The sequence below is a fragment of the Phenylobacterium sp. VNQ135 genome (assembly GCF_049445735.1).
GTDB lineage: Bacteria > Pseudomonadota > Alphaproteobacteria > Caulobacterales > Caulobacteraceae > Phenylobacterium.
The window spans coordinates 172501-227674 of the sequence record NZ_JBMSDS010000003.1; the positions used below are offsets into that span (position 1 = coordinate 172501).

Annotated in this window: 50 protein-coding genes, 3 tRNA genes and 2 rRNA genes (1 of these 55 cut by a window edge); 35 read left to right on the forward strand and 20 right to left on the reverse strand. The window is 69.9% G+C overall.

Annotation, left to right across the window (positions count from 1 at the left end):
* The first annotated feature begins 16 nt into the window (after window positions 1-16).
* From ACO2Q0_RS11945 to ACO2Q0_RS11980, 8 genes are all read left to right on the forward strand, one after another.
* A tRNA-Ile gene (locus ACO2Q0_RS11945) sits at window positions 17-93 on the forward strand.
* A gap of 82 nt (window positions 94-175) precedes the next feature.
* Window positions 176-251: transfer RNA gene (locus ACO2Q0_RS11950), tRNA-Ala, on the forward strand.
* Window positions 252-474: 223 nt separating this feature from the next.
* Window positions 475-3261 (forward strand): 23S ribosomal RNA (locus tag ACO2Q0_RS11955).
* Window positions 3262-3331: 70 nt separating this feature from the next.
* Window positions 3332-3446, forward strand: a 5S ribosomal RNA gene (gene rrf / locus ACO2Q0_RS11960).
* Window positions 3447-3506: 60 nt separating this feature from the next.
* A tRNA-Met gene (locus tag ACO2Q0_RS11965) sits at window positions 3507-3583 on the forward strand.
* Between the two features lie 212 nt (window positions 3584-3795).
* A complete protein-coding gene (locus tag ACO2Q0_RS11970; protein ID WP_423351747.1) occupies window positions 3796-5616 on the forward strand; it encodes a transglycosylase domain-containing protein in 1821 nt (606 codons plus the stop codon).
* Window positions 5617-5639: 23 nt separating this feature from the next.
* Window positions 5640-6053, forward strand: coding sequence for a hypothetical protein (locus tag ACO2Q0_RS11975; protein ID WP_423351748.1), 414 nt, complete (start codon window positions 5640-5642; stop codon window positions 6051-6053).
* Window positions 6054-6085: 32 nt separating this feature from the next.
* Window positions 6086-6583, forward strand: coding sequence for a hypothetical protein (locus ACO2Q0_RS11980; protein ID WP_423351749.1), 498 nt, complete (start codon window positions 6086-6088; stop codon window positions 6581-6583).
* Here ACO2Q0_RS11980 and ACO2Q0_RS11985 read toward each other — a convergent pair.
* Both ACO2Q0_RS11985 and ACO2Q0_RS11990 read right to left on the reverse strand, forming a co-directional pair.
* Entirely contained in the window at window positions 6580-7344 is a 765-nt protein-coding gene (locus tag ACO2Q0_RS11985) for an SDR family NAD(P)-dependent oxidoreductase (RefSeq protein ID WP_423351750.1), read from the reverse strand. The genes ACO2Q0_RS11980 and ACO2Q0_RS11985 overlap by 4 nt on opposite strands.
* Window positions 7341-8075 carry an SDR family NAD(P)-dependent oxidoreductase gene (locus tag ACO2Q0_RS11990; RefSeq protein WP_423351751.1) on the reverse strand — a complete coding sequence of 245 codons (735 nt, stop codon included), beginning with the start codon at window positions 8073-8075 and terminating at the stop codon, window positions 7341-7343. Before ACO2Q0_RS11990 ends, ACO2Q0_RS11985 begins: the two co-directional genes overlap by 4 nt.
* A 135-nt stretch (window positions 8076-8210) precedes the next feature.
* On the opposite strand from ACO2Q0_RS11990, the gene ACO2Q0_RS11995 reads away from it, so the two are divergent.
* The 5 genes from ACO2Q0_RS11995 (at window position 8211) to ACO2Q0_RS12015 (ending at window position 13546) form a co-directional block, all read left to right on the forward strand.
* A complete protein-coding gene (locus ACO2Q0_RS11995) occupies window positions 8211-9176 on the forward strand; it encodes an alpha/beta fold hydrolase (RefSeq protein WP_423351752.1) in 966 nt (321 codons plus the stop codon).
* A gap of 35 nt (window positions 9177-9211) precedes the next feature.
* Window positions 9212-9859, forward strand: coding sequence for a glutathione S-transferase family protein (locus tag ACO2Q0_RS12000; RefSeq protein WP_423351753.1), 648 nt, complete (start codon window positions 9212-9214; stop codon window positions 9857-9859).
* A 79-nt stretch (window positions 9860-9938) separates the two neighbouring features.
* Window positions 9939-11786 carry an AMP-binding protein gene (locus ACO2Q0_RS12005; protein WP_423351754.1) on the forward strand — a complete coding sequence of 616 codons (1848 nt, stop codon included), beginning with the start codon at window positions 9939-9941 and terminating at the stop codon, window positions 11784-11786.
* Window positions 11787-11788: 2 nt separating this feature from the next.
* Window positions 11789-12694, forward strand: coding sequence for a glutathione S-transferase family protein (locus ACO2Q0_RS12010; RefSeq protein ID WP_423351755.1), 906 nt, complete (start codon window positions 11789-11791; stop codon window positions 12692-12694).
* A 12-nt stretch (window positions 12695-12706) separates the two neighbouring features.
* Window positions 12707-13546 (forward strand): crotonase/enoyl-CoA hydratase family protein, encoded by an 840-nt coding sequence (locus ACO2Q0_RS12015; RefSeq protein WP_423351756.1) that lies wholly within the window; start codon window positions 12707-12709, stop codon window positions 13544-13546.
* Window positions 13547-13600: 54 nt separating this feature from the next.
* Here the strand turns inward: ACO2Q0_RS12015 and ACO2Q0_RS12020 are convergent, their stop codons facing one another.
* Both ACO2Q0_RS12020 and ACO2Q0_RS12025 read right to left on the reverse strand, forming a co-directional pair.
* A complete protein-coding gene (locus tag ACO2Q0_RS12020; RefSeq protein WP_423351757.1) occupies window positions 13601-13876 on the reverse strand; it encodes a hypothetical protein in 276 nt (91 codons plus the stop codon).
* A 182-nt stretch (window positions 13877-14058) separates the two neighbouring features.
* Entirely contained in the window at window positions 14059-14799 is a 741-nt protein-coding gene (locus ACO2Q0_RS12025; RefSeq protein ID WP_423351758.1) for an SDR family oxidoreductase, read from the reverse strand.
* Window positions 14800-14869: 70 nt separating this feature from the next.
* Between ACO2Q0_RS12025 and ACO2Q0_RS12030 the strand changes: the two genes are divergently transcribed.
* Window positions 14870-16870: a TonB-dependent receptor gene (locus ACO2Q0_RS12030; protein WP_423351759.1), complete on the forward strand. Its 2001-nt coding sequence runs from the start codon at window positions 14870-14872 to the stop codon at window positions 16868-16870.
* A 42-nt stretch (window positions 16871-16912) separates the two neighbouring features.
* Here ACO2Q0_RS12030 and ACO2Q0_RS12035 read toward each other — a convergent pair whose 3' ends face one another.
* Window positions 16913-17992 carry a DNA topoisomerase IB gene (locus ACO2Q0_RS12035; protein ID WP_423351760.1) on the reverse strand — a complete coding sequence of 360 codons (1080 nt, stop codon included), beginning with the start codon at window positions 17990-17992 and terminating at the stop codon, window positions 16913-16915.
* 79 nt (window positions 17993-18071) lie between these two features.
* On the opposite strand from ACO2Q0_RS12035, the gene rlmJ reads away from it, so the two are divergent.
* The 6 genes from rlmJ (at window position 18072) to ACO2Q0_RS12065 (ending at window position 23419) form a co-directional block, all read left to right on the forward strand.
* A complete protein-coding gene (rlmJ, locus tag ACO2Q0_RS12040) occupies window positions 18072-18893 on the forward strand; it encodes a 23S rRNA (adenine(2030)-N(6))-methyltransferase RlmJ (RefSeq protein WP_423351761.1) in 822 nt (273 codons plus the stop codon).
* A 63-nt stretch (window positions 18894-18956) separates the two neighbouring features.
* Complete coding sequence (locus tag ACO2Q0_RS12045) at window positions 18957-19370, forward strand: hypothetical protein (RefSeq protein ID WP_423351762.1); 414 nt, start codon at window positions 18957-18959, stop codon at window positions 19368-19370.
* Window positions 19371-19410: 40 nt separating this feature from the next.
* Window positions 19411-19971 carry a sugar transferase gene (locus ACO2Q0_RS12050; protein WP_423352266.1) on the forward strand — a complete coding sequence of 187 codons (561 nt, stop codon included), beginning with the start codon at window positions 19411-19413 and terminating at the stop codon, window positions 19969-19971.
* A 58-nt stretch (window positions 19972-20029) separates the two neighbouring features.
* A complete protein-coding gene (locus ACO2Q0_RS12055) occupies window positions 20030-22171 on the forward strand; it encodes an AsmA family protein (protein WP_423351763.1) in 2142 nt (713 codons plus the stop codon).
* 64 nt (window positions 22172-22235) lie between these two features.
* Window positions 22236-22745 (forward strand): c-type cytochrome, encoded by a 510-nt coding sequence (locus tag ACO2Q0_RS12060; protein ID WP_423351764.1) that lies wholly within the window; start codon window positions 22236-22238, stop codon window positions 22743-22745.
* Between the two features lie 2 nt (window positions 22746-22747).
* Window positions 22748-23419: a cytochrome b/b6 domain-containing protein gene (locus ACO2Q0_RS12065; RefSeq protein WP_423351765.1), complete on the forward strand. Its 672-nt coding sequence runs from the start codon at window positions 22748-22750 to the stop codon at window positions 23417-23419.
* Here ACO2Q0_RS12065 and ACO2Q0_RS12070 read toward each other — a convergent pair.
* Complete coding sequence (locus ACO2Q0_RS12070; RefSeq protein ID WP_423351766.1) at window positions 23416-23745, reverse strand: hypothetical protein; 330 nt, start codon at window positions 23743-23745, stop codon at window positions 23416-23418. The genes ACO2Q0_RS12065 and ACO2Q0_RS12070 overlap by 4 nt on opposite strands.
* Before the next feature lie 158 nt (window positions 23746-23903).
* On the opposite strand from ACO2Q0_RS12070, the gene ACO2Q0_RS12075 reads away from it, so the two are divergent.
* Window positions 23904-24626, forward strand: coding sequence for a hypothetical protein (locus ACO2Q0_RS12075; protein ID WP_423351767.1), 723 nt, complete (start codon window positions 23904-23906; stop codon window positions 24624-24626).
* A gap of 53 nt (window positions 24627-24679) precedes the next feature.
* Window positions 24680-25822 (forward strand): L-lactate dehydrogenase, encoded by a 1143-nt coding sequence (locus ACO2Q0_RS12080; RefSeq protein ID WP_423351768.1) that lies wholly within the window; start codon window positions 24680-24682, stop codon window positions 25820-25822.
* On the opposite strand, the gene ACO2Q0_RS12085 is transcribed toward ACO2Q0_RS12080, so the two are convergent.
* A complete protein-coding gene (locus ACO2Q0_RS12085; protein WP_423351769.1) occupies window positions 25819-26892 on the reverse strand; it encodes an acyltransferase family protein in 1074 nt (357 codons plus the stop codon). The two genes, ACO2Q0_RS12080 and ACO2Q0_RS12085, sit on opposite strands and share 4 nt — an antisense overlap.
* Window positions 26893-26995: 103 nt before the next feature.
* On the opposite strand from ACO2Q0_RS12085, the gene ACO2Q0_RS12090 reads away from it, so the two are divergent.
* From ACO2Q0_RS12090 to ACO2Q0_RS12100, 3 genes are all read left to right on the forward strand, one after another.
* Window positions 26996-28183, forward strand: coding sequence for a glycosyl transferase family 1 (locus ACO2Q0_RS12090; RefSeq protein ID WP_423351770.1), 1188 nt, complete (start codon window positions 26996-26998; stop codon window positions 28181-28183).
* Between the two features lie 116 nt (window positions 28184-28299).
* A complete protein-coding gene (locus tag ACO2Q0_RS12095) occupies window positions 28300-29547 on the forward strand; it encodes a glycosyltransferase family 2 protein (protein ID WP_423351771.1) in 1248 nt (415 codons plus the stop codon).
* Entirely contained in the window at window positions 29544-30500 is a 957-nt protein-coding gene (locus tag ACO2Q0_RS12100) for a glycosyltransferase family 2 protein (RefSeq protein WP_423351772.1), read from the forward strand. Before ACO2Q0_RS12095 ends, ACO2Q0_RS12100 begins: the two co-directional genes overlap by 4 nt.
* Before the next feature lie 18 nt (window positions 30501-30518).
* On the opposite strand, the gene ACO2Q0_RS12105 is transcribed toward ACO2Q0_RS12100, so the two are convergent.
* The 6 genes from ACO2Q0_RS12105 to ACO2Q0_RS12130 all read right to left on the reverse strand — a co-directional run bounded on the left by ACO2Q0_RS12105 (window position 30519) and on the right by ACO2Q0_RS12130 (window position 38587).
* Window positions 30519-32003, reverse strand: coding sequence for a lipopolysaccharide biosynthesis protein (locus ACO2Q0_RS12105; protein ID WP_423351773.1), 1485 nt, complete (start codon window positions 32001-32003; stop codon window positions 30519-30521).
* Window positions 32000-33550, reverse strand: coding sequence for an O-antigen ligase family protein (locus tag ACO2Q0_RS12110; protein WP_423351774.1), 1551 nt, complete (start codon window positions 33548-33550; stop codon window positions 32000-32002). Before ACO2Q0_RS12110 ends, ACO2Q0_RS12105 begins: the two co-directional genes overlap by 4 nt.
* Window positions 33547-34428 (reverse strand): glycoside hydrolase family 16 protein, encoded by an 882-nt coding sequence (locus ACO2Q0_RS12115; protein ID WP_423351775.1) that lies wholly within the window; start codon window positions 34426-34428, stop codon window positions 33547-33549. Before ACO2Q0_RS12115 ends, ACO2Q0_RS12110 begins: the two co-directional genes overlap by 4 nt.
* A 50-nt stretch (window positions 34429-34478) precedes the next feature.
* Window positions 34479-36689, reverse strand: coding sequence for a GumC family protein (locus tag ACO2Q0_RS12120; RefSeq protein WP_423351776.1), 2211 nt, complete (start codon window positions 36687-36689; stop codon window positions 34479-34481).
* 197 nt (window positions 36690-36886) lie between these two features.
* The gene (locus tag ACO2Q0_RS12125; RefSeq protein ID WP_423351777.1) at window positions 36887-37558 is read right to left on the reverse strand and encodes a polysaccharide biosynthesis/export family protein; all 672 of its coding nucleotides are present in this window, start codon (window positions 37556-37558) and stop codon (window positions 36887-36889) included.
* Window positions 37559-37687: 129 nt separating this feature from the next.
* Complete coding sequence (locus ACO2Q0_RS12130) at window positions 37688-38587, reverse strand: glycosyltransferase family 2 protein (protein WP_423351778.1); 900 nt, start codon at window positions 38585-38587, stop codon at window positions 37688-37690.
* A gap of 168 nt (window positions 38588-38755) precedes the next feature.
* Between ACO2Q0_RS12130 and ACO2Q0_RS12135 the strand changes: the two genes are divergently transcribed.
* A complete protein-coding gene (locus tag ACO2Q0_RS12135) occupies window positions 38756-38947 on the forward strand; it encodes a hypothetical protein (RefSeq protein ID WP_423351779.1) in 192 nt (63 codons plus the stop codon).
* Here ACO2Q0_RS12135 and ACO2Q0_RS12140 read toward each other — a convergent pair.
* Window positions 38944-39102: a hypothetical protein gene (locus tag ACO2Q0_RS12140; RefSeq protein WP_423351780.1), complete on the reverse strand. Its 159-nt coding sequence runs from the start codon at window positions 39100-39102 to the stop codon at window positions 38944-38946. The genes ACO2Q0_RS12135 and ACO2Q0_RS12140 overlap by 4 nt on opposite strands.
* Window positions 39103-39310: 208 nt before the next feature.
* Between ACO2Q0_RS12140 and ACO2Q0_RS12145 the strand changes: the two genes are divergently transcribed.
* Together ACO2Q0_RS12145 and ACO2Q0_RS12150 are read left to right on the forward strand one after the other, a co-directional pair.
* Complete coding sequence (locus ACO2Q0_RS12145) at window positions 39311-39982, forward strand: sugar transferase (RefSeq protein WP_423351781.1); 672 nt, start codon at window positions 39311-39313, stop codon at window positions 39980-39982.
* 8 nt (window positions 39983-39990) lie between these two features.
* Window positions 39991-40704: a phosphatase PAP2 family protein gene (locus ACO2Q0_RS12150; RefSeq protein ID WP_423351782.1), complete on the forward strand. Its 714-nt coding sequence runs from the start codon at window positions 39991-39993 to the stop codon at window positions 40702-40704.
* Here ACO2Q0_RS12150 and ACO2Q0_RS12155 read toward each other — a convergent pair.
* A complete protein-coding gene (locus ACO2Q0_RS12155; RefSeq protein ID WP_423351783.1) occupies window positions 40701-41978 on the reverse strand; it encodes an amidase in 1278 nt (425 codons plus the stop codon). The two genes, ACO2Q0_RS12150 and ACO2Q0_RS12155, sit on opposite strands and share 4 nt — an antisense overlap.
* Window positions 41979-42052: 74 nt before the next feature.
* On the opposite strand from ACO2Q0_RS12155, the gene ppc reads away from it, so the two are divergent.
* Entirely contained in the window at window positions 42053-44746 is a 2694-nt protein-coding gene (ppc, locus tag ACO2Q0_RS12160; RefSeq protein ID WP_423351784.1) for a phosphoenolpyruvate carboxylase, read from the forward strand.
* A gap of 4 nt (window positions 44747-44750) precedes the next feature.
* Here the strand turns inward: ppc and ACO2Q0_RS12165 are convergent, their stop codons facing one another.
* Both ACO2Q0_RS12165 and ACO2Q0_RS12170 read right to left on the reverse strand, forming a co-directional pair.
* Complete coding sequence (locus tag ACO2Q0_RS12165) at window positions 44751-45542, reverse strand: Crp/Fnr family transcriptional regulator (protein ID WP_423351785.1); 792 nt, start codon at window positions 45540-45542, stop codon at window positions 44751-44753.
* A 142-nt stretch (window positions 45543-45684) separates the two neighbouring features.
* Window positions 45685-45849, reverse strand: coding sequence for a hypothetical protein (locus ACO2Q0_RS12170; protein ID WP_423351786.1), 165 nt, complete (start codon window positions 45847-45849; stop codon window positions 45685-45687).
* Here ACO2Q0_RS12170 and ACO2Q0_RS12175 point away from each other — a divergent pair, their 5' ends adjacent.
* Together ACO2Q0_RS12175 and ACO2Q0_RS12180 are read left to right on the forward strand one after the other, a co-directional pair.
* Window positions 45850-46050: a hypothetical protein gene (locus ACO2Q0_RS12175; protein WP_423351787.1), complete on the forward strand. Its 201-nt coding sequence runs from the start codon at window positions 45850-45852 to the stop codon at window positions 46048-46050. It abuts the gene before it with no gap.
* Window positions 46051-46108: 58 nt separating this feature from the next.
* Entirely contained in the window at window positions 46109-46879 is a 771-nt protein-coding gene (locus tag ACO2Q0_RS12180) for an SDR family NAD(P)-dependent oxidoreductase (RefSeq protein WP_423351788.1), read from the forward strand.
* Between the two features lie 4 nt (window positions 46880-46883).
* On the opposite strand, the gene ACO2Q0_RS12185 is transcribed toward ACO2Q0_RS12180, so the two are convergent.
* The gene (locus ACO2Q0_RS12185; RefSeq protein ID WP_423351789.1) at window positions 46884-47741 is read right to left on the reverse strand and encodes a pirin family protein; all 858 of its coding nucleotides are present in this window, start codon (window positions 47739-47741) and stop codon (window positions 46884-46886) included.
* Window positions 47742-47818: 77 nt separating this feature from the next.
* On the opposite strand from ACO2Q0_RS12185, the gene ACO2Q0_RS12190 reads away from it, so the two are divergent.
* Window positions 47819-48637 (forward strand): acyl-CoA thioesterase, encoded by an 819-nt coding sequence (locus tag ACO2Q0_RS12190; RefSeq protein WP_423351790.1) that lies wholly within the window; start codon window positions 47819-47821, stop codon window positions 48635-48637.
* Here ACO2Q0_RS12190 and ACO2Q0_RS12195 read toward each other — a convergent pair.
* Window positions 48634-49068 (reverse strand): hypothetical protein, encoded by a 435-nt coding sequence (locus ACO2Q0_RS12195; protein WP_423351791.1) that lies wholly within the window; start codon window positions 49066-49068, stop codon window positions 48634-48636. The genes ACO2Q0_RS12190 and ACO2Q0_RS12195 overlap by 4 nt on opposite strands.
* Window positions 49069-49211: 143 nt before the next feature.
* On the opposite strand from ACO2Q0_RS12195, the gene ACO2Q0_RS12200 reads away from it, so the two are divergent.
* The 3 genes from ACO2Q0_RS12200 (at window position 49212) to ACO2Q0_RS12210 (ending at window position 54606) form a co-directional block, all read left to right on the forward strand.
* The gene (locus ACO2Q0_RS12200; protein ID WP_423351792.1) at window positions 49212-51338 is read left to right on the forward strand and encodes a M13 family metallopeptidase; all 2127 of its coding nucleotides are present in this window, start codon (window positions 49212-49214) and stop codon (window positions 51336-51338) included.
* Window positions 51339-51406: 68 nt separating this feature from the next.
* Window positions 51407-52135, forward strand: a complete 729-nt coding sequence (locus tag ACO2Q0_RS12205; RefSeq protein ID WP_423351793.1) for a TrmH family RNA methyltransferase — start codon at window positions 51407-51409, stop codon at window positions 52133-52135.
* A 65-nt stretch (window positions 52136-52200) separates the two neighbouring features.
* Complete coding sequence (locus ACO2Q0_RS12210; RefSeq protein ID WP_423351794.1) at window positions 52201-54606, forward strand: ATP-binding protein; 2406 nt, start codon at window positions 52201-52203, stop codon at window positions 54604-54606.
* 105 nt (window positions 54607-54711) lie between these two features.
* On the opposite strand, the gene ACO2Q0_RS12215 is transcribed toward ACO2Q0_RS12210, so the two are convergent.
* Window positions 54712-55174: the 3' portion of a DODA-type extradiol aromatic ring-opening family dioxygenase gene (locus ACO2Q0_RS12215; protein WP_423351795.1), read on the reverse strand. The gene runs 344 nt beyond the window's last position; only the last 463 of its 807 coding nucleotides appear in the window; its start codon lies beyond the right edge, outside the window; the stop codon is at window positions 54712-54714.

The window sequence follows — 55174 nt, forward strand, 5'->3', positions numbered from 1 at the left end:
TGAGCGGACCGCTTCAGGGCCTGTAGCTCAGTTGGTTAGAGCACACGCCTGATAAGCGTGAGGTCGGCAGTTCGAGTCTGCCTGGGCCCACCACACTTTATCCATTGTGTGACCCTCGGGCGGGCGAGACAGAGATCGATGACGGCTCCCAGCTGCGGCCGGCCTCTAGTGATTAGGGGCCATAGCTCAGTTGGTAGAGCGCGTGCTTTGCAAGCATGAGGTCGTCGGTTCGATCCCGTCTGGCTCCACCATTCCCGCGCGATCGCGGAAAGCAACGAGTTTCCGTCCTTCTCATCGAGAAGCGACGGCATCTGACATCGTGAATTGAAGGGTTCATCCGCCCCACCCCTGGGGTTCGAGGATGGATCCGAGATGACATCATCATCAAAGCAAAGACAAAGCGCATGTGTGGGCGCTGTCCGGGTTTCGTACCTCGGCCGGCATCTGTCCCCACGCATGAGTTTTGCTGAGAACGATCAAGCGCATAAGGGCTTCTGACGGATGCCTTGGCACTGAGAGGCGATGAAGGACGTGGCACGCTGCGATAAGATCCGGGGAGGCGCGAGCACCCTTTGATCCGGATATTTCCGAATGGGGAAACCCACCTTTACGGTCTGCGAATGTGAACTTCAGCTCCGGCTGAGGTTCTGGTTCGTAGGTCGTTCAAAGGTACATTGACCTGAATACATAGGGTTCAATGAGCGAACCCGGGGAACTGAAACATCTCAGTACCCGGAGGAAAGGACATCAACCGAGACTCCCGTAGTAGTGGCGAGCGAACCGGGACCAGGCCAGTGCTGTCGTGACATAAAGCCGAACGACTTGGAAAGGTCGGCCATAGCGGGTGATAGCCCCGTAGGCGTCAATTAGCGACAGACTCGAGTAGGGCGGGACACGTGAAATCCTGTCTGAACATGGGGGGACCATCCTCCAAGCCTAAGTACTCCTCAGTGACCGATAGTGAACAAGTACCGTGAGGGAAAGGTGAAAAGCACCCCGACGAGGGGAGTGAAATAGAACCTGAAATCGGAAGCCTACAAGCAGTCGGAGCCACCACGCGTGGTGACGGCGTACCTTTTGTATAATGGGTCAGCGACTTCATGTGCCGTGCAAGCTTAAGCCGTTAGGTGTAGGCGCAGCGAAAGCGAGTCTGAATAGGGCGATTAAGTACGTCGCATGACGACCCGAAACCAGGTGATCTATCCATGAGCAGGTTGAAGGCTGGGTAACACCAGCTGGAGGACCGAACCCGTGCCCGTTGAAAAGGTCTGGGATGACTTGTGGATAGGGGTGAAAGGCCAATCAAACCTGGACATAGCTGGTTCTCCGCGAAATCTATTTAGGTAGAGCGTCAGACGAATTCCTTGGGGGGTAGAGCACTGGATGGATGCGGGCGGCGCGAGCTGTACCAATTCTAACCAAACTCCGAATACCCAAGAGAACTATCTGGCAGACACACGGCGGGTGCTAACGTCCGTCGTGAAAAGGGAAACAACCCTAACCATCATCTAAGGCCCCCAAGTACTGGCTAAGTGGGAAACGATGTGGGATTGCTTTGACAACCAGGATGTTGGCTTAGAAGCAGCCATCATTTAAAGAAAGCGTAACAGCTCACTGGTCAAGCGATCCTGCGCGGAAAATGTAACGGGGCTCAAGCCAGTCGCCGAAGGTATGGGTGTGCGTAAGCACGCGGTAGCGGAGCGTTCCGTAAGCCTGTGAAGGTCAGTCGTGAGGCTGGCTGGAGGTATCGGAAGTGAGAATGCTGACATGAGTAGCGACAAAGAGTGTGAGAGACACTCTCGCCGAAAGTCCAAGGGTTCCTGCGTAAAGTTAATCTGCGCAGGGTTAGCCGGCCCCTAAGGCGAGGCCGAAAGGCGTAGTCGATGGGAACCAGGTAAATATTCCTGGGCCAGTTGGAAGTGACGAATGACGTAAATTGTCAGGGCTTATTGGATTGCTCCTGGCAGTGAAGTTGTTCCTGGAAATAACTCCAACAGAGACCGTACCCGAAACCGACACAGGTGGACAGGTAGAGCATACCAAGGCGCTTGAGAGAACTATGCTGAAGGAACTCGGCAAATTGCACGCGTAACTTCGGGATAAGCGTGACTCACCTTGCGCAAGCAAGACTGAGTGGCACAGGCCAGGGGGTAGCGACTGTTTATCAAAAACACAGGGCTCTGCGAAACCGTAAGGTGACGTATAGGGTCTGACGCCTGCCCGGTGCCGGAAGGTTAAAAGGAGGGGTGCAAGCTCCGAATTGAAGCCCCGGTAAACGGCGGCCGTAACTATAACGGTCCTAAGGTAGCGAAATTCCTTGTCGGGTAAGTTCCGACCTGCACGAATGGCGTAACGACTTCCCCACTGTCTCCAGCATAGGCTCAGCGAAATTGAATTCCCCGTGAAGATGCGGGGTTCCCGCGGTTAGACGGAAAGACCCTATGAACCTTTACTGCAGCTTCGCTTTGGCGTTAGCGGCAACATGTGTAGGATAGGTGGGAGGCTATGAAACCGGGGCGCCAGCTCTGGTGGAGCCAACCTTGAAATACCACCCTTGTTGCCGCTGACGTCTAACCGAGGTCCGTTATCCGGATCCGGGACATAGCGTGGCGGGCAGTTTGACTGGGGCGGTCGCCTCCCAAAGTGTAACGGAGGCGCGCGATGGTGGGCTCAGAGCGGTCGGAAATCGCTCGTCGAGTGCAATGGCATAAGCCCGCCTGACTGAGAGACTGACAAGTCGATCAGAGACGAAAGTCGGCCATAGTGATCCGGTGGTTCTGCATGGAAGGGCCATCGCTCAACGGATAAAAGGTACTCTAGGGATAACAGGCTGATTTTGCCCAAGCGTCCACAGCGACGGCAAAGTTTGGCACCTCGATGTCGGCTCATCACATCCTGGGGCTGGAGCAGGTCCCAAGGGTTCGGCTGTTCGCCGATTAAAGTGGTACGTGAGCTGGGTTCAGAACGTCGTGAGACAGTTTGGTCCCTATCTGCCGTGGGTGTACGAAGCTTGAGAGGATCTGTCCCTAGTACGAGAGGACCGGGATGGACACACCTCTGGTGGACCTGTCGTGGCGCCAGCCGCGCAGCAGGGTAGCTAAGTGTGGAATAGATAACCGCTGAAAGCATCTAAGCGGGAAACTAACCTCAAAACAAGGCTTCGCTGAGAGCCGTGGTAGACCACCACGTTGATAGGCCAGATGTGGAAGTGCGGCGACGCATGGAGCTTACTGGTACTAATCGCTCGATCGGCTTGATCGTTCTTATCAAAACTCATGAGAGCTTCGTCTTTGCTCTCGATGTCATCTCGACAACGCATCCGCTTCGTTGACCTGGTGGCTATGCCGAGAGGTCCCCACCCGATCCCATTCCGAACTCGGTCGTTAAGCCTCTCAGGGCCGATGGTACTTCGTCTTAAGGCGCGGGAGAGTAGGTCGCCGCCAGGTCTACCAAGCGGATGCAGATCCAGAACCCTTCAGATCACGATCACTACGTACCGGCTTTGCCGCGGGGTGGAGCAGCCCGGTAGCTCGTCAGGCTCATAACCTGAAGGTCACAGGTTCAAATCCTGTCCCCGCACCCAAAGTTCTCAAGAACGCCGTCCTTCGGGGCGGCGTTTTTGCGTTTGGGGCTGCCGCCGACATCTGACGCAGCCCTCCGCCTTCCGCGGCCTCGCAGCGCCGACGAGCCGCAGGCGCATTACCGCGAATTATCTTGGACTTCATGCGCCGGCGGGACAGAACGGGCCCATGGCGCGGCGCTGGGGGGTGTCGCTACCTCGGAGCTTGAGCGCACGTGATCGGCCTCGCTGTCGCCGCCAACCTGGTCGTCGCCCAGGCGCCGGAACTTCCCCGTCTGCCGGAGATCCGGCGCGATCCGCAGGTGACCTATGTGGACCGCTCGGGGGCGGTGATCGGCGTTCGCGGCGGCCGCTACGCTCCGCCGGTCGACCTCGGCCGGATCCCGGCCTATGTGCCCGCCGCCTTCGTCGCCATCGAGGACCGCCGCTTCTACGAGCACAACGGCGTCGACGCTCGCGGCATCGCCCGGGCCGTGGTGGTGGCCATCGACAAGGGCCGCGCGACCCAAGGCGCCTCGACCATCACCCAGCAGCTCGCGCGGAACCTCTTCCTCAGCCAGGACCGCACGCTGGAGCGCAAGGCGACCGAGATCGCCTACGCCCTGCAGCTGGAGCGCGCCTATAGCAAGAAGCAGATCCTCGCGCTCTACCTCAGCCGGGTCTACTACGGCTCGGGCGCCTACGGCCTCGAGGCGGCGTCGCAGCGCTATTTCAACAAGCCGGCCTCGCGCCTGACGATCCGCGAAGCCGCCATCCTGGCTGGCGTCCTGAAGTCGCCGACCAACTACAATCCTGCCGAGCAGACGGAAGCCGCGATGGCGCGCTCCAAGCTGGTGCTGGACGCCATGGTCGAAACCGGCGCCATCACGCCCGCCCAGCGCGCCAAGGCCCTCGCCGAGACGCCCCGCATCTGGAAGACCGCGCCAAACGCGGCGGCCCAGTACTTCATCGACTGGATCGACGACCAGGTGAAGCCGGTGGCCGGGAAGGTGCGCCAGGACGTGATCGTCGAGACCACCCTCGACCTGGCCATGGAACAGGCCGCCTTCGACGCCGCCCGCAACACGGTCGCCCGCCACAAGGCCCAGCGGGCCGAGCAGGCGGCCGTGGTGGCGGTGGACGGCGTCGGCCGCGTCCGCGTGATGGTCGGCGGAACCGACTATGTCCGCGCGCCGTACAATCGCGCGGCCAGCGCGAAGCGCCAGGCGGGCTCCGCCTGGAAGCCGTTCGTCTATCTGACGGCGCTGGAGCAGGGGCGCACGCCCGACCTGCCCGTCGTCGACGAGCCGGTCACCATCTCTGGCTGGACGCCTGCCAACTACTCCGAGAGCTTCCTCGGTCCGCTCACCCTCGAGCAGGCGCTCGCCCAGTCGGTGAACACCGTGGCCGCACGTCTGGCCGATGAGGTCGGTCGCCAGAACGTCGCCGCCACCGCGCGCCGGGTCGGCATCGTGTCCAGCGTCAACATCGATCCGGCGATGGCGCTGGGAACCACTCTCGTGACGCCGCTGGAGATGACCCAGGCCTACGCGGCCTTCGCGAACGGCGGCAATCGGGTGCAGGCCTATGGCGTGGAGCGCATCCGCACACGCGCGGGCGTGACGCTCTACCAGAAGAAGCCGGCGGCGCCGGTCCCGGCCATCGCCAATCCGCCGCTGAGCGACCTCAACCGCATGCTGCGCACGGCGGTGATCTCCGGCACCGGCAAGGGCGCGGCGATGCCCGGCTATGACCTGGCGGGCAAGACCGGCACGACCTCGGACTACAAGGACGCCTGGTTCTGCGGCTACACGGGCGGCTTCGCCTCCTGCGCCTGGATGGGCCGCGACGACAACAGCCCGATGGCCCGCATCGCCGGCGGCGGCGCCCCGGCCGAGCTGTGGCGCGGCTTTATGGCGAGCGCCCTGAAGCGGCTCCCGAAGCAGCAGATCCCGTTCGGCCCGGCGGTCACACCGCCACCGCCCCCGGTGGAGCCGGCGCTGACGCCCGCCGCCGAACCGCAGGCGCCCTTGCCCGCGGAGACCGCCCCCGGCTAGCCTCGGTCGGGGAGGCTTGAGCCATGCACAGAATGTGGATCGCAGGCGGCGTGCTGGCGCTGGGCCTCGCCGGCGCAGCGGCGGCGCAGTCGACGGTCGCCGACCTCATGAAGCATGAGATCAATCCGGCGGCGCTAGCCTTCTGGGCGGCCGGCAACGATCCCCCGGAGAACGAAACGCCTCAGGCGGCGCAGGCCCGATGGCGGGCCGCCGAGGCTGCGGCGGACACGCTCAGGAGGCAAGGGCTACGGCTGCAGGCGGCGCCCTACGCGCGGTCTCCCCAATGGTCCGGATTCGCCAGGCAGATGGCCGACGCCGCCGCTTCGGCGGAAGGCGCCATCCGAGACCGCAACGCCGAAGCGGCGTTCGAAGCCGGCGGACGGCTCTACGATTCCTGCGACGGCTGCCACAAGGCCTATCCCCCGCCCAAAAGGTGAAGCCCGCGGACCCGCGCCACACGAGCGCCGCGATGCTCGGTCAATCGGGCGACATGCGCAGCCTGTTCCTCCTCGCCGCAATCGCGTCTGCGGTCCCCGCCGCGGCCTTGGCCGATCCGCAGACGGAGGCGCGCTCGGCCGTCGGCGCCTGCATCTCCGCCATCGCGGATGGCGCGCCGGTCGCCGACCAGATCAAGGGCGAGTTCGTCGAGATCCGTCGCGAGAAGGAGCCGGAGACCTGCACGGTCACGGTCACGGGCGGGGAGCCTGCCGCGGTGCGGGCCGGCGTGCTGGACGCGCTCGCCAAGCGCAAGGAGCGGTTCTCGCCCGCCAAGACCCGCTGGGACGCCGGCGCCTTCGCGAGCCGCGAGGCCTTCTGCAACATGCCCGCGGGACGCGCCTTCAACGTCATCGTCTCGACGGCCAAGCCGGGCGAGCCTCTCGTGCTGACCGCCACGGTCCTCGAGGCCAAGGAACGCGACGTCCGCTGCGACCGCGACGAAGGCCTGCAGAAGCCGGCGGCGGGTTAGGCGTTCCGGGCCATCAGGCCGCCGTCCACGGGGATCGTCGCACCCGTGATGTAGGAGGCCGCCGGCAGGCAGAGGCTGAGCGTCATGTGCGCCACCTCCTCGGGCCGGCCGTAGCGGCGCAGGGCCGTCCGCCGCTTGGCGAAGGTCTGGCGATCCTCCTCGGCGAGGCCCTGGGTCATGCCGGTGAGGATCGGTCCCGGGCAGATGCAGTTGACGGTGATCCCCTCGGGACCGAGCTCCACGGCCAGCGCCCGCGTGAGACCGGTGACGCCGGCCTTCGCCGCGGCATAGGGGCTGTCCCGCGACGTCGCGCCCAAGGCTTCGGTGGAGGCGATGTTGACGATCCGCGCGCTCTCCGACTTCCGCAGCCAGGGCAGGGCTGCGCGCACCATGCGCTGCTGGGCGGTGAGCAGGATGCCCATCGCCCGATGCCAGACCTCATCGTAGTCGTCCGAGCCGATCGGCGAGAACGCCGAGATACCGGCGTTGTTGACCAGGATGTCCAGCCCGCCGAACCGCTGGGCGACGGCGGCCGTCACCTGGCGGATCGCCTCCGGATCCGAGACGTCCAGCGGCCAGGCCTCGGCGCTGCCGCCTCCGGCGCGGATCGCCTCAGCGACCGCCTGGGCGCCGGCGGCCGAGACATCCGTGACCGCCACATGCGCGCCCTCGGCGGCGAAGACCTCGGCGGTGGCCTTGCCCATGCCCGAGGCGGCGCCGGTGATCATCGCCACCAGACCTTGCACCGACCGGCCGCTCACAGCGAAAGCCCTCCATCCACGATAAGCGTCTGTCCGACCACATAGCCCGCGAGCGGCGAAGCCAGCAGCAACGCGGCGCCCGCCATGTCCTGCGGCGTGCCCATTCGGCCGAGCGGGATGGAGCGCAGCGCACCGGCCAGCCGGTCGGGATGCTCCGTCGTGACCTTGGTGAGCTTCGTGTCCACCAGCCCGGGCGCGAGGCCGACCACCCGGATGCCCTCGGGCGCCCAGGCTTCGCCGAGCGTCTTGGTCAGGCTGACGGCGCCCGCCTTGGAGGCCGCATAGGCCGGGTTGCCACGGTTGGATTTGAAGCCTGAGACCGAGCTCACGATGATGATGACGCCGTGACGGGCCGCCAGCACGCTTCGGAACTTCCGGGCGCAGTCCATCAGGCTGTCCAGGTTGACCGCCATTACCCGGTCCCAGCCTTCCGGCTCGAACTCGCCGCGGCGATAGACGACCGTGCCCTGGCACAGCACCAGGACGTCCAGCGGATCGATGCCAGGCGCGGCGTCGATCCGGGCGCGATCGCCGACGTCCACACAGGCATAGCTCAGCCCGGCGAGATCGGAGCCCTCCACGCCGGCGTAGTCTTCGGCCCTGGCCCGGGTGCCCCAGACGTGCACGGCGGCGCCGCGTTCCCGGAAGCCGTGGGCGACGCCGTTCCCTATGCCGCTGGAGCCGCCCACCACCAGCACGGTCTTGCCGCTGAAGTCGAGATCGCCCGGCACGCTGTTCCTCCCGTTTTCCGCATGCTTGCACGGGGAAGGCGGCGGTCAATGCTGACGCCCCGTCAGTCTTGCCAGCGGTCCCGCGCCGGGGAAGCATGGCGGAACGCCCTGCAGAGGGACCGAGGAAACACGCCCATGCCCGAGTTTCGCATGGTGGACGCAGGCGCGGTGCGCATCCGCTGCGCCGTGGAAGGCGAGGGGCCGCTCGTGCTCATGGTCCACGGCTTCCCCGAGAGCTGGTTCTCCTGGCGCCACCAGATCGGCCCCATCGCCGAAGCGGGCTTCACCGCCGCCGCCATCGATGTCCGCGGCTACGGCGGGTCGGACAAGCCGCAGTCGGTCGAAGCCTACGCCATGCAGCATCTGACGGCGGACGTCGCGGGGGTCGCCGAGGCGCTGGCGCCAGGCCAGCCCGTCGTCCTGATCGGCCACGACTGGGGCGCCCCCATCGTCTGGAACACGGCGCTGACCCGGCCGGGGCAGGTGCGGGCGGTCGCCGGCCTGTCGGTGCCGTACCTGGGCGTGCCGAGCCGCCCCTTCACCGAGGTGTTCGATACGCTGTTCACCCGGCGAGGCCGCTTCTTCTACCAGGCCTGGTTCCAGAACGTCGGGCCGCCCGAGGCGGAGGCCGAGCGCGACGTGCGCGGTTTCCTGCGCAAGTTCTACTACGCCATCTCGGGCGACGCCCCGCCGGGCGCCTGGCCGATGAAGCCGGCGGGCGCGACGCTGCTGGAAGGGCTCATCGACCCCGACCCGTTCCCGTCCTGGCTGACCGAGAACGAGCTCGACTATTACGAGGCCGAGTTCCGGGAATCGGGCTTCTTCGGTCCCATCAGCCGCTACCGGAACCATGAACGCGACTTCGAGTGGCTGCAGGGCTTCAAGGATCGGGTCATCGAGCAGCCGGCCCTGTTCATCGGCGGGACCAAGGACCCGGCGAGCACCGCCTTCGGCGGCGTGTCGGATCCGGTCGCCGCCATGCGGCCGCACGCGCCGAACCTCACCGCCGGCCACATGCTGGAGGGCTGCGGGCACTGGACGCAGCAGGAACGGCCCGACGCCGTCACCGACATCCTCGTCGACTGGCTCAAGCGCCTCTAGACCATGCCGAACGACCGCCGGGAGGGCTCCGCCCCATGATCGAACCCAGGATCCAGCTCTGGCATTGCCCCGACGCCCGGTCCTTCCGCCCGCTGTGGGCCCTGGAGGAACTGGGCCTCGAGTACGAGCTGCACATCCTGCCGTTCCCGCCGCGCGTACGGGCGCCGGAGTACCTGGAGGTCAATCCGCTCGGCACTATTCCGGCGCTGAAGGACGGCGACACGTTCATGAGCGAGTCCGCGGCCATCGTGCAGTACCTGGTCACGCGCTACGGACCGAGCGACCTCGCCGTGGCGCCCGACGATCCGGCCTACGGCGCGTGGCTCAACTGGCTGCATTTCGGCGAGGCGACGCTGACCTTCCCGCAGACCATCGTGCTGCGCTACTCGACCTTCGAGAAGGGCCGCGCCGACCAGGCCGCCGAGGACTACGCGAAGTGGTTCCTGAGCCGGCTGCGCCACGTCGACCGCGCTCTGGCGGCCGGCGACTGGCTCTGCGCCGGGCGCTTCACCGCCGCGGACATCTCGGTGGGCTACGCGCTGCTGCTCGCCAATCATCTCAAGCTGTCCGAGAAATTCCCGGCGGCCGTCGCCGCCTACTGGGAACGGCTGAAGGCCAGGCCCGCCTTCCAGGCCGCCAAGCGCGCCCAGAAGATCGACCTCGCCGAGGCGCTGTCCTCGTGAGCCTTACGTGGGGTCGCGCTTGCCCGGCCTCGCGGTTCGCATAGGGTTTTCCTCACAAGAAGAAGAGACGGAGGAAGCCATGAGCCCTGCGGACGACGCCGGCGCCGCCATCCAGGCGCCGCCGCCCTTCAAGCCGCTGCCGCAGAAGGCGCCGGACATCAGCGTCGAGCGGCGCGCCGACGGCTCGTACATCATCCGTTCCAACCATCCGCCGGGCGAGGGCCCACGCTCGATCCCCCACCTGCTGGCCGAGAAGGCTGCCGAGCACCCCGACCGACCCTTCATCCTCCAGCGTGCGCCAGGCCATGGCCCCTGGGGTGGCGTCACCTACGGCGAAGCCAAGCGGGCGGCCGACGGCGTGGCCCAGTGGCTGCTGGACCGGGGCCTGACCAGCGCCGACAGCGTCATGGTGCTCTCGGGCAACGCGGTGGAGCACGCGCTCGTCATGCTGGGCTGCTACACCGCCGGTGTCCCGGTGGCGCCGATCAGCCCCGCCTACAGCCTCATGTCCGCCGACCACGCCAAGCTGAAGCACTGCTTCGCGACCGTGAAGCCGAAGGTGGTGTTCGCCCAGTCGAGCGAGACGTTCGCCCGCGCGTTCGAAACCCTGCGCGGGCTGGATCCGGGCCTGGCGTTCGTCACCGTCGACGGCGGGAACGGCACGATTGCGCTGTCCGAGCTGACGAGCACGGAGCCTGGCCGCGACGTGGAGGAGGCGCGCGAGCGCCTGACCCATTCCACGGTCGCCAAGTACCTGTTCACCTCCGGCTCGACCGGCATGCCCAAGGGCGTCCCGCAGACGCACGGCATGTTCGCAGGCGTCATTGCCGGCCAGGAAGGACTGCGCGACGAAGCGCCCGATCCGGACAATCCGCCCAAGTCGCTGGAGTGGATGCCCTGGAGCCACATCTCGGCGGGCAACATCGCCTTCAACGGCAACCTCTGGGCGGGCGGCACACTGCACCTCGACGAGGGCAAGCCGATCCCCGGCATGTTCGAGACGACGATCAAGAACCTCTACGACGTCTCGCCGATGGTGTTCGGCTCGGCGCCGGTCGCCTTCGGCATGCTGGCCGAGGCGATGGAGCGCGATCCCGAGCTCCGCCGCAGCTTCTTCAGGAACATGCGCTACATGGGCTATGGCGGCGCGACGCTGTCCAACGACCTCTACGACCGGCTGCAGGCCCTGGCGATCGCCGAAACCGGCATGCGCATGCCGATCACCACCATGTATGGCGCTACCGAGACCCAGGGGATCACGGTCGTGCACTGGATCACCGAGCGGGTCGGCCTCATCGGCCTGCCGCTGCCGGGCATCACGCTCAAGCTCACGCCGAACGGCTCGAAGTTCGAGGTCCGCGTGAAGGGCCCCACCGTCACCACCGGGTATCACAACGACCCGGAGAAGACCGCCCAGGCCTTCGACGAGGAAGGCTTCTACAAGCTGGGCGACGCCTGCCGCTTCGTGGATCCCGAGGACCCCGCGAAGGGCCTGGTGTTCGACGGCCGCGTCACGGAGGACTTCAAGCTGGACAGCGGCACATGGGTGTCCGTCGGCACGCTGCGGCCGGACCTCGTCGCCGCCTGCAGCCCCTATGTCTTCGACATGGTGATCGCGGGCCAGGACAAGCCGTTCATCGGCGCCCTCGTGTGGCCGGCCCCGGCGGCGCTCGCCAGCCTTGGCGACGATCCCCTGGCGAAGCTGGCCGAAGTGCTGAAGGCCCGCTTCGCCGAGTTCAACGCCACCGCCGGCGGCTCCTCACGGCGGGTAGGCCGCTTCGTCATCATGACCGAGCCGCCGTCCATCGACGCGGGCGAGATCACCGACAAGGGCTATGTGAACCAGCGCGCCACGCTGGAGCGCCGCCACGCCCTGGTGGAGGCGCTCTACGCCGAGCCCCCCGGAGACGGCGTGGTCGTCGTCTGACGATGTCCGAGATCGTCCTGCACCACTACGACACCTCGCCCTTCTCGGAGAAGGTGCGGGTGATGCTGGGCGTCAAGGGGCTGGCGTGGCGCTCGGTGATCCAGCCGGTGATCATGCCCAAGCCCGAGCTGATTCCGCTGACCGGCGGCTATCGCCGGATCCCGGTGATGCAGATCGGGGCCGACGTCTACTGCGACAGCCAGGTGATCCTCGCCGAGATCGAAGCGCGCCATCCCGAGCCGCCGGTGGTCCGCGGAGCCGACTGGGCCGTGAACCTGTGGGCGGACCGCCAGTGGTTCCAGGCCACCGTGGCGGTCGTCTTCGCCGAGCTGGGCGACGCCGTTCCCAAGGCCTTCATCGAAGATCGGGAGAAGCTCTCTGGCCGGCCGTTCGACATCGCCGCCATGAAGGCCGCCGCGCCGTACGCGCGGGCGCAGTGGCGGGCGTTCGCGGCCTGGCTCGAAGATGGCCTCGCCGGCGACGCCTTCCTTGGCGGCGGTTCCCCGTCTCTCGCCGACGTCGCGGCCTACATGAACGTCTGGTGGCTCTCCAGCGCCGCGCCACGGGCCGCCGAGGAACTGCTCTCGGGCTTCGAACGGGCCGAGGCCTGGCGCGCCCGCGTGGCGGGCCTTGGCCACGGCGACCGCAGCGAGATGTCGCCGGCCGAGGCGCTGGTCGTCGCAAGCCATGCCCTGGCTGCGCCGCCGCCGCCGTCCGAGGAGGACCCATCGGGCCTGAGGCCTGGCGATCGTGTCGTCGTCCAGGCCGACGACTATGGTCGCGATCCGGTCGCCGGCACGCTCGTGGCCCTGAACCGCAGCCGCGCCGTCGTCGCCCGCGAGTGCGGCGAGCTCGACATGCTGCATGTGCATTTCCCCCGCGCCGGCTATGTGCTGTCGCGGGCCTGAACGGAGGTTTCGATGAACGATCGGGTGACGGTGGATATCCAGGGCGGCGTCGCCGACGTGCGCCTGGTCCGGGCCGACAAGATGAATGCCCTCGATGGGGACATGTTCGCCGCGCTGATCGAGACGGGCGAGCGCCTGAAGACCGAACCAGGGGTCCGGGCTGTGGTGATTTCGGGCGAGGGGCGGGCGTTCTGCGCCGGCCTCGACATGGGCAACTTCCAGTCCATGGCCTCAGGCGAGCGCAAGGGCGGTCAGGGCACGGCGGGCGAGCTGCTGACGCCCAAGCGCACGCCCGGCGGGTCGAACCGCGCCCAGCATGCCTGCATGGTCTGGCGGGAAATCCCCGTGCCGGTGGTCGCCGCGGTGCATGGCGTCGCCTTCGGCGGCGGCTGTCAGCTCGCGCTCGGGGCCGACATCCGGCTGATCGCGCCGGACGCGCGCATGTCGGTGATGGAGATCAAGTGGGGCCTGGTGCCGGACATGGCCGGGCTCGTCCTGATGAAGGGCCTCGTCCGCGACGACGTCGCCCGCGAGCTGACCTATTCCGGCCGCATCGTCACCGGCGAGGAGGCCGTCGCCGTGGGTCTCGCCACCCGCGTGTCGCCGGATCCACGCGCCGAGGCGCTGGCCATGGCCCGGGAGATCGCCGGCCGCAATCCGCACGCCATCCAGGCCGGCAAGCGGCTGCTCAACCTGATGGGCCGCGGCGACCAGCACGAGGTGCTGCTGGAGGAGAGCCGCGAACAGGCGGCCCTGATCGGCTCGCCCAATCAGATCGAGGCCGTGATGGCCAACCTGCAGAAGCGCGAACCGAACTTCACCGACGTCACGCCGGCGAAGGTGGAAGCGTAGGGAAGAGACCGCGGGCGGAGGCTCGGCCGTCCGCCCGCAGCGCCCCTTGAAGGCTTACCGCGCCGCGATTCGGGTGGGGAGCGCGGCCAGGGCGGGATCGCCGCTTTGGGCGGCCACGTGCTCCAGCGTGGCCTTCACGCAACCGGCCATCATCTCGCGCTGGAAGCTCGAGCCGACCGTGGCGCGCGAGCAGACGGTCTTGGCCGCCTTCAGGATGTCCTTCTGGACCTGCTCGGAGCTCTTGCCGGCGGTGGCGACGCGCATCGATTGCGCGCTGGCGGGAGCCGCGACGAGGGCCGCGACGGCGGCGAGGGTGAGAATGCGGATCATTGGGTTCGTTCCGGGATCAGGGTTTGCGACAACCCCTTTCCGGCGTTCCTCGCGAGGCGGGGCCGGCGACTGATGCCCGGCTCTTCACGCCTGCATCCAGATTGATTCCCACGGATTGCTTTCGACGCAAGTGCGATATTGCGCTGCAGCATCATCACCTGGTCGGACTGCCTAGTCCGGCGTCATCCGCGCCCGATATAGGGCATCTTCGTCGCCATGACGGTCATGAACTGGACGTTCGCCTCCAGCGGCAGGCCGGCCATGTACAGCACCGCCTCGGCGACATGATTCACGTCCAGATAGGGCTCTGGCCTCACCGAGCCGTCGGCCTGTAGCGCGCCCTGACCCATGGCGCGCGTCATCGGCGTTTCGGCGTTGCCGATGTCGATCTGGCCGCAGGCGATGTCGTAGGCGCGGCCGTCGAGCGAGGTGGCGCGGGTCAGGCCCGTCATGGCGCTCTTGGTCGCGGTATAGGCGATGCTAAGCGGCCGCGGCGCATGGGCGGCGATGGAGCCGTTGTTGATGATCCGGCCGCCGCGCGGGTCCTGGTCCTTCATCAGCCGGAACGCGGCCCGCGTGCAGAGGAAGGCGCCGGTGAGGTTCACGTCCACCACCCGCTTCCAGTCGGAGAGCGCGTGATCCTCGATCGGCACAGGCCGTGCGCCGGAACCGGCGTTGTTGAACAGCAGGTCCAGGCGGCCGAACAGCGACGTCGTGGCGGCGAAGAGATCGTCGACCGCCGCCTCGTCGGCGACGTCGGTCGGGACCACGAGCGACTCGCCTGCGGCCAGGCTCGCAGTCTCCTCCAGGGCCTCCGCCCGGCGACCGCCCAGCGCCACCTTCCAGCCGGCGTCGAGTAGCGCCACGGACACAGCCCGGCCGATACCGCTGCCCGCCCCCGTGACAATCGCGACCTTCTCCATTGCGCTCTCTCCTCCGTGTGACTAGCCCAGGGTAGCCAACGGCCCCGCCGTACCAAAATTTCGAGGAAACATGGCCGACCTGCCGCCCCCCGCTCCGCAAGTGGAAGCCGTCGTCGTCCACGCGCCGCGGCTCGCGCCGCTGGGCGGCGAGGCGGCGTTCAGCGCCGTGCAGATCGGACCCGAGGCGCTGAAGGTCGAGCCCCGCCTCGATGAGGCGCTGAAGACCGCCCCCGGCGTGTCGCTGTTCCGCCGCACGGGCAGCGGCGCGGCCAATCCCACCACCCAGGGACTCTCGCTCCGCGCCATCGCGCCGTCGGGGGCAGGCCGGGCGCTGGTGACGCTGGACGGCGCGCCGCAGAACGATCCCTTCGGCGGCTGGGTGATCTGGAGCGCGCTGCCGCCCGAGGGCCTGGACGGCGCGACGGTGGTGCGCGGGGCGGGCGCGGGCCCCTATGGCGCCGGCGCGCTGACCGGCGTCGTGGCGTTGCAGGAGCGCGGCGCCCAGGACGGCTGGGCCGCGCTCGACCTCTCGGCCGGTGAACGCGACAGCTATCGGGCGGCCATCGCCGGCGGGACCGAGAGCCTCCTGCTGACCGCGGCGGCGTCCAAGACGGACGGCTACTATGCCGTGCGCGGCCCCCGGCGCGGGGCGGCGGACGAGCGGGTGTCGCTGGAGGACGTGTCCGGCGCGATCCGCGCCCAGCACGAGTTCGGCGGAGTCCAGGCCGCGGCGCGGATCGCGGCCTTCCGCGAGATCCGCGGCGCAGGCCTCGTCGGCGCCCGGTCCATCGCTTCAGGCCAGTCGGCGACCCTCACCCTGGCGCGTCCGGCGGAGGAGGGCGTCGGCGGCTGGCGGCTGCAGGCCTGGTTGCGCGAAAGCGACCTGAAGAACAGCTCGGCCGCCGTCGCGGCGGGCCGAACGGGCACGACGCCTGCCAACGACCAGTACAAGACTCCGGCCGATGGCTATGGCCTGAACGCCGCCGTCCAGGGCCGTATGGACGCGATCAACTGGGAGCTGGGCGCCGACGCCCGCTGGACAGACGGCAAGGTCCGCGAGCGCTTCCGCTTCATGAACGGCGCCTTCACGCGCGACCGCGAGGCCGGCGGCGAGACCTTCGTGGCGGGCGCCTACCTCGAAGCGGCATACGACCAGGGCCCGTGGATCGTCACCGGCGGCGTGCGGATCGACCGCTCCAAGTCCAGCGACGCGATCCGCCGGGAAGTGGATATCGCCACCGGCGCGGTCACCCTCGACCAGCGGCCGGAGGGCTCGTCCGAGACGACTCCGACGGCGCGCCTGGGCGTCCGTTACGATCTGGCCGACGGCCGCTACGTCCGCGCCGCGGGCTACGCCGCCTTCCGGCCGCCGACGCTGAACGAGCTGCACCGGCCGTTCCGGGTCGGCAACGATATCACCGAGGCAAACCCGGCGCTCCAGCCGGAGACCCTGCAGGGGATCGAGGCCGGCGTCGGCGGGGAGGGCGCGGTGAACTGGGGCGCGACCCTCTTCTGGAACCGCATCAAGGATCCCATCGCCAACGTCACCATCGGCATCGGCCCCGGCACCTTCCCGACGGCGGGCTTCGTGCCGGCCGGCGGCGTGCTGCGCCAGCGTCAGAACACCGGCGAGATCACCGCCTGGGGCGTCGAGGGCGAGGCCTCGGGAGACGCCACCGAGACGCTGTCCTGGCGGGCCGCCTTCGCCTTCGCCGACGCCGAGGTGGACGGCGGCTCGTCGGCCCCGCAGCTCACCGGCCTGCGTCCCGCCCAGACGCCGAAGTGGACGGTCACCGCCGGCGCCGACTGGCGCCCGCTCGCGCCGCTGACCCTCTCGGCCGACGTTCGCTACGAGAGCATGCGCTGGGAGGACGACCTCAACACCCGCCGCCTTGCCGCCGGCGTGCAGGTGGACGCGCGCGCCGCCTGGCGCCTCAGCCCGACCACGGAGGTCTATCTGGCCGCCGAGAACCTCACGGACGAAGAGCTGGAGACCGGCGAGACCGCCGACGGCGTCGAGAGCTATTCGATCCCACGCACCTTCCGGGTCGGCGTCTCGATCCGGCGCTAGTCTTCGGGCGCCCGGCCGCCGGTGAGCTGGGCCGCTATGGGATCAGGCCTTCTTGGCCATCTCCTTGGCGGCCGCCGCCTTCTTGCTCTCGTCGGCGTCCCGCGCGGCTTCCAGGAACTTCAGCACGGCCAGTTCGAACGCGCGCTCGTCACCGGTCGCCTTCACCTCCAGCCCGCCCGCCTCGTAGGCTTGCAGCACCGCCGGATGGATGTAGGCGCTGCGGGCCACGGCCGCGGTGTTGCCCAGCACGCCCGCGACCGCCTTGACGCAGGTGACCACGTTCCGCTTGGCTTCCGTCGCGCTCGCGCACTCGGGCGTCAGCATCAGCGCCCGGGCCGCCATCACCGTCCCGGCCCAGGTGCGGAAGTCCTTGGCCGAGAAGTCCTCGCCCAGCACGTCGCGCAGGTAGGCGTTCACGTCCGCGCTCTCGACGGCGTGCTGCAGGCCGTCGTCGCCCACGTACTGGAAAAGGCGCTGCCCCGGCAGGTCCTGGCAGGCCTTGACGATGCGGGCGAGCCGCCGGTCGTCGAGGCCCGTCTCGTGCATCTTCCCGCTCTTGCCGCGGAACTGGAACTTGGCGCCGCCGCGCCCGACCTTCACGTGCCGGTCCCGCAGGGTCGTCAGGCCGAAGCTCTTGTTGGCCTTGGCGTATTCCTCATTGCCCACCCGGATCAGCGTGCGCTCCATCACCGCGATCACGGCGGCCAGCACCTTCTCGCGCGGCAGGCCGGGCCGTTTCAGGTCCTCCTCGACCCGCCTGCGGAGCTTCGGCAAGGCGCGGCCGAAGGCGATCACCCGGTCGTACTTGTGGGTGTCGCGCACTTCGCGCCAACGCTCGTGATAGCGGTACTGCTTGCGGCCCTTCTGGTCGCGGCCCACCGCCTGGATGTGGCCGTTGGCGCGCGGGCAGATCCAGACGTCGGTCCAGGCCGGCGGGATGGCCAGCTTGCGGATGCGGTCCAGGGTCTTCTCATCCGAGACCGGCGAGCCGTCGGCCTTGAAATAGTTGAACCCGCTGGCCCGCGCGGCCTTGCGCGTGATGCCCGGATCGGCGTCGCTGACGTAGCGTAGGCCGGCCTCTTCGAGCTGCTCGGCCGCTTCGACGGGGACTTCGCTGGCCATATCCTTGGGCATCACCCCTCCACGCGTGCGGCGGCAACGTGGTATGCGCGGCCGAGGTTCCTCTGCCGGAAAGCCGCCCTTGAACTATCGTCACGCCTTCCACGCCGGGAACTTCGCCGATCTCGTGAAGCACGCCGCGCTGCTGCGCCTGATGGCGGCGCTGGGGCCGGCCCCGCTCACCGTGATCGACACCCATGCGGGGCGTGGCCTCTACGACCTCGCCGGACCCGAGGCGCGGAAATCGGGAGAGGCCGAGGCCGGCGTCGTCCGGCTGATGGAGCGCAAGGATGCGCCGGCGGCCTTCGGGCCGCTGACCCGGGCGGTCGCCGCGCTGAACGCCGGCGGTCCAGTGCGGCGCTATCCCGGCTCGCCCTGGCTCATCGCCGAACATCTTCTGCCTCAGGGCCGCTACCTCGCCTGCGAGCTGCGGAAGGAGGAGCACGACGCCCTGCGCAGCGCGCTCAAGGGGCGTCCCAACGTCGAGACGCTGTGCGCCGACGGCTATCGCGCGGCGGTCGAGCGCTGCCCTCCGAAGGGCCGCGTGCTGCTGCTCGTCGACCCGCCGTTCGAAAAGCCCGACGACTATGGCCGCATCGTCGAGACGCTGGAGGGCGCCCGCGCGCGCAACCGGAATCTCCAGGCCCTGGTCTGGCTGCCGCTCAAGGATCTCGAGACCTTCGACGCCTTCCTGCGCGACCTGGAGGATGCGGTCGACGCGCCGATGCTGGTCGCCGAGGCCCGCGTGAAGCCGCTGACCGACCCGATGAAGATGAACGGTTGCGCGCTCGTACTCGTGAACGGGCCGGACCTTGCGGCCGATCTGACCAGGATTTGCAGCTGGGTCGCCCAGGAATTGGGCGAGGGCGGCGCCGCCCGCGTCTATCCGCTGGCGTCATCGTAAGTTCGCACCAGCCCGCGCCCGCGGGATGCTATGCTGCGCCGCAGCAACGCTTGGAGGTGCGGCATGTCCTTCCTGTCCGAGTCTCAAGAGCTTCCCCTTCCCATCGCCCCCTCGTTTCTCTTCGGCGCCGCCTCGCCGTTATGGGGTTATTTCACCGGCGTCGCGGCCGCCGGGGTCGCCTGGTGGTGGATGAGCCGGCTGGCGCGGTGGAACCTGGAGGCGCTGACGGCCGCGGCCGGCCAGCCATCGGTGGCCAGCCTCGAAGCCGCCGAAGAGGCTGCGTTCCCGGCCGTCGGCGGCGAGGCCGCTCCGATCTCGCCGGTCTTGGAGGCTCTCGCGGAGCCGGTCGCGGACCCTGAGCCTGCGCTTCCCGTCGAGCCCGCGACGTTCGCCGCGCCGGAACTCACGCCAGAGCCGGAAGCGGCGGCGCCGAAGCCGCGCAAGGTCCTCGCCGCGCCGCCGACGCCTGACGCCTGACTTGGCGGCGGCGCCCGGCGCGACTTAAGAACGGGGCGTGCTGAAGCGCCCCTTCGACATCTTCGTCTCGCTGGCCGGCCTGGTCGTGCTCTCGCCGGTCCTGCTGGGCTTGGCGATCGCCGTCCGTCTCGACAGTCCGGGCCCGGCGCTGCACTGGTCGCGCCGGGTGGGCCGCCACAACCGCATCTTCCGGATGCCCAAGTTCCGGACCATGCGGACCGACGCCCCGGACGTCGCCACCCACCTGCTGGCCGAGCCCGACCGCTGGATCACCCCGCTGGGTCGCGTCCTGCGCCGCACAAGCCTCGACGAGCTGCCCCAGCTCTGGTCCGTGCTAACGGGCGAGATGAGTCTGGTCGGCCCGCGGCCGGCGCTGTTCAACCAGGACGACCTGGTGGCGCTGCGCACGGAAGCGGGCGTGGATCGCCTGCGCCCAGGCGTCACCGGCTGGGCCCAGATCAATGGCCGCGACGAGCTGCCCATTCCCGAGAAGGTCCGGCTCGACCGAGAGTACATGCAGCGCATGTCTCTCGGCTTCGATCTTGCCATCATCTGGCGCACCGCGAGCCAGGCTTTCAGCGGGCGAGGCATAAGCCACTAAGTTTTTTGGGGAACTAGACCGGCGGGGCTGCACGTTCAGGGACATTCGGAGACGTCCCGTGAGCAACGAACCCTTCCAGAACCCGAAGCCCGGCCGCCGCCGGCGGCCGCAGCGGGCCCCGCAGACCGAGCCCGGCCGCCGCCGGCCGATCCAGCGCGCCGAGGCCTGGGCCCGGGATCGCTGGGACAAGCTGAGCCACGCGAAGCTTCCGACGCCGGTCCTGAAGAAGCCCAGCCACAAGACCCTGTGGTGGACGGGCGGCATCCTGGCGGCGCTCGCGATCGCCATCGGCATCCTGATCGCCATCTGGGACTGGAACTGGTTCCGCGGGCCGCTCGCCCGCTTCGCCTCGGCGCGCATGCACCGCGAGGTGACCATCTCCGGCGACCTGAACGTGAACCTCTGGTCCTGGCAGCCCAGCGCCACGGTCGAGGGCGTGCGGATCGCCAACACGCCGTGGGCGGGTCGTGATCCCTTGGGGACCTTCGAAAAGATCACGGTCAAGATCCGGCTGATCCCGCTGCTCTGGGGCGATGTGGACCTGCGCCTGCTGCGCTTCGACCGTCCGAACCTGCGCCTCTACGCCGACGCCCAGGGCCGCAAGAACTGGGACTTCTCCAACGGCCGCAAGTCCGAGCCCATGAAGCTGCCGCCCATCCGCAGCTTCATCATCGACGACGGCAAGCTCACCTATGCCGACGTGAAGCGCGAGCTGCGCTTTGACGCGACCATGAACGCGCAGGAGAACCTCGGCCAGGCCAACCGGGGCTTCGAACTGATCGGGCAGGGAACGATCAACCGCCAGCCCTTCCGCATGGAAGTCACCGGCGGGCCGCTGCTGAACATCGACCGCAACAAGCCCTATCCGTTCAACGCCGACATCCGCGCGGGCCAGACCTACATCACCGCGGTCGGCAGCGTGCCGAAGCCGTTCGACCTTGGCCGCTTCTCGATGCAGACCACGGCGCGCGGCCCGGACCTGTCGGACCTCTATCCGCTCACCGGCGTCGCCCTGCCGAACACGCCGCCGTACCGCCTCCGCGGGCGGCTGTCGCGCGACGAGCTGATCTGGCGGATCGACAACCTGGGCGGCCGCGTGGGCGACAGCGACCTCTCGGGCGATATCAAGGTCGAGACCGGCCGTGTCCGGCCGATGCTGACCGCGGACCTGAACTCGAACAGCCTCGACTTCGACGACCTCGGAGCCATCTTCGGCGGCGCGCCGTCGGTTGGTCCCGGCGAGACCGCCTCGCCCGAGCAGGTCGCGGTCGCTCGCAACCTCGGCGCCCAGCAGCGGCTGTTCCCCGACTCCACCCTGGACGTCAGCCGGATCCGCGCCCTCGACGCCGACGTGCGCTATCGGGCGGCGACGATCCGCGACGCGCCGATCAGCCTGCGCGCCGGCTCCGTGCGGGTGAAGCTGGACAACGGCCTATTGCGCGCCGACCCCCTGCGGCTCGACCTCCCCCGCGGCCGGGTGACGGGCTTCGTCGCCCTGAACGCCCGCAAGAAGGTCCCCGTCACCGAGCTCGACCTGCGGCTGACGAACGCCCGCATCGAGGAACTCGTGCCTGTCACCTTCGGGGGCGGCCACCCGCTGACCGGCGCGCTCGCCGGCCGGGCCCGCCTGACCGGCGAGGGCGACAGCGTGCACAAGGCCTTCGCCAACGCCGACGGCGAGGTGATGGTGGTGGCCCCGGGCGGCGAGATCCGCGAGGCTTTCGCCGAGCTGATGGGCGTCAACGTCGTGAAGGGTCTGGGCCTGCTGCTGAAGAAGGACATGGACACCGTGCCCCTGCGCTGTGGCGTGGCCCACTTCCAGACCAACAACGGCGTGATGAGTGCGAACAACATCGTGCTCGACACCGGCCCGGTCCTGATCACGGGGCAGGGGCAGGTGAACCTCGGCAGCGAGCGGATGGCCTTCAAGGTGCGCGGCCACAACAAGAAGTTCCGTCTCGTCCGCGTGCTGCTGCCGGTGAAGGCGGAAGGCCCCATCCGTTCGCCGAAGCTGGGCGTCGAGCCGGGCGCGGCGATCGGCCAGGGCGCGGCGGCCGTCGGTCTGGGCGCGCTGGTCTCACCGATCGCGGCCCTGCTGCCCTTCATCGATCCCGGCCTGGCCAAGGACGCCAACTGCGGCGCGCTGCTGGCCGACGCCGCCCGCGAGGGCGCCCCGGTCCGCCAGACGGCGTCGCGCTGAGCGGTTGACGCCCGCGCCGAGGCCCCGGCAATCTCCCGCTTCCCCGAGGAGGAGGCGTGAACTCATGGCGTTGGGCATGAACAAGGGGGCGGTCTTGGCGATCGCCCTGGGACTTGGCGGTGCGACCGCCGCCGCCGGCGCGGCCCTGGCGCACAACGAGCCGATGCCGAAGGGGCCGCTCAGCCCCGCCGCCAAGGCGGCGCACCAGCGCCACGCCAACTTCGAGAAGCTGGGCGCGGCGTTCAAGGCGCTCAATGACGAGCTGCGCAAGTCCGACCCGAACGTCGCCACGGTGCAGGCCCAGACCAAGACCATGGCGGCCCTGTCCAACGCGCTGCCGTCCTGGTTCCCGCGCGGCAGCGGCGTCGAGGCGCGGCCCAAGAGCGAGGCCAAGGCCAACATCTGGACCGATGCCGCAGGCTTCAGCGCCAAGGCCTCGGCCATGCAGGTTCAGGTCTCGCGACTGAACCAGGCTGCGATGTCGGGCAATATGGACGCGGTGAAGGCCCAGGTGCGACCGACGGGCGGCGCCTGCAAGGCCTGCCACGACGTCTATCGCCAGCAGAAGGACTGACCGTGGCGGGCTCCGAGGCCGGCGTGCGCGCCAGACTGTGGGATGCGCCGGTCCGCATCGTCCACTGGCTCGTGGTGGTTCTGGTCGCCTTCTCCTGGTGGGCGTCCGAGGACCACCTCAACTGGCACCGGTGGAGCGGCTACGCGATCCTGGGCTTGGTCGCCTTCCGCATCCTGTGGGGCTTCGCAGGCGCGGGGGCCGCGCGGTTCTCCAGTTTCGTGAAAGGTCCCGGCAAGGTCGCGGCGTACGTGCGGACGCTGCCGGAGCGCGCGCCGTCCAACGTGCCGGGGCACAATCCGCTTGGCGGCTGGAGCGTGGTGGCCTTGCTGCTGGTGCTGGCGACGCAGGTGGGGACGGGCCTGTTCGTCGTCGACATCGACGGTTTCGAGGGCGGGCCGCTGACGCACCTTGTCAGCTTCGAGACCGGTCGGGCGCTCGCCGAGGTGCACGAGCTCAGCTTCCGCATCCTGCAGGTGCTGGTCGCCGTGCACGTGCTCGCGGTGCTGTTCTACCTCTTCTACAAGCGCACGAACCTGATCGGCCCGATGATCACCGGGCGCCGGCGCTTCCCGCAGGATCCGGGCCTCGCCGGCGCGCCTGTGTGGCGGCTGCTGGTCTGCATCGCCCTGGCAGCCGCCCTGGCCTACGCGGCCTCGAAGGCGTTCTGGACCTAGCCCCGCGTCGCGGCGTCGCGCAGGCAGCCCAGCCAGGCTTCCTCGCGCGCCTTCTCGGCCTGGCGCAGTTTGTCTTCGGCCTCGCGCACCGCGGCGTCGTGCTTGCGCCATTCGCCGACCGCCTCCTCGCGCGCGGCGCGGGCGGCTTCCATGGTCGGGTAGCGGGCGAGCACGGCGCGCGTCGAGTAGCTCACCGGCGGCCCCACCGTCTCGCGGTCGGGATAGAAGCCGGTGATGGAGTCGCCGGTCTCGCTCTCCACATGGAACACGTCCGCCCAACCGGCGTGATGGCGCATCAGGGCCCAGGGACGTTCGATCTCGCTCACCAACTTCTCCTCAAGGAATCCAAAGTTCGAGGGACGAGCTTAGCCTTAGCCTCATCCCCTCGTGGCTCCAACGCCGCAGCGCGGATTAGGCTTCCTTTCCCTCGCGTCGTCGTGGGAAAGCCACGGCATTCAGCCTGTCCATTTCCAACGAGCGTGAATTGTCCAAGATCGTGATCGGCCGCCAGTTCTGCGGCCCGCCGAATTCCGGCAACGGGGGCTATGTCTGCGGCGTGCTGGCGGAGGGGCTGGAAGGTCCGGTCACCGCCGTGCTGCGGGCGCCGATTCCGCTCGACGCCGAACTGACCCTGGAGCGCCAGGGCGACGCCCACGTCCTGCTGGGCGAAGCGGGCCCCATCGGCAGCGCCGCGCCCGCCAGCCTCGAACTGCCCGAACCGCCGCCGCCGCCGAGCCTCGAGGCCGCCCGCGCCGCCGGCGCGCGGCACATCGGCCTGAGCCAGCGCATCCACCCGATCTGCTTCACCTGCGGCACGGCCCGCGAGGACGGCGACGGCCTGCGGGTCCTGCCCGGCCAGGTGGAAGGCGCGGAGCCCGGCCTCGTCGCCTGCGTCTGGCGCGCGCACGAGAACTTCGCCCGCGCCGACGGGACCATCGCCCCCGAAGTGGTCTGGGCCGCCATCGACTGCCCCGGCTACTTCGCCTGGGTCGAGAAGGAGGGCCGCCACGGCGCCCTGCTGGGCACCATGACCGGCGAGGTGCTGCGTTCGCCGCGCGCCGGCGAGGAATGCATCCTGGTCGCCTGGCCTCTGGCCAAGGAGGGACGCAAGGAGTTCGCCGGCGTCGCGCTCTATTCGGCCGAGGGCGAGCTGATGGCCCGCGCCCATCAGGTCTGGATCGTCATCGGCCCGCCGCCCGCCGGCTGATGCTTGCACCCGCTGGGCGGAGCCGCCACGCTCCGCCGCCGGAAGGGGAATCCATGCGCGCAGCCTCGGTCTCGGACTTTCGCGAACTGGCGCGCCGGCGCCTGCCGAAGATCTTCTTCGAGTACATCGACGGCGGCAGCTACGCCGAGGTGACGCTGGCGCGGAACGTCCGCGACCTGGAGGAGATCGCGCTCCGCCAACGGGTCATGGTCGACATGACCCAGCTCTCGATGACCGTGGAAACCCTCGGCCAGACGCTCGCCATGCCGGTGGGCCTGGCCCCCGTAGGCATGGCCGGCATGTACGGCCGCCGCGGCGAGGCCCAGGCGGCGCGGGCGGCCGCGGCAGCGGGCGTGCCGTTCACGCTCTCCACCGTCGGCGTCTGTTCGGTGGAGGAGGTCAGCCAGACGGGGACCCCGCCGTGGTTCCAGCTCTATATGCTCAAGGACCGCGGCTACATGCGCGAGCTGCTGGGCCGGGCCAAGGACCTGGGATGCCCGGTGCTGGTCTTCACCGTCGACCTGCCGACGCCCGGCGCCCGCTACCGCGACGTCCGCTCGGGCTTCACCGGCGCCTCGAAGCTCGAGAGCGCGCTGACCCAGGCCTGGGACGGGATCACTCACCCGGGCTGGACCTGGGACGTCTTCGTCCACGGCCGGCCGCACACCTTGGGCTCGGTGGCCGGCGCCTTGCAGCAGGGGCGGCGGGTGACCGACTTCCTCGCGTGGATCGCGCGGAACTTCGATCGCTCTGTCACCTGGAAGGACCTGGACTGGGTGCGCGAGACCTGGGACGGACCGATCGTCGTGAAGGGCGTGCTCGATCCCGCCGACGCCCGCGATGCGGTGAAAGCCGGCGCCCAGGGCCTGGTGGTCTCGAACCACGGCGGCCGGCAGCTGGACGGCGTGCGCTCGACCATCTCGGCGCTGCCGGCCATCGCCGACGCCGTCGGCGGTGATCTGGAGGTCTATATGGACGGCGGGGTCCGCTCGGGGCTGGACGTGCTGAAGGCGCTGGCGCTGGGGGCGAAGGCCTGTTTCGTCGGCCGCGCCTGGGCCTATGCGCTAGGCGCCGGCGGCGAGCCCCAGGTGCGCAAGATGCTGGACATCCTGCGCTCGGAGCTGGCGGTGGCGATGATCCTCACCGGCTGCAACGACGTGCGGAAGGCCGGCCGCGAGCTCCTGGATCTGCCTTAAGGGGCGGGCGCCGGGGCGACCCCGCTTGGCCGGTGCGCGCCCAGCCCCGTGCGGAACAGCTTCATCATCGGCTTCTCGGCCAGGTGATAGGCCGCAAGTCCCGCGATCACGCCGGCCACGAGGCTCGCGGTGAAGACCAGCGCCGGGTTGTTGAGGCCGACCGCGCCCAGGACGCGGATCGCCGCCGAGATCGCCAGGCCGTGCACCAAGTACAGCGAGTACGAGGCGTCGCCGATCACCCGCAGCGGCCAGAGGTCCGGCACGCGGCCGTGCCGCTCGACGCTGACCGCGCCCGCCACCAGCAGCAGGGCGGGGACGCCCCACCACAGCACCCGCGCCGTCGCCACATCGACGCCCGCCAGGGTCACGGCCACGAAGCCTGCCAGGCCCAGCGCCGCCATGGCCCAGCCGAGCGAGACCCGCGGCAGCCGGTCCTCGGACCACAGCTTGCCCAGCCAGACGCCCGCGCCGAACTCCAGCAGGATCGGATCGGTGTAGGTGGCCACCAGCGGGTTCTCGGCGTCCAGCAGGGGCCGCACCGCCACGAGGGCGATCAAGGCGGCCGAGACCAGCCAAGGCCGCAGCCGCGCCGGCGCCAGCAGGCCGGCCGCGAACAGCAGGTAGAAGAACATCTCGTAGTTCAGCGTCCAGCCCGGCACGATCAGCGGGGCGATCAGGCCGTTGGGGTCCTGATAGGGGACGAAGAACAGCGACTTCGCCAGCGCCTCGAACGTCACCTGCAGGTTCGGGAAGCTGCCGGGGATCGCCAGGGCGACGCCCACCACCAGCAGGGTCACGGCCCAGTAGAGCGGCACGATGCGCTGCACGCGGCGGATCAGGAAGTCGCCCGGCGCCGGCGTCTTGCGGCAGGTGACCACCCACATGATGAAGCCCGAGATCACGAAGAAGATGTCCACGCCGGCTGCGCCGACGCCGAAGTGGCCCCCGGCGCGCTCGGCCGCGTGGAACACCAGCACGCCGAACGCGGCGATCCCGCGCAGATACTGGATCGACCGGACCTCGCCGGGCGCCTTGCGCGTTGGGGCTTCGGTGCTCGAACCCGCCGTCATGTGACCTGAACCCCCTGCGCGATGATGGCTTCGCCGTGGTTCCAAACGGGCGCTCGCGCGTTTGGTTCGCGTCCTGACGCTTCAGCTTGGGGGGCGCCGTTTCGTGAAGCTGGCCTATTTCGTCCACGACCTGTCGGATCCCGCCGTCGCGCGGCGCCTTCGCATGCTCAAGGCGGGCGGAGCCGATCCGGTGGTGCTGGGTTTCTGCCGCACGGATGCGGCGCCCGAGCGCCTGGAAGGCTGCCCGACGGTCAACCTCGGCCGGACCTATGACGCGCGCCTTGGCCACAGGGCGAAGCTGACGGCGCTCACCGCGCTGAAGGCCCGCCGCTTCAAGGCGCTGATCGCCGGCGCCGAGGTCGTGATGGCCCGCCAGCTCGAGATGCTGGCGATCGCCGACGCCGCCCGCCTGCTGTGCGGCCTGAAGGCGCGCCTGGTCTACGAGGCGCTCGATATCCACCGGATGATGGTCCAGGACACGGTCAAGGGCCTCGCCATGCGCGGGATCGAGAAGGCGTTGCTGAAGCGCTCGGACCTGCTGGTCGTCAGCTCGCCGGCCTTCGTGGACGCCTACTTCAAGCCGATCCAGGGGCTGGGCGACGACGTGCATACGCCGGTTCTCCTGGTGGAGAACAAGGTGCTCGAGCTGGGCGCCGCGCCGTCCGCCGCCCTGCCGCCTCCGCCGCCCGGCCCGCCCTGGCGGATCGGTTGGATGGGCGCGATACGCTGCCGCCGGAGCCTCGATATCCTCACCGATCTGGCCGCTCGCCGGCCGGACCTGGTCGAGGTCCGCATCCACGGCCGCCCGGCCTACGTCGAGTTCGAGGACTTCGACGCCCAGGTCGCGGCCACGCCCAAGGTCACCTTCGGCGGCGCCTATACGGCCGCCGACCTGCCGAGGCTCTACGGCGACGTCCACTTCTGCTGGGCCATCGACTTCATGGAGGAGGGGCTGAACTCCTCCTGGCTGCTGCCCAATCGTCTGTACGAGAGCGGCCGCTTCGGCGGCATACCGATCGCGCTGGAGGGCGTGCAGACCGGCCGCTACCTGGCCGAACACGGCTTCGGCGTCCGCCTGGAGGCGCCGGAGGATCTGGAGGCCTTCCTGGCGGGCCTGACGCCCGGGCGCTTCGCCGCCCTGCGCGCCGAACTCGCGGCACAGCCGCAGAGCGCCTTCTCGGCCGATGAGTCGGATTGTCGACGCTTGGTCGAACGGCTGAAAAAGCCCGGCGAGCCGCTTGGTTCCTACGGCCAAGCCTCTGAATCGACTTCAGGAAAAATCGCAGCTTAGCCTTGGAAAAGCTCGGGAATCCGCCGGAACGGAATCCCAGGCGCACGGTTTAACGCGGGTCGCCGCCCAAGCTTCCGTGGGCGACGGCGCTGGTCGAACCTCGGACGCCTTTCAACATGCAGTACCCCAAGCCCAATCCCGAGCGTCTTTCGGAGACGGGCCCTTCCAACCGCGAAGATCGCGGCGAACGCCGCTTCGCCGAGCCCCGCTCGTTCGCCCCGCTCGAAGGCCGCGCCGCCGGTCTCGGCGAGGTCGCGGCGCGCTGGCCGCGCGCGTGGGACGCCATCGCCCCGGAGGCGATGATCCGCACGCCTGCGGACCGCCCGCTGGAGGCGGCCGATCACGAACGCCGCGCCGTGATCGTGATCCCCTGCCTGAACGAAGCCAAGGCCATCGCCGGCGTCATCGATCGCATCCTGGACGATGACGGCCTGGTCGACCCCCTGGTGCTCGTGGCCGACGGCGGCTCCACCGACGGCACGCGCGACATCGTGGCGGACATCGCCGCGCGCGATCCGCGCGTGCGGCTCGTGCACAATCCCGCCCGCCTGCAGAGCGCCGGCGTCAACCTGGCGGCGCGCGCCCTGGACGATCGCCGCCCGTGGATGATCCGGGTGGACGCCCACGCCGACTATCCGCGCAACTACGTCTCCACCCTGATCGCCGAGGCCCGCGCCACGGGCGCCGCCTCGGTGGTGGTCTCGATGGACACCAAGGGCGAGGGCGGCTTCCAGCGCGCTGTCGCCGCGGCCCAGAACTCGGTGCTCGGCACCGGCGGCTCGGCCCACCGGTTGGCCGGCGAGGGCAAGTGGGTCGACCACGGCCACCACGCCCTGTTCCGCCTCGACGCCTTCGAGGCCGTCGGCGGCTATGACGAGACGTTCAGCCACAACGAGGACGCCGAGCTCGACCTGCGGCTGGGCCGCGAGGGCGGCCGCATCTGGCTCACCGACAAGGTCCGCATCGGCTACCACCCGCGCTCGACGCCGGGCGCGCTGTGGAAGCAGTACTTCAGCTACGGCAAAGGCCGGGCGCGCACCGTGCTCAAGCACTTCACGCCGCTGAAGGTCCGCCAGGCCCTGCCGCTCGCGGTCGCCCCGGCGGTCGTGTCCCTGCTGGGCGCGCCGGTGTTCTGGCCGCTCGCCATCCCCGCCGTGACCTGGATGCTCGCCACCCTGCTGTTCGGCGTCATGCTGGGCCTCAAGCACAGGGACGCCGCCACGCTGCTCTCCGGCCCGGCCGCGATGATCATGCATCTGTCGTGGTCGGCCGGCTTCTGGTGGCAGCTCTTCACCGATCGGCCGAAGCCCGAGCCGCTTGAGCTGCATCCGCCCGTCCTGCGCGGCGCGCCGGTGAGCCCATGAGCGGCGCCGCGCCCCTCGTCTCGGTCATCACCGCCAACTACAACGGCGCGAAGTATCTCGCGCCCGCCATCCGCTCGGTCCTGCGCCAGACCCTGGCCGACCTCGAGCTGATCATCGCCGACGACTGTTCGACCGACGACAGCCTGGCGGTCATCGAAGCCGAAGTCGCGGGCGATCCGCGGGTGCGCGTGCTGAAGGCGCGCCGCAACGGCGGCCCCGGCGCTGCCCGCAACCGTGCCCTGAAGGCCGCCCGCGGCCGCTACATCGCCGTGTTCGACAGCGACGACCTCATGGCCCCTGAGCGGCTGGAGAAGCTGGTCGCCCGCGCCCGCGTCGACCACGCCGACATCGTCGTCGACAACCTGCTGCTCTTCCAGGACGACGGCGCTGCGCCCTGGCGCGCCTTCCTCTGCCAGAAAGCCTGGAACCACCCGCGCTGGATCACGCTCGCCGACTACATCGAGGCGGGCCGCATGTACTCGAGGCAGCCGGGCCTGGGTTATCTGAAGCCGCTGTTCTCGGCCGAGATCCTGAAGGGCGAGACCTACCGCGAGGACCTTCGCATCGGCGAGGACTACGACCTCGTGCTTCGCCTGCTGGCCCATGGCGCGCGCATGCGCTTCCTGCCGGACGCGCTCTACCGCTACCGCAAGCACGGCGCGTCGATCTCCCACGTCATGCGGCGCGAGCACATCGAGCAGATGCTGGCGGCCGACGCCGCCCTGGAGATCGAGAAGCGGGCCCAGTGCGAGGCCGTGCGTCGCGCCCAGGAACGCCGCCGCCGCTCGCTGGAGACGGCGCTGGTCTACGATCGTGTGATCTGTGCCCTCAAGGCCCGCCAGGTCGGCGAGGCGCTGGGGGCCTGCGCCGCCGAGCCGGCCGTCTGGCCGCTGCTGACCATGCCGGTCACCGCGCGCCTGAAGCGCCTCGCCGCGCCCCGCGCGAACGCCTGATCTCTCCTCGACGCTGAGCTAAGCGGCCTTCGTCCGGGCGTGCGCCTGGGCGAACACCCGGGCGTCCGCCAGGAGCCGTCGGCGCGCGAGCCCCAGCAGGACCACGCCATAGACCGCCCCGCCCAGCAGGATCGTGGCCGCCAGCCTCGCCAGCGGCGGCAGGCCTGACAGCCAGGGCGTCGCGGCCCAAATCGTTGCCGCCATCGCTGCGACCCCGACGGCGGCCGGGAGGAAGGCGCCGAAAAGGCGCCTGCGCGCGACCTTCAGGTCCCGGGCCAGCACCTCGAGATAGGCCAGCATCACCAGCAGCACCGCCGTGCCGATCGCGGCCGAGGCGGTCTCCACCCCGAAGCGCGAGAAGACGGCCACCGTCCCGATCGTCGTCGCGCCCGCCAGCATGGTCATCCGCAGTTGCACGTATGAACGGCCGAGGCCCATCAGGATGGCGCCCATCACCAGGCAGTGGGCGAAGCCGAAGCCCGCGGCCGACAGGCGGGTCATCACCGGGGCGGCGGCGTGCCACTTGTCGCCCAGCACCAGGGCGACCGCGACGGGCGAGATGATCGCGAGCCCCACGAAGGTCGGCGCCAGCACTGACGAGGCGAGCCGCAGGGCCGAGGCGGCGAGGTCGGCGGCCTGCCCGCGCGCGCCGTCGTGCGCCGCCCGCGCCACGGCGGTGAAGACATAGAGATAGAGCGGCCCGGAGATGATCAGGTCCGGCACCCGGACGATCTGATAGGCCATGGCGTAGAAGCCGAGCGCCGTCGCGCCCAGGACCCCGCCCACGATCATGTTGTCGGCGTTGCGCGAAACGAAGTCCGACAGGTTTGCGCCGATGGAGTGCAGGCCGAACCGCACCAGGTCCTTCACCTCGGACGGCCGGAAGTAGGCGCGGATCCTCGGCCGGGCGTTGAGGTTCACCCAGGTGAACTTGCAGGCCCATAGCGTGAGCTGCTGGGCGACCAGGCTCCAGGCCCCGGCGCCGTTCAGCGCGGCGGTCAGCGCCACCGCCGCCGAGGCGGCGGTCGAGATGAAGTCGCCGCCGGCGAAGATCCCGAACCGGCCTTCGCGGATCACCCGGGCGTTGGCGACCGCCGTCAGGCCGCTCATCACCAGGATCGGCGAGAGCGCCATGATCAGCCAGGGCAGGCGGGGCTGGTCCAGGACGATGGCCAGCGGCCAGGCGCCCAGGCAGGCGAAGGCCGACAGCGCCAGGCCGAGGCCGCCGGCCAGCCAGAAAACGGTCGACTCCAGCTCGGGCGTCACGTCCTGCCGCCGGGCCAGCGCCTGGCTCATCCCGGCGTCGGCCAGCATGTTGCAGAACAGGACGAAAGGCACGGCCAGCGCCACGAGGCCGTATTCCGAAGGACCCACCAGCCGCGCGAGGATCGGCAGCATGGCGAGCTGCACGCCCATCCGCAGGACGTTGGAGCCGCTGAGCGCCAGCGCGCCCAGCGCCGCGGGATCGAACCGGCGCCGCGCGCGCGCCCCGGCCAAGCTCATCGGCCGGGACTGCGCAGCCGGCGGATCGCGGGCTGCGGCCGCTCCTGGGCCCAGCCGGCGGCCGAGTAGTCGACGCGGCTCAGCCGCACGACGTTGCCGGGCGCGTAGGCGTGCCCCTGGCGCGGGAGCTTCACCCGGCCGAACCCGGCGCCCAGGGCGGCGAAGCCGAGCACGGTCGAGAAGTAGAACGGCGCCACGCCGATGGTCTCGATCGGAGTTCGGGCGAGCATGTAGAGCAGCAGGCTCATCCAGCAGAGAAGGGCGATCGACGGCCGCTCCACGAACCGCTTCACCAGGGCGATCACCCCGATCAGCGCCACGGCGGCGAACAGGATCAGGCCCACCCAGCCCAGCGTCACCAGCAGCTCGACGCCGGTGTTGTGGAAGGTGAAGCCGCCGCGCTCCTCGATCCCGAAGTAGCGCCACAGGCCCTCGGCATCCATGTTCCCCTGCTGCCAGAAGGCGTAGTAGCCGCGGCCGAGGACGGGCTTCTCCTGGATCAGGTCGGCGGCGCGATACCAGAGATAGGTGCGGCCGGTCAGCGTCGGGTCCTTGTCGAACACCTGGGCGCCGACCTCGATCATGGTCTGGGTCAGCCAGCGGTACGAGAGGCCGCCCGCCAGGATGCAGAGCGCCACCGCGCCGGTCAGCCAGCCGCGCACGGCCTTGCCCACCGCCAGCAGCGGCGCCAGGGCCAGCAGGGCGCCGACGCCAAGTCCGAGACCGAGGAGGGCGCCCGCCGACCGCGCGGCCACGACGACGTAGAGGTCGAGCAGCATGGCCACGCCTGCGACGCCCAGCCAGATCAGGTTGCGTTGCTTGATCGCCAGCATGGCCAGGGCGACTGAGATGATCATGCCGGCCGACGCGATGTCGCCCAGCAGGTTCTTGGACCCCGAAAGGCCCGAGAAGGCGTAGCCCCCGGCGCCGACGCCCACCGCCACCGAGCCGCCGAAGGCGATGGAGGCGGCGACATAGGCCAGGAAGGCCAGGGCAAGGCCCCTCAGCACCGCGCCCTGATCTCGGGCGGACGTGAGCAGCAGGCCGCCCAGGACCGTGAGGCCGAGCTCGATAGCCAGCTTGAAGCTCTCCTTCGGCGCTTCGGACCACACCACGGAGAACAGCGCGAACGCCGGCAGGAGGAACAGGAACGCCCGCGGCAGCATGGTCCTGACCAGCCGCTCGCGGCGGATCCAGGCGTAGGCGGGGATGATGGCCACGAGGGCGGCGGCGCCGATCATCTGCAGCTGGGCGATGAACAGCAGCGGCAGGAACATCAGGAAGGCGAAGACGCCGTCGGCGTCGAGCCTCAGCGCGCCGAGCCGCCAGCCCACCGCAGGATGCTGCGCCGCCTCCAGGCGCTGCTCGACCAGCCGCTCGTCCACCAGGCGCAGCACGCGGGCGTCGGCCTGGTCGCGTCGGCTTGGGCCCGCCTCGGCCTGTTCGCCGCGCAGCCGCCGCGGACGGATGGACTCCTCGCCCGCCTCGCGCAGGCGGCCCGCAGGATTATGGCGGCGGCCTCGGCCGAACTCCCAGGTGGTGCTCATCGGGCGAACCTGTAGGCGCGGATGTAGTCGATGGTGAGCCTGGCGGGCAGCGGCGTCGACGCGTCGGGCGCGCCTGCCCAATCGCCGCCCGAGGCGATGTTGGCCAGCATGTACATGGGCCTGTGCATGTCGCCGGGCGTCTTCTCCTGGCGCACCTGACGGCCGTCGATGAACCAGGTGACGTGCTCGCGGTCCCAGGCGACGGCGTAGGTGTGGAAGTCGCCCGGGCTGACCTGGAACTCCTGGCCTTGGATCTTGGCGGCGTTCGAGTGGTAGGTCGCATAGACCTTGGAGGGGTCGCCGACGCTCTCCATCACGTCGATCTCGGGCGGCCAGGACAGGTCCTTGGGCAGCAGCCAGAAGGCCGGCCAGACGCCCTTGCCTCGCGGCAGCTTGGCCCGCATCTCGAAGTAGCCGTAGGTCTGCGAGAAGCTGGGCTCGGTGGTGATCAGCCCCGAGACGTACTCGAACCCGCCCAGCGCGTCGGCGTGCGCCTTGGGCGCCCGGTCGAAGGTGATCTCGAGCTGTCCGCCCTGGACGCGGAAGGGATTGAGCCCCAGCGGCCGGTCGCCTCGGCGGCGCTCGTGGCCTTCGTCGTCGCCGTGCCGGCCGGAATGGCCCCGCATGTCGGGGTCGACGTAGAGCTGGACCTCCTTGTTCCACTTCAGGGTGCGGAGGTTGAAGTCGTCGTCCTTGTCGTCCCGGCCGTCGCGGAAAGTGGTGCGCCAGACGCCCTGGCCGTTGCGCCAGGGGCGGAAGTTGTCGAACTCGTCCTGGAAGGCCAGCTCGAGGCGACGGCCATCCGGCGCCTGTTTCAGCGGACCGGATTGCGCCGCCGCCTGCTGGCAGGCCGCCGTCGCGAGAACGGCGGCCGCCATCGCGGCGAGTTTTGCGCCTGCGGAAGCCATCTGAATCGCCCCCGTCAGGCTCACGCGGCGGCGATGTAGTAGTTCTTGAAGTAGCCGTAGTAGTCGCTGCTGTCGCCGTAGCCGTAGCGGGCCTGGCCCTTCACGTTGACCTTGGTCAGCAGCGCGCCAGCGATGTTCGCCCCGCATTCCTGCAGGATGTCGATCGCCGACTGGGCGGCGCGCAGCGGGGTCTTGTTCCACTGCACCAGGTAGAGGACGCGGTCGGCCTTGGCGGCCAGGATGCGGGCGTCGGCGACGCCCAAGATCGGCGGCGCGTCGAGGATCACGTAGTCGAACCGCTCGGCCAGGTCCTTCAGCACCTCGTCGGTCTTCGGGTTGGAGAACAGGTCGTACGGGATCGACTTCCCGGCGGCCGGCAGGATGAACATGTTGCTCTTGGGGTCGTGGACCAGGGCGTCCGACAAAGGCACGTCGTCCTGCACCACCTCGACCAGGCCCACTTCCTTCGGGCCGGCCAGCTTGGTCGCGCCGCGCTGGCGGAGGTCGCAGTCGACCAGCACCACGCTCGAGCCCGACAGCGCCAGGGTGCGGGCCAGGCAGAACGAGGTCAGGCTCTTGCCTTCGCGCGGCACCGCAGAGGTGATCGCGATCAGCTTGGAGTCATCCCCGCGGCTGGACACCATCAGGAAGGCGCGCAGGTTCCGGAAGGCCTCGGCGAAGCCCGAGAAGGGATGGCTGACCAGGTACTCGGCCGGCTGCGCCTCCGGGCCGCGCAGGCCCTTCGGCTTGATCGAGCGGAAGTCGGGCAGCACGCCGGCGAAGGCGACGCCCAGCTCGCGCTCCACGTCGACCCGCGAGCGCAGGTGCTTGTCCCAGAACTCGGCCATCAGAACCGCCGCGGCCGCCGCGATCAGGCCCGCCAGCAGGGCGAGAGCCGCACCCAGCTTCATGTTCGGCGACGACGGCGCGGTCGGCACGGCGGCCAGCGAGTTCACGCGGGCGTCGGCCTGTTGCAGCGAACCGGCCGCCGCCACTTCCTTGGCGCGCTGGAGATAGGCTTCGTAGATCGCCTTGGCGGCGTCGGCGCGCTGCTGCAGCGGCAGGAGGCCGACCATCGCCGAGTTGTTCTGGGCGATGCCGCCCTGGGCCGCGCCGCGGCTGCCCGACAGCGAACCCACCCGGCCGGCCGAAGCCGCCGCGTCGGCCCTGAGGCTCGACATGATGCGGTTGATCTCGGCCTGGATCTGGCCGCGGATGTCACGCAGCTGGCTCTCGGTGCGCTTCACCTCCGGGTACTCGTCGGTGAAGTCGGTGCGGAGCTGGGCCAGCTTCACCGACAGTTCGGCTTCGCGCTTGCGCATCTCCTTGATGGTCTCGGAGCCGAGTGCGGCGCCCACGTCCGAGCCCATGTTGCCGTTGCGGAGCTGCGCCTGGGCGGCGGCCACCCGGGCGGCCTTCTCGGCGGCCTCGGCGCGGGCGATGGCGAGCTGCTGGTTCAGCACCGAGACTTCCTGCTCGGCCATGGTCTGCCCCTCGGTGGAGAAGAGACCGTGGGCGTTCTTGTACTGCTGCACGCGCGCCTCGGCCTGTTCGGCCTCGCGGCGCATCTGCTCCAGGCTCTTGCCCAGTTCGCTGTTCGCGCGGGTGACGGCGGCGATCTTGTCGTCGAGCTGCCGGTCCATGTAGGTCGCCATGATCGCGTTGGTGACGCGGGCGGCCTTCTGGGGCGAGGTCGAGCTGGAGCCCACCTGCACGACATACGTCAGGCCGGCGCGGCGGACCCAGGTGCGGCTCGCCAGCGTCTCGGCGACGCGGGAGACGAGCTGCGGATCCGGCTTGGCGATCGGCGGCTTGGCCGGCGTCATGCCGAACATGCCGGGCGCCTGCCGCGGGTTGTACTCGGGATCGTTGTAGAGCTTCTCGCGCCGGACCACGTCCTCGTACAGCGCCTGCGAGCGCAGGATCTCGACCTGGGTGTCGACGGCGCTGGTGTCCGGCGGCAGGCCGGCCGACTGGCGCTCGGTGCTGGTGAGCTGGGCGCTCTTGGGGTCGATGACCACCGAGCCGATCGCCGAATAGGTCGGCGTCTTCAGCGCGAAGGCGCCGAGCACCAGGAGGAAGACGACCCCGGCGACGCCGAGGCCCAGCTTCGCCCGCTGCAGCAGGATGCCGAAGAGCTGGCGCAGGTGCATGCGCTCCGGCTCGATCGGCCGGAAAGCCTGCGCGGCGTGCGCCGGGACCTCGTGCGAGACGGGAATGAGGGTGTTCATGGGCGACCTGCGTTAGGGCTCTTGAGGGATGGGTCGCCGAGATCGGTTCGGCTCAGCAGCGGACCGCGCGCGGCCCATCCGGGTCGGAAAACTAGCGGAGCTGATAACCCCGATTTCCGCTGGCGGTTCCGCAGGTTGCGGCCGCCGGAGGAAAGGTTGCTGTGGGTATGGCGCGAGGGCTCATCCGGCGCGCCGGATCACCAGGCCAGGAAGCCCAGGAGCGGGAAGACGCCCTGGAAGTTCTGGATGAACTTGCTGCCGCCCGAGGTGTCCACGACGACGATGTCGTTGCCGTAGATCTGAGGGTCGTCGGTCTTGCCGGCCCGGATCTCGTTCAGGTTGAACGTCGCGGCGTGACGCTTGCCGCCGACCTGCCGGAAGACAGCCACCTTCTTCACGTTCGCCAGCTTCTGGTCCGGACCGCCGCCCAGCGAGATCGCCTGCAGCAGTGTGGTGGGGCCGCTCAGCGGATAGACGCCAGGCTTGTTCACCGCCCCGTCGATGGTGACGCGCTGGCTCTGCGCGTTCTTCACCGTGACGATGACCTGCGGGTCCTTCATGTACTTGGCCTTGAGCGCCTTCTCGACGTCTTCCGAGAATTCGCCGGGCGTGCGGCCGCCGGCCTTCATCGCGCCGACGAGCGGCAGGCTGACGTTGCCGCCGTTGTCGACCTGGACCTCGCGCTTGAGGTCCTCGATGCCGAAGACGTTCACCTCCAGCACGTCCTGCGCGCCGATGCGGTAGTCGGCCGCCGCGGGCGCGAGCAGCGCCGCGGAGTCGGGCGCGGGGAGGGAGTTCTTGGCGGCAAGCGCCGGTGGCGCGGCCACGAGGAACGCGGCTGCGGCGATCGAAAGCAGTTGCCTGCGCATGGGTTGGCTCCGAGAAAGCGAAATCGCGACCAGACGATTTGGATCGGCGGGCCACGCCTCTCCGGGGCCATCAACACCCGGGGCGCCGGAGCCGTTCCCGCGCCGCAGCAAGGCTTTTGTGGTCAAGCTTCAATAAAGTTGCAGTTCACGCCATCCGGCGAGGCGCGCGACCACGCCGGCATGCAGGGCGCCGCGGACCAGCCAGCGGGTGCGGCGAGCGGGTGAGAAGGCGGTGGCGGCCGCGCCCGCCAGACAGACCGCGCCCTTGGCGCCGGCGAGCCCCGTCTGCGCCAGCCTTCCGGCCCCGCGGCCAGGCCCCTGGCGCAGGCGCGAGCCGTGCGTCTGGCCCGTGCGGAAGCCGCGTTTCAGGAGCCAGGTCAGCGACGCGCGCTGCGCCGGCACAGGTTCGTAGGCGAGGGCCGCCTCGGCATAGCCGATCGTCCCGCCGGCGTCGGTCAGGCGGTAGAAGAAGTCATCGTCCTCGCCGCCCTGGCGCCCCAGCCGCAGGTCGAACCGGAGGCCGAGCCGCTCGATGGTCGGACGACGGATCATCACGTTGCCGGCATAGCCCTTCAGAATTCGGCCGCCCACGCGCACCGGGGCCGTCGAGTGGAAGTCGCCCGCCGACAGCCAGCCGGGAGCGCCTTCGCCGTAGACCGCCTTCACCGGTCCGAGGACGGCGTCCCAGCCGCCGGCCTGCGCTTCCGCCAGCAGCGCCGCCAGCCAGCCTTGGGTCGCTGTCTCGTCGTCGTCCAGGAAGGCGAGGAAATCGCCGGCGGCGGCGTCGAGGCACGCGTTGCGCGCCAGCGAGATGTTCCGGGCCGGCGCATGCACATAGGTCAGGTCCAGCCCGTGCACGGCGGCGGCGTCCTGCACCCGTTCGCGCGCTTCGGGCTGCTCGTCGTTGTCGGCGACGACGATCCGCATGCGGACGTCCGGGTCCAGCGCCTGACGCGCCAGGGACGCCAGCGTCTCCGCCACGGCAGGCCGGCGGAAGGTGCAGACGCACACGTCGACGGTGACAGTCATGAGTGGGGCCCCGAGCCAAGCTTCGCCGCTGGAATGCAGGCGCGCCGCGGGGGTTCCCCGGTCCCGCCCGATCACGTTTTCGCAATCGCGAGATGGAGCGGAAGCATTGCGGCAACCGATCCGTACGCATGGGGGTTCAGCACCCCGTGGTCAGCCGGAGGACGGGAGATGCACGAGCCGCGATCGTTCGCCTATTCGCTCAGCCAGATCGAAACCGGGTGGCGCTGGAGCGTCTATGACGAGGATGGCGAGACCGTCGCCCGCGGCGCCGATTCAAGCCGCGCCGCGGCGCAAGCTGCCGTGGAGAGGATGCTGAAGCAGGCGCCGTCGCTGAGCGCGGCGTCGCCGACGGCGGCCTAGCGTCGATCCCGGACGCGCACGGCGACACGCGCCGCCTGGACCTGGCGCGCACGGACCTTGGTCCACATCACGACGAAGAGACCGGCCGCCAGCGGCCAGGCCATGGCGCCCAGCGTCAGGACGGCGGCGTAGGTGGCGGCGGAGTCGGTCGGCATCGGAAATCCCGTGTTCGGGTCGAGGGAACCTCAGCGCGCCCGCTCGCGCAAGGGGTCTATGCGTCGCATCGGGCGCGGCCCGGAAACAACAGTCGGTGATCATCCGATAAGACCTCGATCATTCGGGAACCGCATCCGGAGGCCATGGGTTGTTCGGCCTGTTTTAGCGAAGACTGGCTTCGCTGAGCTGCTTTCCGATCTGGGTCACATGTCCGAAGTCCTTTACGCCAATACGGCGGCCTCGCGGCCGCGCGCCAACCCCGTGACCTGGGATCAGCCGGTCACCGACGTCATGAACTTCTCGATCGCCCTGGCGGCCCTGATCTTCCTCGCCCCGCTCATGATCGTGGTGGCGATCCTGGTCTATGCCCAGGACGGGGGCCCGGCGCTGTTCGGCCACAAGCGGCTCGGCCGCGACGGCCGTCACTTCAAGTGCCTGAAGTTCCGCTCCATGGCCGTCGACGCCGAGGCGCGGCTGGCCGAGCTGCTGGCCCGCGATCCCGCCGCCCGGGCGGAGTGGGAGAAGGACCACAAGCTGCGCAACGACCCCCGGGTCACGAAGCTCGGCGCCTTCCTGCGCAAGTCGAGCCTCGACGAACTGCCCCAGCTCTTCAACGTGCTGCGCGGCGAGATGAGCCTCGTGGGGCCGCGCCCCATCGTTGACGCCGAAGTCGCCAAGTACGGGCGCCGCTTCCGGCAGTACTGCGCCGTGAAGCCCGGCATCACCGGCCTCTGGCAGGTGAGCGGCCGCAACGACACCAGCTATCGCAGCCGGGTGGCCATGGACTGCATCTACGCCCGACGCCGCAACGCCGTGATGGACTTCAAGATCATGGTCGCCACGGTGCCGGCTGTTCTTCTGAGCCGCGGCTCGTACTAAGGAGGGGCATGCCGGTTCGACAGGCGAGGGCGCTCGCGACCACTCTCTGGGGCTTTCTGAGACGCTTCGAGACGCGCGCGCTGCTCATCTTCATGGCGGCGATCGGCGCGGTCTGGGCCTTCTTCTCCATCGCCGAGGAAGTCGCCGAGGGCGAGACCCACGCGGTCGACGAGCGGCTGATCCTGCTGTTCCGCAACCCGGCGGACCTGAACGACCCGATCGGCCCTCGCAACGTCGAGGAGGCGGTCCGCGACATCACCGCGCTTGGCGGCTTCACGGTGGTCACCCTGGCGACGATCGTCGGCGTGCTGGCCTTCGCATTCCACCGGCGTTGGCGTCACGCTGCGGTGCTCCTCGGCACGGTGCTGCTGGCCGAGTTCTCCAGCGAGACGACGAAGGCGCTCTACAGCCGGCCGCGCCCGGATATCGTGCCGCACGGCGCCTACGTCTATTCCGGCAGCTTCCCCAGCGGCCACTCCACCCTCTCGGCGGCCACCTTCCTCACCCTGGCCGTGCTGATCTCCAGCCTGGAGCCGCACCGCCGGACCAAGGCGCTGGTGTACGTCCTGGCGCTCGCGCTTCTGGTCACAATCGGCGTCAGCCGGGTCTATCTGGGCGTCCATTGGCCAAGCGACGTGCTGGCCGGCTGGTGTCTCGGCGCGGCCTGGGCGTTCCTCGCCTGGGTGGTGTTGCGCGCGGTCGGCGGCCGCACGCGCGGCTAGGCGAAGCCCGACAGGTCCGGCGTCCGTCCGTTCCAGCCCGACACCGCCTCGAACGCCGCGCCCAGGCTGACCACCGCCGTCTCGTCAGCCGGCCGGCCGAGCACCTGCAGCCCCACCGGCAGCCCTTCGTCCGTCAGGCCGCACGGGACGCTGATCCCGGGGAGGTCCAGGTAGTTGGCCGCCCGCGTCAGGCGGCTGAGCGGGGAGACCGTCTCGTCGACGTCGTCGATCGGCGGGGCCGGGATCGGACAAGTCGGCGAAAGCAGGCCGTCATAGGGCGCGAGCCACGCGTTGAAGGCGGCCTGGTCCTCGGCCCGTCTTTGGTGCGCCGCCTCCAGACGCGCGTCGCTGATCTCCCGGCCAGCCTCGAAGCGCCGGACGATCCACGGGTCCATCACCTCGGAGAGCTGGGTGATGCGCGGCCCCCAGATGCGCCAGCCTTCGCCCGCCATCAGCAGCCCGTTGGCCAGGAAGGAGTCCTCCAGGACAGGCGGCGGCGGGACGATCTCGACGATCGCGCCGGTCTCGGCGAAGCGCGCCAGCGCCTCGGCATAGAGCCGCGCCACCTCCGGGTGCAGCTCGCCCAGGGCGTCCGGCGCAAGCGCCGCCACGCGCCGGCCCCGCACGGGGGCGGCCAGCGCCGCCTCGGCGTCGAAAGCCTCGCGCACGGCCGCCGCGCCGTCGGGTCCGGAGATTGCGCCCAGCATCCGGGCGGCCGTCGCCACGTCGCGGGCCAGGGCGCCCACGGTGTCCAGCGCCGGGCTCAGCGGATGCACGCCGCGCAGGCTGACGAGGCCGCGGCCGGGCTTGAGGCCGACCACGCCGCACACCGCCGCGGGGATCCGCACCGAGCCGCCGGTGTCGGTGCCCAGCGCGCCGTCGCAGAGGCCGGCCGCGACGGCCACGGCCGATCCCGAAGACGAGCCGCCCGGCGCGCGATGGACCTTGGCGTCCCACGGATTCCAGGGCGCGCCCACCGCGCGGTTGGTGCCCCATCCGCCATAGGCCAGCTCGACGGTGTGGGTCTTGCCGACGATGCTCCAGCCGGCCTGCAGGAGCCGCTCCACCACCCGGGCATGCCGCGCGGGCGAGGGGTCCAGCGGCACGCGCGCCCCGCCGCCAGTGGGCGCGCCGGCCACGTCGATCAGGTCCTTCACCAGCAGGACCGGCCCGTCGCCATCCTCGCCGGCGATCGGCGGATCGAATACCTGGACGAGCGCCTTCAGGCGGGCGTCGTAGCGGCGGATGCGGTCCAGAGCCTCTTGCGGGGTCATGCTTTCGTTATCGCCGACGCCGCGGGAGGAAACCAGATGACGCGGGTCGGCCATGGGGCTTTAAAGCGCTCGTCATGACCCAGTCGCTCCCCGAGCAGCTCCGCGCCACCGTGCGTTTCCTCGGCCGCGTCCTGGGCGACGTGATCCGCGTCCAGGATGGCCAGGCGGTCTTCGACCAGATCGAGGAGATCCGGAAGGCCTCGGTCGGCTTCCATCGCGAGGGCACGCCCGAGGCGGCCCGGCTTATGGCCGAGCGGCTGGGCTCGCTCAGCCTGGAGGACACGGTCCGCTTCGCCCACTCGTTCGCCTGCTTCCTCCAGATCACGAACATCGCCGAGGACCAGATCCAGCGCCGCCGCATCCGCGCGGGCGACGCGCGGCAGGACACCCTGGCCGGGGCGCTGCGGACCCTCGCCGCCGAAGGCGTGGACCGCGAACATGCCGTGGCGCTGCTGGCCGGCGCCCTCATCGCCCCCGTCATCACCGCCCACCCCAGCGAGGTCCGCCGCAAGAGCGTCCTGGACCGCCAGAGCGCCATCGCGCGCGGGCTGGAGGCCTTCGACCGCGCCCGCACCGACGCCGAACGGTCCGCCATCGAGCGCGAGCTGGTGCGCGAGGTCTCCATCTTCTGGCGCACCCGCCTGCTGCGCCCGGTCAAGATCGCCGTCAGCGACGAGATCGAGAACGCCGTCTCCTACTTCGAACGCAGCTTCCTGGCGGCGCTGCCCAGGCTGTACGCCCACTGGCGCGAAGTGCTGGGGGAGGGCGACCTGCCCAGCTTCCTGAGCGTCGGCTCCTGGGTCGGCGGCGACCGCGACGGCAACCCCTTCGTCACCGCCGCCGTGATGCGCCAGGCCCTGGCCCGGCAGTCGCGGGCGGCGCTGCGGCTCTACCTGGACCGCGTCCACGCCCTGGGCGCCGAGCTGTCCATCTCGGCCGATCTTGCCGAGGTGACGCCGGAGCTGCAGGCGCTGGCCGACCTCGCCCACGATTCCTCGCCGCAGCGGGTGGATGAGCCCTACCGCCGGGCGCTCACCGGGATCTATGCGCGGCTCGCCGCCACCTATCCGATCCTCACCGGCGAGGCGCCGCCCAGGCCCTCCAGCACGGCGGGTGAGCCTTACGACGGTCCCGAGGCGCTGAAGGCCGAGCTGCAGACGGTGCTGGACTCGCTTCTGTCGGTGCATGGCGCGGCCTTCGCCGAAGGCCCGCTGCCCGACCTGATCAGGGCCGTCGACGTCTTCGGCTTCCACCTGGCCACGCTCGACATGCGCCAGAACTCGGCCGTGCACGCCCGGGTGGCCGCCGAACTGCTCAGGACGGCCGGGGTCGCCGAGGACTACGAGGCGCTCGACGAGGCGAAGCGCTGCGAGCTGCTGCTGCGCGAGCTGTCCCACGGCCGCCTGCTGGCCTCGCCCTTCGCCACCTACAGCGACGAGACCGCCCGCGAGCTCGAGATCCTCCAGGCCGCCGCCGAGATCAAGCGCCGCTACGGCCCGGAGAGCATCCGCGCCTACATCGTTTCGAACACCCAGTCGGTCTCGGACCTGCTGGAGGTCTATCTGCTGCTGAAGGAGGTCGGGCTCTTCCGTCCGGGCTCGCCGCCGCGGGCGGAGATCTTCGCCGAGCCGCTGTTCGAAACGATCGAGGACCTGCGCGCCGCGCCCAAGACCATGGCCCGCTACCTGGCGATGCCGCTGGTCGCCGACCTGCTCGCCGCCCACGGCCTGCAGGAGGTGATGATCGGCTATTCCGACAGCAACAAGGACGGCAGCTATCTCACCTCGACCTGGGAGCTGCACAAGACCTCCCGCGCGCTGACCTCGGTGGTGGGCGGCGCGGGCCTCAGGCTCCAGCTCTTCCACGGCCGCGGCGGCGCCGTCGGCCGCGGCGGCGGCTCCAGCTTCGACGCCCTGATCGCCCAGCCGCAGGGCACCATCGGCGGCCGCATCCGCATCACTGAACAGGGCGAGGTGGTCGCCAACAAGTACGCCGATCCCGAACTCGCCCGGCAGAGCCTGGAGACGCTCACCGCCGGCGTGGTGCTGGCCTCCCTCCGTCGCCAGGCGTCCGAGGATCTGGCCGCGCCGCACAGCAAGGCGATGGATGCGCTGGCCTGCACCGCAATGGCCGCCTACCGGTCGCTGGTCTACGAGACGCCGGGCTTTGCAGACTACTTCTTCGCCGCCAGTCCGATCGCCGAGATAGCCGACCTGAACATCGGCAGCCGGCCGACCTCGCGGCAGGCGACGCGCAGCATCCAGGGGCTACGAGCCATCCCGTGGGTGTTCTCCTGGTCGCAATCGCGCGCCATGCTGCCCGGCTGGTACGGCTTCGGCTCGGCGGTGGCCGACGGCGGGGTCTCCATGACCCAGCTTCGCGAACTGCATGAGGTCTGGCCGTTCTTCGCCACGACGCTCGCCAACATGGAGATGGTGCTGGCCAAGGGCGACATGGCGATCGCCCGCCGGTACGCCGGCCTCGTCGAGGACAAGGCGCTGGCCGAGGCGGTCTTCGGCCACATCCGCGCCGAGTGGGACCGCACGACCGAGGCCCTGCTGCAGATCACCGGCCAGTCGGCGCTGCTGGAGCGCAGCCCCGATCTCGCCGCCGTCATCCGCTCGCGGCTGCCCTACATCGACCCGCTGAACCACCTGCAGATCGAGCTGATCCGCCGCCGGCGGTCCGGGGACGACCAGGCGGCCGTGCGGCAGGGCATCCACCTCACCATCAACGGCATAGCCGCGGGGCTCAGGAACACCGGCTGACGCCTCAGGCGGGACTTGCCTCGAGCTGGCGCCGCGTCGGCGCCGCGGAGCGTGGGCGCGCGGCCTCGACCTCGCAGCCGGCGATGTCGGCCAGGGCCTGTGGCTCCAGCAGGATCGCCACGCCCGATCGCAGCTCGATGAGCCGCTCCCGGCGAAGCTGCTGCAGGGTGCGGTTCACGTGCACGATGGAAAGGCCCAGCGCGTCGGCCAGGATTTCCTGCGTCAGCGGCAGCGGGAAGCGTTGGCTGTCGCCCAGGCCGGTGCATTGCAGCCGACGCTGCAGTTCGAGAAGGAAATGGGCCACGCGCTCATAGGCGGTCTGCTGGCCCAGGCGGACCATGTGGTCGAACAGGAGGCGTTCGTCCTCCATCGCCGCGGCGGTGAGCGCGCGCGCCAGGCCGGGCGCGCGGCCCTCGACCGCGGCCTCCAGCAGCGGCGCGGCGTCGACCGTCTCCACTGCCGTCATGGCCACGATGCTCCAGGGCGCGGGCGGCGCGCCCCGCCCAGCGATGCCGAAGTTGTCGCCGGGCAGGATCAGACTGAAAATCTGTCGGCGGCCGTCAGGCAGAACGCGCTGACGCGCGGCCCACCCGGCCACCACGTAGCGGGGCTTCCGCTGCGACTGGCCTTCGGTGATCAGGTCCTCGCCGGGCGCGTGCCGTTCACGATGCTCGGCGAGCGATCGGACAAGCGCTTCCTCGGCTTCCGAAACCACGCTGAGCGATCGCAGGCGTTTTACGATGGGCTCGATTGGCCAGGTGGCCAGACGCGGTGCAAAGCGGCCCGTCATCCGCATACCCCAATCCGAACTAAGAGCTTGGCTGGACCTCAGCTGGCGGGTCGGGGTCCCCCTTGAGTCTGGACAAATTCCCCGGCGACTGTAGAGCGTGTCAAAAGAGGTGTGGTTCCTATGTCACTGAGCAGACATAACGACGACATCAGGTGTGGCAGGTGGAGATAACAGCCTCCTGCTCGAATGCCGTGCTCAGCCAAATCATCAGCGAAATCAGAGTCGACCGATGCTCTTTTGCTGTTTGCCGGAACGTCGCGGCCCATCCGTCGTTCGTTGCGGCCAGACGCGAAGTATCGAGGAGTTGCTTCAAATGCCTGCAGCCAGCGGCGCCGGTTACGGCTTCAGGATCGCACGAACGAAGGCTGGCTGGACGTGGGCCGCCTATGACGGGGACGGGCGCGCCGTGGAAACGGGGGCCGCGCCGAACCGCGCCGTGGCGGCCGCCTGCGTCATCCGGGTGATCGCGCGCAGCCACGCGCCCGACGAAGCCCTTCCGCAGCAGGCAAGCTGAGGCTGGCGCCCGCGCGCGGTGTTTGGCAGGGTCGCGCCCTCGAAGGCGGGAGGCGCGCATGGACCTGAAGCTCAAGGGCAAGGCGGCGGTGGTCACCGGCGGTTCGCGCGGCATTGGCCGAGCCATCGCCGAGACGTTCGCGGACGAGGGCGCCGATGTCGCCGTCTGCGCCCGCCACGCCGACCAGGTCGCCGAGACGGTGAAGGCGCTCGAAGCCAAGGGCGTGCGCGCGTGGGGGCAGGCCGTCGACATCGCCGACAAGGACGCGGTACAGGGCTTCGTGCGCGGCGCCGCCGATGCTCTGGGCCGCCTGGATATCCTCGTCTCCAACGCCAGCGCCCTCGTGCAGGGCGTCGCCGAGGAGGACTGGCGGGCCATGGTCGACGTGGACCTGATGGGCGCGGTCCGCAGCTTCGAGGCGGCGCGGCCCCATCTCGAGAAAGCCGCCGCCGCCACCGGCGACGCCGCCTTCATCCTGATCTCGTCGGTCTCCGCGGCGGAGGCCACCGGCGCGTCTTCCTACGGCGCGATCAAGGCGGCGCTGATCCACTACGCGAAGGGCGTCGCGCGCGAGGGCGCGGCCAAGGGCCTCCGCTGCAATGTGGTCTCGCCGGGCACCGTGCTGTTCGACGGCGGCGTCTGGGGCCAGGTGCGCGACAACATGCCGGGCTTCTTCGAGCAGATGATCAAGCGCAATCCGACCGGCCGGATGGCCACGCCGGAGGAGGTGGCCGCGGCGACGGTGTTCCTGGCCAGCCCGCGCTCGGCCTTCACCACGGGCATCAACATGCTCGTCGACGGCGCGATCTCGTCGCGGGTGAACTTCTGAGCCGTCAGGCCGAGACGTTGTCGAACAGGCCGGCCTGGTAATCGCGGACGGCCTCGACGATCTCCTCGCGCGTGTTCATCACGAACGGGCCGTGGGCGACCACCGGCTCGCCGATCGGCTTGGCGTGGCCGAACACCACCTGGGCCTCGCCCTCGGCGGCGATCTCGACCGTGTCGCCCTCCAGGTCCAGTTCGGCCAGATGCCAGTGTGGGACCGCGACGCCATTGACCGCCACCTGGCCGCGAACCACGTAGAGGAAGACGCTGCGCCCGCTCAGCGAGCCGAAGCCCACCCGGCCGCCGGCGGCGAGGTCGACAATGGACATGAAGACCCCGGTCAGCGACCCGATGGGGCCGGTGTCGCCGCCCCAGCTCCCCGAGACCAGCCTGACCGTGGCCGCGTCACCGGCGGCCAGGGCGGGAATCGTGTCGGCCTGCACGCCCGTGTACTTCGGCCGCGTCATCTTGAGGCGCGCCGGCAGGTTCACCCAAAGCTGCAGGATCTCCAGCGGCCCGCCCTGGCGCAGGAAGGCCTCGGGCGAGACCTCGGCGTGGATCAGGCCGGAGCCGGCGGTCATCCACTGGACGCCGCCGACGCGGATGATGCTCTCGTGCCCGGCGGAGTCACGGTGCGCCAGCTCGCCGTCCAGGATCAGCGTCACCGTCTCGAAGCCGCGGTGCGGGTGGGGCCCGAACGGAAGGCCCCGGTTGTTCGGCGGATAGACCTGCGGGCCGTGGTGATTGAGGAACAGGAAGGGGTCGACCTGCGCCACGCGCGGGCCGGGCAGCGGCCGGCGGGTCACGAGGTCGCCGATGTCGTCGCGGGCGGCCGGATGCTGGGCGATGACGGTCTTGGCGGGCACGGGCAGGTCTCCTTCGGTCCCATATAACTGCGCTCCGGGGCTTGCGGAGCCCGCGCGGCCGCGCTTTCAGGAAGGCGATGGACAAGCTCTTCTTCGACCTTCGGCCGACGCACAACCCGAACCGCTGGTACATGCCCCTCACCAACGACGTCTGCGTCGGTCCGCCCGGGAACATGTTCATGTTCGGCGGCGTCGGTCTCGCCTCGGCGATCGCGGCGCTGCAGGGCACGACGGGACGCCCGCTGGTCTGGGCCACGGCGCAGTACCTGTCCTACGCCAAGCCGCCCAGCGTCGTGGACCTCGACGTGTGGACGCCGGTGGCCGGCAAGTACAACACCCAGGCCCGGGTGATCGGCCACGTCGGCGACGGCGAGATCTTCACCGTCAACGCCGCGCTCGGGGAGCGGCCCAGCGAGCTGTCGCAGCAGTGGCTCGAGATGCCGCATGCGCCCCGCCCCGAGGACTGCGATCTCGCCATGCACTGGCGCGGCACGGGCGAGGGCCTGCACAGCCGCATCGAGGTGCGGATGGCCAAGGGGCGCTACGGCGAGGATCGCATCGGCAACCCCGAGCCCGACGGCCGCTCGCTGCTCTGGATCCGCCCGCGCGAGAACATCGCCATCGACGCCCCGATGCTGGCGGTGATGGCCGACTTCGTGCCCTCCGGGGTCGGCAACGCCCTGGGCGCCAACGCCGGCGGCAACAGCCTGGACAACACCATCCGCATCCGCCGGATCGTGCCGACGGAATGGGTCCTGGCCGACATCCGCATCCACGGGGTGCACGGCGGCTTCGCCCACGGCGCCATGCACCTTTTCGCCCAGGACGGGGAGCTGATGGCCACCGCCAGCCAGTCGCTGATCGTCCGCATCCGCGAGACGAAGGACCAGCGCTAGAAGGGCTCTGCGCTGACGCCCGGGCGCTCGTTGTCCCAGATCATCGACATGATCATCCAGCCGCCGTCCGGCTGGCGATAGAGCTGGATCGAGTTGATGCCCCGCCGCTCGGGCGTGGCGTCGTCGGGCGCCGTGCGCGCTTCGTACAGGCTCCAGACGTGCGCCATGTTGCCGAGGGTGTCGATGCGCCGGGCGATCTCGACCTCGTAGAACGGATTGGCCGCGAAGAACGGGGTCACGTCGGCCTCGTACTCTTCGGGCGACATGATCTTGATCCACGGCGTGCCCTGACCGTCCACGCCCGTCCGCATCTGGCGCGCGTCGGGGTGGAACACCTTGCGCTGCCGCGACCAGTCCCGGGGACCCGCCGGCCCCGAGATCATGGCGTACATCTCGTCGATCACCGCGCCGATCGCAGCCTTCTCGTCCATGGGCCCTCCGTCTGACAGGAGGCCAGCGGTTCCATGCGTCGGCGGGCCCGGGCAAATGACAAAGGTGTAACGGTTTTCCGCTCGCGCCCGCGGTGTAAGACACCGGCAAACGCGCGCGGGCGATCCCGTGCGTCTTGGGAGAGATGTTCCAGATGATCGTCCGTCCGTCCTGGCTCGCGGCTGCGTCCGCCGCGGCCCTGCTGTCCGCCTGCGCCACCGCGGCGCCGCTGCCGCCCGCCGCCGAGCCTGCGCCCGCGCCGGCGCCGGAACCCGCCCGTCCCAAGGCCCAGGTCGGGACCTTCGGGTTCGACGTCTCGGGCATGGACACATCCGTCGCGCCGGGCGACGACTTCTACCGCTACGCCGTCGGCAAGTGGGTGGACCGCACCGAGATTCCGCCGGACCGCTCCAACCTCACCAGCTTCGGGGTCATCGCCGAGACCGCCGCCAAGCGCACCCGTGCGATCATCGAGGACGCCGCGGCCTCCAACGCCCCCGCCGGCTCGGAAGCCCGCAAGATCGGCGACTACTTCGCCAGCTTCATGGACGAGGCCGCCATCGAGCAGCTCGGCGTCCGGCCGCTGAAGCCGGAACTCGACCGCATCGCCGCGATCCGCACCCGCACGGACCTCTCGCGTGAGCTGGGCGCCACGCTGCGCGCCGACGTCGATGCGCTGAACGCCACCGACTTCTACACCGATCGCCTGTTCGGCCTCTGGGTCGCCGAGGACCTGACCGACACCAGCCAATACCGCCCCTACGTGATGCAGGGCGGCCTCGGCATGCCCGACCGCGAGTATTACCTGGGCGACAGCCCACGCTTCCAGGAACTGCGGACCAAGTACCAGGCTCACGTCGCGAACATGTTCCGCCTGGCCGGCTACGACGACGCGGACGCCCGCGCCAAGCGCGTCGTGGCCCTCGAGACCGCCATCGCCGGCGCCCACTGGACGGTCGACCAGACCAGCGACATCCAGAAGGCGAACAACGTCTGGAGCCGGGCCGACTTCGCCCGGAAGGCGCCCGGCATCGATTGGGACGCCTTCCTCACTGCAGCGGGCCTCGCCGACCAGCCGCGTTTCGGCGCCTGGCAGGACACTGCCATCGCCGGCATCGCCAGGCTCGTCGGCGCGCAGCCCATCCAGAGCTGGCGCGACTACCTGGCCTTCCATGCCGTGGAGCGCGGCGCGCCCTACCTGTCCAAGGCCTTCGTCGATGAGCACTTCGCCTTCAACGGCCAGGCCCTCTCCGGCACGCCGCAGCAGCGCGAGCGCTGGAAGCGCGGCGTCGACGCCACCAGCAACGCCCTGGGCGAGGCGGTGGGCAAGATCTACGCCGAGCGCCACTTCTCGCCCGAAGCCAAGGCCAAGGCTCGCGAAATGGCCCAGAACATCCTCACCGCCTTCGGCAAGCGGGTCGACGCGCTGGACTGGATGACGCCTGAGACCAAGGCGGCGGCGAAGAAGAAGCTGGCCAACTTCGAGGTGATGGTCGGCTATCCCGACAAGTGGCGCGACTACTCGGGCCTGGAGGTCGTTCGCGGCGACGCCTACGGCAACCAGCACCGCGCCGACCTCTTCGAATACCGCCGCAACGTGGCCAAGCTGGGCAAGCCGGTGGACCGCACCGAATGGTTCATGACGCCCCAGACGGTGAACGCCCTGTTCGCCCCGTCGCAGAACTCCATCAGCTTCCCTGCTGCGATCCTCGAGCCCACCTTCTTCGATCCGAACGCGGACGATGCGGTCAACTACGGCGCCATCGGCGGGGTGATCGGCCACGAGGTCAGCCACGGCTTCGACGACCTCGGCGCCCAGTTCGACGAGCACGGGGCGCTGCGCAACTGGTGGAAGCCGGAGGACCTGGCCCGCTTCAAGTCCGAGACCAAGAAGCTCGCCGATCAGTACAGCGCCTACGAGCCGCTGCCCGGTCTGCACCTCAACGGCCAGCAGGTGCTGGGCGAGAACATCGCCGACGTCGCCGGCCTCGCCGCGGCGTGGGACGCCTATCTCCTGTCGCTGAACGGCAAGCCGCCCGAGACGATCGAGGGCTTCACGGCCGAGCAGCGGTTCTTCCTGGGCTGGGCGCAGAACTACCGCTCCAAGGCTCGCGAGGCCGCCCTGCGCCGCCAGGTGGTCACCGACGTCCACTCGCCCGGACCCTACCGGGCGCTCACCGTGCGCAACCTCGACGCCTGGTATCCGGCCTTCAAGGTCGAGCCCGGTCAGAAGCTCTACCTGGCGCCCGCCGACCGGGTGAAAATCTGGTAGTCGTCCGCATCGAGGACCCGGACGACCCTCGGATCGAGGGCTATCGCGCGGTCCGCGAGCGCGATCTCGTGGGCCGCGATGGCCTCTTCGTCGCCGAGGGCCGGGTGGTGCTGGAGAAGGCGGTCCGGGCCATCCCCGACCGCCTGGTCTCCCTGCTGGTGGCCGAGAAGCGGCTGGAGGGCCTCGCCGGCCTCGCCGCGGACCTGCCGCCCGACACGCCCGTGTACGCGGCCTCGCAGGCGGTGATGGACGCCATCGTGGGCTTCCCCATCCACCGCGGCCTCCTGGCGCTGGGCCGTCGGGCCGAGCGGAATCCGGCCGAACTGCTGGCCGCCCTGCCGGCTCGGGCGCTGGTGGTCGGCCTCTCGGCCATCGCCAACCACGACAACATGGGCGGGATCTTCCGGAATGCCGCCGCCTTCGGCGCCGACGCGGTGCTGCTCGACGCCGACTGCTGCGATCCGCTCTATCGCAAGGCGATCCGGGTCAGCGTGGGCGCGGCGCTCGCCGTGCCCTTCGCCCGCCTGCCGCGCGGCGTCGATCTCGTGTCGTCCCTGGGCGGCGCGGGCCTCGACGTCGTGGCCCTCAGTCCCCGTGGCGCGGTCGAGCTCGCCGACCTCGTCCCGCCCGCCCGGGTCGCCGCGGTCTTCGGCGCCGAAGGCCCCGGCCTCGCGTCGGGCGTCCTGGCTCGGACCCGCACCGTCCGCATCGCCATGGCGGGCGGCTTCGACAGCCTGAACGTCGCCACCACGAGCGGGATCGTCCTGCATCATCTGGCGCGCCGCGCGGCGATCTAAAGTCCGGCTTAACCCGCGCCATGCCAGGTTGTCGGCCTGGGCGTTTCGCCTGTCGAGGGGAATGCATGGGGCGCAAGAGGCGCGATGTGGCGGCGCGGCCGGCGGGGCTCGAGGAGTCCGCGCCGGTGTTCGACCGCGCCACACGCCTGGCCCGGACCCTGTTCGGCGCGGTCGAGGCCCAGGTCACCCTCTGCAACGGCGACTCCGTCTGGCGCAGCCGCGATCCGCACGGCCGTACGCCCGGCGACGCCGTCGGCGTGCGCGAGGTCATGCGCACGGGCGAACTCCTCTGGGTCGAGGACTGCCGCGCCGACCCGCTCTTCCGCGACGATCCGACCGTGGCCCGCGCGCCCTTCGTCCGCTTCTTCGCCGGCGCGCCGATCCGCCTCGAGGACGGCTCGACGCCGGGCGCGCTCTGGGTGGCGGGCCTCGAGCCCCGCGCCTACGACCGCAACCTCGCGGCCCGCCTGCAGGACCTCGCCGACTTCGTCGCCGACGAATGGATCCGGGTGAAGGCCCGCGGCGCCCGATCCGGCTATGAGCGGACGCTGACGGCGATCATCGACGCGCTGCCGACCTCGCTGGTCCTGACCGACCGCGAGATGCGGGTGCTCTACGCGAGCGCCCCATGGATCAAGGGCCGTGGCCTCACCGGACGCAAGGTCATCGGCGAGACGCTCTTCGACCTGCGCCCCGACATCTTCGAACAGTTCCGCGAGGGGCTCACCCACTCGGTCGCACACGGAACCGGCTACAAGGTCGAGCGTCACCCGCTGCCGCGCCCGGACGGCGGCTGCAACTGGGTGCGGGTCGAGGTCACGCCGTGGCGCGAGGCCGACGGCGAGGTCGGCGGGATGATCATGGCCTCCTACGACATCACTGCGGTGGTGGAGGCCCTGGAGCGCACGGAACGTTCGGAAGAGCGGATGCGGCTCGCCATGGAGCTGGCCGATCTCCATGTCTTCGAACTCGACTTCGTCCGGCGCGAACTGATCAGCGTCGGCGCGGAGGCGACCTTCTACGACGCGCCCCAGACCTACGAGGCCCTGTCCAAGGACATCTGGAGCTCCATAGATCCACGGGACCGCGCCGCGGTCCAGGAAGCCTGGGAACGCCACCTCGCCGAGGGCACGCCCTACCATCCCGAGTACCGCGCCTTCCGCAACGACGGACAGGAGGTCTGGCTGGCCGGAACCGCGCGCTTCATCCAGGGCGAGGGCGGCAGGCCGCTGCGGCTCGTAGGCGCCGTCCAGAACATCACCGCGCGAAAGGCCCAGGAACAGGCGCTGATCCGCGCCCGCGACGAGGCCGAGGCGGCCAACCGCGCCAAGAGCGCCTTCCTGGCGACGATGAGCCACGAGATCCGCACGCCGCTCAACGGCGTGTTGGGCATGGCCCAGGCGATGGCCGCCGAGGCGCTGTCCCCTGAGCAGCGCGGGCGCCTGGACGTCATCCGCCATTCCGGCGAGAGCCTGCTGGCCATCCTCAACGACGTGCTGGACCTGTCCAAGGTCGAGGCCGGCAAGCTCGACCTGGAGGAGGCTGAGTTCGACGTCGCCGAACTCGCCCAGGCGGTGCACGCCACCTTCGGCGCCGTGGCCGAGGAGAAAGGGCTGACCTTCGAACTGTCCGTCGATCGGGCCGCCCGCGGCCTCTACCGCGGCGACCCCGTCCGGGTCCGCCAGGTGCTGTGGAACCTGGTCTCCAATGCGCTGAAGTTCACCGACCGCGGCGGCGTGAAGGTCCGCGTCGGCCGCAAGGCCGGCGAGCTCGTCTTCGAGGTGACCGACACCGGCATCGGCATCGCTCCGGACCAGCTCGTGAACCTGTTCCGCAAGTTCGAGCAGGCCGACGCCTCGACCACGCGACGCTTCGGGGGCACCGGCCTGGGCTTGGCCATCTGCCGTGAACTCACCGAGCTGATGGGCGGGGAGATCACCGCCGTCTCCGCCCGTGGCCGCGGCGCGACCTTCACCGTCCGCCTGCCGCTGGAGAAGCTGGGCGGGCGGAAGGCGCCGCCCAAGGGAAAGGCCAAGGCCGTCCAGCCGCGCGAGCCCGCGCCGGACCGGCCGCTGCGCGTCCTCGCCGCCGAGGACAACCCCATGAACCAGCTGGTGCTCAAGACCCTGCTGGCCCAGGTGGGCGTCGAGCCTGTGATCGTCCCCGACGGCCGCGAGGCCGTGGCCGCCTGGGAGCGCGAGCCCTGGGACGTGATCCTCATGGACATCCAGATGCCGGTGATGGACGGCCCCACCGCCACGGCCCTCATCCGCACGCGCGAGGTGGCGCTCCGGCGCCCCCGCACGCCCATCGTCGCGCTCACCGCCAACGCCATGAGCCACCAGGTCGCCGAGTACCTGGAGGCGGGCATGGACGGCTACGTCGCCAAGCCCATCGAGGCCGCGCGGCTCTACGAGGCCCTCGAGGCGGCGCTGGAAAAGTCCGAAGCGGCGCGCTCGGCGGCGGCCTGACGTCCGATCTCTGAGGGAGGCGAAGTCCGGAGGCCCTCCGCGGCGGGTGTGTGCGTGCGCCGTGGGGGAGGAGAGGGCCTCCGGGGTCCCTCGCTGGGGAGGCGATCAGGCGGCTGCGGCTTGCGGCTGCGGCTCGCCGAACTGGAAGGCGGACACCACCACGTCCATGACGGTGTCGCGAAACACGGCGCGTGCCGGCTCGCCCTCGGCCGCCCCTGCGGCGACGAAGATCGGCGCCAGGTGTTCCTCGCGCGGGTGGGCGAGGCGGCCATTCGGGGCTTCGGCCCAGGCGGCGAGCTTCGCCGGGTCGTTCACCGCCTCCGCCAGCCAGGCGTCGAACCCGGCCGAGGCGTCCGTGTAGGCGGGCGAGAAGCCCCGCATGTTGTGCCAGCTCATCCCCGAGCCCACGATCATCACGCCCTCGTCCCGGAGCGGCTTGAGCGCCCGGCCGGCGGCCAGGTGCTCGGCCGGATCGAGCGTCGCCTTCAGCGAGAGCTGCACCACCGGGATGTCCGCCTCGGGCGTCACCAGCTTCAGGGGCACGAAGACCCCGTGATCCCAGCCGCGG

What these genes read in the sequence shown, in the direction of transcription:
- ACO2Q0_RS12100 (WP_423351772.1), top strand. Translation starts at nt 29,544, where the DNA reads ATGAGCGGCGCCGCGCCCCTCGTCTCGGTCATCACCGCCAACTACAAC.
- ACO2Q0_RS12120 (WP_423351776.1), bottom strand. Translation starts at nt 36,689, where the DNA reads ATGAACACCCTCATTCCCGTCTCGCACGAGGTCCCGGCGCACGCCGCG.
- ACO2Q0_RS12155 (WP_423351783.1), bottom strand. Translation starts at nt 41,978, where the DNA reads ATGACCCCGCAAGAGGCTCTGGACCGCATCCGCCGCTACGACGCCCGC.
- ppc (WP_423351784.1), top strand. Translation starts at nt 42,053, where the DNA reads ATGACCCAGTCGCTCCCCGAGCAGCTCCGCGCCACCGTGCGTTTCCTC.
- ACO2Q0_RS12030 (WP_423351759.1), top strand. Translation starts at nt 14,870, where the DNA reads ATGGCCGACCTGCCGCCCCCCGCTCCGCAAGTGGAAGCCGTCGTCGTC.
- ACO2Q0_RS12135 (WP_423351779.1), top strand. Translation starts at nt 38,756, where the DNA reads ATGCACGAGCCGCGATCGTTCGCCTATTCGCTCAGCCAGATCGAAACC.
- ACO2Q0_RS12095 (WP_423351771.1), top strand. Translation starts at nt 28,300, where the DNA reads ATGCAGTACCCCAAGCCCAATCCCGAGCGTCTTTCGGAGACGGGCCCT.
- ACO2Q0_RS12165 (WP_423351785.1), bottom strand. Translation starts at nt 45,542, where the DNA reads ATGCGGATGACGGGCCGCTTTGCACCGCGTCTGGCCACCTGGCCAATC.
- ACO2Q0_RS12060 (WP_423351764.1), top strand. Translation starts at nt 22,236, where the DNA reads ATGGCGTTGGGCATGAACAAGGGGGCGGTCTTGGCGATCGCCCTGGGA.
- ACO2Q0_RS12045 (WP_423351762.1), top strand. Translation starts at nt 18,957, where the DNA reads ATGTCCTTCCTGTCCGAGTCTCAAGAGCTTCCCCTTCCCATCGCCCCC.
- ACO2Q0_RS11995 (WP_423351752.1), top strand. Translation starts at nt 8,211, where the DNA reads ATGCCCGAGTTTCGCATGGTGGACGCAGGCGCGGTGCGCATCCGCTGC.
- ACO2Q0_RS12115 (WP_423351775.1), bottom strand. Translation starts at nt 34,428, where the DNA reads ATGGCGGCCGCCGTTCTCGCGACGGCGGCCTGCCAGCAGGCGGCGGCG.
- ACO2Q0_RS12015 (WP_423351756.1), top strand. Translation starts at nt 12,707, where the DNA reads ATGAACGATCGGGTGACGGTGGATATCCAGGGCGGCGTCGCCGACGTG.
- ACO2Q0_RS12080 (WP_423351768.1), top strand. Translation starts at nt 24,680, where the DNA reads ATGCGCGCAGCCTCGGTCTCGGACTTTCGCGAACTGGCGCGCCGGCGC.
- ACO2Q0_RS12000 (WP_423351753.1), top strand. Translation starts at nt 9,212, where the DNA reads ATGATCGAACCCAGGATCCAGCTCTGGCATTGCCCCGACGCCCGGTCC.
- ACO2Q0_RS12105 (WP_423351773.1), bottom strand. Translation starts at nt 32,003, where the DNA reads ATGAGCTTGGCCGGGGCGCGCGCGCGGCGCCGGTTCGATCCCGCGGCG.
- ACO2Q0_RS12085 (WP_423351769.1), bottom strand. Translation starts at nt 26,892, where the DNA reads ATGACGGCGGGTTCGAGCACCGAAGCCCCAACGCGCAAGGCGCCCGGC.
- ACO2Q0_RS11975 (WP_423351748.1), top strand. Translation starts at nt 5,640, where the DNA reads ATGCACAGAATGTGGATCGCAGGCGGCGTGCTGGCGCTGGGCCTCGCC.
- ACO2Q0_RS12195 (WP_423351791.1), bottom strand. Translation starts at nt 49,068, where the DNA reads ATGGACGAGAAGGCTGCGATCGGCGCGGTGATCGACGAGATGTACGCC.
- ACO2Q0_RS12025 (WP_423351758.1), bottom strand. Translation starts at nt 14,799, where the DNA reads ATGGAGAAGGTCGCGATTGTCACGGGGGCGGGCAGCGGTATCGGCCGG.
- ACO2Q0_RS12125 (WP_423351777.1), bottom strand. Translation starts at nt 37,558, where the DNA reads ATGCGCAGGCAACTGCTTTCGATCGCCGCAGCCGCGTTCCTCGTGGCC.
- ACO2Q0_RS12140 (WP_423351780.1), bottom strand. Translation starts at nt 39,102, where the DNA reads ATGCCGACCGACTCCGCCGCCACCTACGCCGCCGTCCTGACGCTGGGC.
- ACO2Q0_RS12190 (WP_423351790.1), top strand. Translation starts at nt 47,819, where the DNA reads ATGGACAAGCTCTTCTTCGACCTTCGGCCGACGCACAACCCGAACCGC.
- ACO2Q0_RS12145 (WP_423351781.1), top strand. Translation starts at nt 39,311, where the DNA reads ATGTCCGAAGTCCTTTACGCCAATACGGCGGCCTCGCGGCCGCGCGCC.
- ACO2Q0_RS11980 (WP_423351749.1), top strand. Translation starts at nt 6,086, where the DNA reads ATGCTCGGTCAATCGGGCGACATGCGCAGCCTGTTCCTCCTCGCCGCA.
- ACO2Q0_RS12180 (WP_423351788.1), top strand. Translation starts at nt 46,109, where the DNA reads ATGGACCTGAAGCTCAAGGGCAAGGCGGCGGTGGTCACCGGCGGTTCG.
- ACO2Q0_RS12020 (WP_423351757.1), bottom strand. Translation starts at nt 13,876, where the DNA reads ATGATCCGCATTCTCACCCTCGCCGCCGTCGCGGCCCTCGTCGCGGCT.
- ACO2Q0_RS12130 (WP_423351778.1), bottom strand. Translation starts at nt 38,587, where the DNA reads ATGACTGTCACCGTCGACGTGTGCGTCTGCACCTTCCGCCGGCCTGCC.
- ACO2Q0_RS12110 (WP_423351774.1), bottom strand. Translation starts at nt 33,550, where the DNA reads ATGAGCACCACCTGGGAGTTCGGCCGAGGCCGCCGCCATAATCCTGCG.
- ACO2Q0_RS12200 (WP_423351792.1), top strand. Translation starts at nt 49,212, where the DNA reads ATGTTCCAGATGATCGTCCGTCCGTCCTGGCTCGCGGCTGCGTCCGCC.
- ACO2Q0_RS12010 (WP_423351755.1), top strand. Translation starts at nt 11,789, where the DNA reads ATGTCCGAGATCGTCCTGCACCACTACGACACCTCGCCCTTCTCGGAG.
- ACO2Q0_RS12035 (WP_423351760.1), bottom strand. Translation starts at nt 17,992, where the DNA reads ATGGCCAGCGAAGTCCCCGTCGAAGCGGCCGAGCAGCTCGAAGAGGCC.
- ACO2Q0_RS12150 (WP_423351782.1), top strand. Translation starts at nt 39,991, where the DNA reads ATGCCGGTTCGACAGGCGAGGGCGCTCGCGACCACTCTCTGGGGCTTT.
- ACO2Q0_RS12210 (WP_423351794.1), top strand. Translation starts at nt 52,201, where the DNA reads ATGGGGCGCAAGAGGCGCGATGTGGCGGCGCGGCCGGCGGGGCTCGAG.
- ACO2Q0_RS12005 (WP_423351754.1), top strand. Translation starts at nt 9,939, where the DNA reads ATGAGCCCTGCGGACGACGCCGGCGCCGCCATCCAGGCGCCGCCGCCC.
- ACO2Q0_RS12175 (WP_423351787.1), top strand. Translation starts at nt 45,850, where the DNA reads ATGCCTGCAGCCAGCGGCGCCGGTTACGGCTTCAGGATCGCACGAACG.